The sequence below is a fragment of the Actinoplanes auranticolor genome (genome assembly GCF_018332655.1).
Taxonomy (GTDB): Bacteria; Actinomycetota; Actinomycetes; order Mycobacteriales; family Micromonosporaceae; genus Actinoplanes; species Actinoplanes auranticolor.
The window spans coordinates 55,557-112,156 of record NZ_BOQL01000017.1; the positions used below are offsets into that span (position 1 = coordinate 55,557).

Below are 56,600 nucleotides of genomic sequence, written 5' to 3' on the forward strand. Positions count from 1 at the left end.
GCGGCGCGCCACGCCGTACAGCCACAGCCGGGCCTCGTCGCCGCGCGGCAGCTCACGGTGCCGCCGCCAGGCGATCAGGAAGGTCTCGGCGACCACGTCAGCGGCGTCCTCCGGCTGCGCGACCCGCCGCACCGCGTACGCCAGCAGCAGCGGAAAGTTGTCCGCGTAGAGGCGCCGGAACCGGGCCGGGTCGTCGTCGATTTCGGAGCTCACGTGGGTCCCATGTCCGGCAGTACGAGCATCGTGACAGCCGAGATCAACTTTTGGGTGACAAAGGGACCCACTCAAGGCGGAAGGCCGGTCCCGACGGGACCGGCCTTCGACGTCTGCCTGCTGAGGCTGGCGGAGGATACGAGATTCGAACTCGTGAGGGTTTTATCCCAACACGCTTTCCAAGCGTGCGCCCTAGGCCACTAGGCGAATCCTCCGTCGGACAGAATACAGGCCCGCCGGGCCGGGTTGCGCGGGAGGGCCGCGCGACGCCTCCCACGGGCCAGGTACTCTGTTCGCAGCCCCTCGTGCGGCGTCATCTTGTGAACCTCCCCAGGGCCGGAAGGCAGCAAGGATAAGCGAGCTCTGGCGGGTGCACGGGGGGTCCTTTCGTTCCCCGGGGTTTGTTGTTGTCACACCCTCGACGGAGAATGGCGCGGTCGTCGGAGGAGGTGGCAGGAGTGGCTCTCGCCCTCTACCGCAAGTATCGGCCCCGGACCTTCGCCGAGGTCATCGGGCAGGAGCACGTCACCGAGCCGTTGTCGCAGGCCCTGCGCAGCGGACGGTTGCACCACGCCTATCTGTTCTCCGGGCCGCGCGGCTGCGGCAAGACCTCCAGCGCGCGCATCCTGGCCCGCTCGCTCAACTGCGAGCAGGGCCCGACCCCGGAACCCTGCGGAGTCTGCGCCTCGTGCAAGTCGCTGGCCAACGACGGCGGCGGCTCCATCGACGTCATCGAGATCGACGCGGCCAGCCACGGCGGTGTCGACGACGCCCGTGACCTGCGGGAGAAGGCGTTCTTCGCGCCGGCCAGCAGCCGCTACAAGATCTACGTCATCGACGAGGCGCACATGGTCTCGTCGGCCGGCTTCAACGCGCTGCTCAAGCTCGTCGAGGAGCCGCCCGACTACGTGAAGTTCATCTTCGCGACCACGGAGCCGGAGAAAGTCCTCGGCACGATCCGCTCCCGCACCCACCACTACCCGTTCCGGCTGATCCCGCCGGCGGTGCTCCGGCCGTACCTGCAGCAGCTCACCGAGGCCGAGGGCGTGCACGTCGACCCGGCGGTGCTCCCGCTGGTCGTGCGGGCCGGCGGCGGCAGCGCCCGGGACACCCTGTCGGTGCTCGACCAGCTCATCTCCGGCGCGGGCCCGGAAGGCGTCAGCTACCCGCGCGCGGTCTCGCTGCTGGGCGTGACGGACGTGGCGCTCATCGACGAGATGTGCGATGCGCTTGCGGCTGGTGACGGCGCGGCGGCGTACCAGACCATCGACCGCGTGGCCGAGGCCGGCCACGACCCCCGGCGCTTCGCCTCGGATCTGCTCGAACGCTTCCGCGACCTGATCGTGCTGCAGCAGGTGCCGGACGCAGTCACCAAGGGCCTGATCGACGGCCCGGCCGACCAACTGGAGCAGATGGGCGCGCAGGCGACCCGGCTCGGCCCGGCGACACTGTCCCGCTGCGCCGACATCGTGCACAACGGCCTGGTGGAAATGCGCGGCACGACCGCGCCGCGGCTGCTCCTCGAGCTGATCACGGCCCGCATGCTGCTGCCGGGCGCCGACGACGCGAACAACGCGCTGCTCCAGCGCCTGGAGCGGATGGAGCGGCGCCTCACGCTGACCACCGATGAGGTACGCCCGGAGCCCGGCACCGCCCAGCCTTCCCCGTCCGCCCAGCCGTCCGTGGCGCCGGTGGCCGGGGGCGGGGGGATTTCTGCTGCTCGGGCCGCTGCTGCTGCGGCGGGTCGACGGGCGCCTGCGGGAGCTCAGTCCGGTTCCGCTCAGAGTGTGGCCTCCGGGGGCGGGTCGTCTGCTGCTGGGGCTGCCGCGCCGGTGTCGTCTGCGGGGCTCAGCTCTGCTGCTCCCGTCTCGGCGGTGCCCGGCGTGGCCGCGCCGGTTTCCGCTGCTGGCCCTGCTGCGGCGGGTCCGGCTGCCGCTGGGGTGGCCCCCGGTGGGTCGACCTCTGTTGGGCCGGTTTCCGCTGAGCCGGCCTCTGGCGGGCCGGCTTCCGCTCGGGCGGCCGCTGCTGGGCCGGTTCCCGGCGGGCACTCCGCCGCTGGAACGGCCTCCCCGGTCGCCGGTGAGCCTGATCTCGATCCGTCGTGGGAGACGGAGCCCGAACCGGATCCGGGGCCGCCCTGGGATACCGAACCGGATCCCGGGCCGCCATCAGCCACGGAGCCGGGGTCGGCTTCGTCGGCGCTGAGTTCGGGGCTTCCTTCTCCGGCCGCGCCGGTTTCCGCCGCCCCCACTTCCGGGACGCCGGTGTCCGCAAACCCGGTATCGAGCGGGCCTGTGCCGCCGGGTGCCGGTCTCGCCGCACCCATCTCGGGTGGTCCTGCCCCCGCGACCCCCGTTTCGGGTGGTCCGGCTTCCAGGCCCGTCTCGGGTGGTCCGGCCGTCGGCCCTGTCTCGGGTGGTCCGGCCGGTCGCCGGCCGGAGCCCGCCGGTCTGATGCCCGACGCGCCCGAAGAGCCCGGCTTCGCTCCCCAGGCCGAGGCCCCCGGGCAGCTGTCGGCAGCGGCGATCCGGGAGGTCTGGCCCGAGATCATGACGGCGGTCAGCCGCAAGAGCAAGAAGATCGCCGCCCTCGCCCAGGGCGCGACCGTGCGGGACCTCGAGGGCCAGACCGTCGTCCTGACCTTCCGCTTCCCCGCGCACGCCAAGATGGTCGCCGCGGAACCGACGCTGATCTCCGACGCGCTCTACGAGGCGCTCGGTGGCCGCTGGCAGATCCGCTGCGACGTCGCCGGTGAGAGCGGGCCGTCGCCGGGTTCGGGTGGTTCCGCCCCGTTGGGCCCGCGTGGTGGTCCGAGCGGTCCCGCCCAGCGTTCCCCGCAGGCTCAGGACGGCCCGCCTCGCCAGGAGACGGTTCGCGCCGCCCCGACCACGGGTGCAGCTCCCGCGCGGCAGCGGGACCCCGCGCCTCGCGCCTCGGCGACCGCCACGAGTGACCCCGGCGACGCGTGGCCTGAGCCGGCACGCCCGGGTGGACTCGCTACCGCGGTGGCCACGCAGGTCGCGGCACCCGTCGTGGAAGACGAGGAGTGGCCTGAGACGGCGCAGCCTGGTGGCGTCGCGGTCGGCAGCCGGGCCGGTGGGCCGGGCTTCGCGGATCCGAGTGTCGGTCAGACCAGCCCGCTCGTCGACGACTTCGACGGCCCCGGCGGGGGCCAAGGCTTCGGCGGTTCGGGTGACACTGTCCCGGGCAGCGATGCCTCAAGCAGCGGCGCCGCAGGCAGCGGGGTGGCAGGCAACGGCGTCGTGGGCGGCGGCGTCGCAGGCAGCGGCTTGGGCAGCGGTGTGACAGGCGGCGGCGTCGCAGGTGCCGGCTCAACCGGCGGCATCAAAGGGGCCGGCTCGGCTGGCCCCGCCCCGAACGCCGCAGACACCCGCCCCGGAGCATCCGAGCAGCCCAGCGCCGCAGCGGAAAGATCCCGCAACAGCGCCCCCGTAGCCGCCGCCGGCCCCGCGGGCAGCGGACGACCCCCGTCCAGCGGTCTGGCCGCAGCCCGAGCCGCCGCAGCCGGAGCCGGTCGCGGCACCAACGCCGCCGCACCGGCCAAGCCCGCCGCCTGGTCCGACGGCTCACCGACCGAGGAAGCGCCCTACGACCCCGAGTACGACGGCCCACCCCGTCCCGACACCGACCCCGGCAGCGGTCGGGCGAAGGCCGAGGCGAAAGGCAGCGGCCAGGCGTTCGAGGGCTTCGACCCCGGCGACGAGCCGCTCGATGACGTGATCGACGAGAAGACCGCCCGGCAGAGCAGTGAGCAGCAGGCCGTTCAGCTGCTCCGGGACGCCCTCGGGGCGGAGAAGATCAGCGAGTCCTGACCCGGTTCCGGGCCCCCTGTGCGGGGCGCGGGACAATGGTCGGGACTACCCCCGTTCTTAAGGAGCTATGCGATGCGCCCCGGTGGACAGCCGAACATGCAGCAGATCATGAAGCAGGCGCAGAAGATGCAGCAGCAGGTCGCGCAGGCGCAAGCCGAGCTGGCCGAGGCCGAGGTCACCGGTACGGCCGGCGGTGGCCTGGTCACCGTGGTCGTCACCGGGCTCGGCGAGTTCAAGTCCATCAAGATCGATCCGAAGGCGGTCGACCCGGAGGACGTCGAGACGCTGGAGGATCTGGTGCTCGCCGCCATCCACAACGGGTCCGAGGCGGTGCGGGAGCTGACCGAGCAGAAGATGGGTCCGGCCACCGGCGGCCTGGGCGGCCTGTCCCTCCCGGGATTCTGAGCCTGTGTACGAGGGCGCCATCCAGGACCTGATCGACGAGCTGGGCCGCCTGCCGGGTGTGGGCCCCAAGAGCGCCCAGCGGATCGCCTTCCACGTCCTCTCCGCCGATCCCGCCGACGTGAACCGGCTGGCCAGCTCCCTGCGCAAGGTCAAGGAGCTGGTCCGCTTCTGCACGACCTGTTTCAACGTCGCCGAGTCGGAGCAGTGCCGGGTCTGCCGTGACACCCGTCGCAGCAGCGAGGTCATCTGCGTCGTGGAGGAGCCCAAGGACGTCGTCGCGATCGAGCGGACCGGTGAGTTCCGCGGCCGGTATCACGTCCTGGGTGGCGCCATCAATCCGCTCGAGGGCATCGGGCCGGACAACCTGCGGATCCGCGAGCTGCTGATCCGGCTCGGCACCGGTGAGGTCAAGGAGCTGATCCTGGCCACCGATCCGAACACCGAGGGCGAGGCCACGGCCACCTACCTCGCCATCATGGTGAAGCCGATGGGCATCGCCGTCACCCGGCTGGCCAGTGGCCTGCCGGTCGGCGGCGACCTGGAGTACGCCGACGAGATCACCCTGGGTCGTGCCTTCGAGGGACGTCGCGCTGTCTGAACGCGCATCGTGCGCCCGTTCCGCAGACTGGGAAAGACACGATCCGATACCAACCGACGATGTGTTCGCTATGAGCGGTTAGGGTCGCGCCATCGGTGACCAATGGTCACCGCGTTTGTCCGTACCCACAGGACGAGGTGAACACGATGCGTGCATCGAGGATGCAGGCGAAGAGGCTCCGGACGGTCATCACCGCCGGTGTCATTGCGGCTCTGACGATCGGCGCTGCCGGCTGCGCGGACAGTGACCGCGACAGCGGAGGCGACGAAGGCAAGGCCGCTACCGGCGGTACCTTCATCTTCGCGGGCGCCGGCGACCCGAAGAACTTCGACCCGATCTTCAACGATGATGGTGAGTCGTTCCGGCCGATCCGGCAGATGTACGACACCCTGATCGAACATAAGCCCGGCACCGCTGAGCTGCAGGGCGGTCTGGCCGAGAGCTGGTCCAACGACCCGACCGGCAAGATCTGGACGTTCAAGCTGCGCCAGGGCGTCAAGTTCCACGACGGCAGCGCGCTCGACGCCGCTGCGGTCTGCGCGAACTTCGACCGCTGGTACAACATGAAGGGCGACGCCGCCCAGTCCCAGATGATCTACTACGCCGACGTGTTCGGCGGCTTCGCCGGCAGCCCCGACGCCGTCTACGACAACTGCAAGGCGCAGGATCCCGCCACTGCGGTCGTGACGATGAAGAAGTACAAGGGCGCCTTCCCGGGCGCGTTCGCGCTCACCGCGTTCTCCATCGCGAGCCCGACCGCCATGAAGCAGTACGACGCCGACAAGGTCACCCAGAACGGCGACTCGTTCGCGTACAGCGCGTTCGCGACCGAGCACCCGACCGGCACCGGCGCGTTCACGTACGGTGGCTGGAACAAGGCGACCGGCGAGATCACGCTGAACAAGAACCCCGACTACTTCGGCGAGAAGGCCAAGGTCGACAAGCTGATCATCAAGGTCATCAAGGACGAGAACACCCGGAAGCAGGAGCTGCGCGCCGGTACGGTGCAGGCGATCGACTTCCCGGCCCCGGCCGACCGCAAGGCGCTGGCGGGCGAGGGCTACAAGGTGCTCGACCGGCCCGCCTTCAACATCCTCTACCTGGGCCTCAACCAGAAGAACCCGAAGCTGAAGGACCTGCGGGTCCGCCAGGCGATCGCGTACGCGATCAACCGCGCGCAGCTGGTGCAGACCAAGGGCCCGGGTGGCGCCACGGTGGCCGACCAGTTCATGCCGAACACGGTGCTCGGTTACGCCCCGGACGTGCAGAAGTACGACTACAACCTCGAGAAGGCGAAGCAGCTGCTGTCCGAGGCCGGCGCGACCGGCCTGACGCTGAACTTCTACTACCCGACCGAGGTCTCCCGGCCGTACATGCCGAACCCGCAGGAGATCTTCACCGTCCTGGCCAACGACCTGCAGGCCGCCGGCATCAAGGTCAATGGCGTCCCGCGGCCGTGGAACGGCGGCTTCAAGGACGACGTGCAGCAGTTCGGCAAGCAGGACCTGCACATCCTCGGCTGGACCGGCGACTACAACGACCCGGGCAACTTCGTCGGTACGTTCTTCGGCCGCGAGAAGGCCGAGTTCGGCGACCAGGCGATGACCGAGATGTTCACCGCCATCGGCAAGGCCGACGCGACCGTCGACCAGGCGGCCAAGAAGACCGCGTGGGAGCAGGTCAACCGCGACCTCGCCGCCAAGTGGCTGCCGGCCGTCCCGCTCTGGCACGCCCCGCCGGCGCTGGTCACGACGAAGAACGTCGAGGGTCTGGTGCCGAGTCCTCTCACCAACGAGGAATTCAACACCGTCACGCTGACCAAGTAGTCCGTAGCACCAGGCACCGCCGCGGCCCGGCCCGGGATGATCTCCCGGGCCGGGCCGTCCGGCGCGATTCTGACAGGATGCGTCATTCCTTATGGTGAGAGTCATCTTGCGCCGCCTGATCCAGCTGGTCGTCACGCTCATCGCCCTGACCACGCTGGTTTTCTTCTGGCTGCGCAGCCTTCCGGGCGGGCCTGTCGACGCGTTGCTGGGCGAACGCGCGACCCCGCAGACCCGTGAGTTGCTGACCCGGGCCCTCGGCTATGACCAGCCGATCTGGACGCAGTACGGCCGCTTCGTCAAAAACGTGGTGACCGGCAACTTCGGGAACTCCATCCGCACCGGCGAGCCGGTGATGGACGTGATCAGCCGGTCCTTCCCGGCGACGATCGAGCTGGCCGTCGCGGCGATCATCATCGCGATCGGGCTGGGCATCCCGCTCGGATACATCGCGGCGCGCTACCGCGGGCGGATGCTGGACAACGCCACCATCATCGTCACGCTGATCGGCATCTCGATCCCGATCTTCTTCCTGGGCTACCTGCTCAAGGACCTGCTGACGCAGAACATCCACATCTTCCCGCCGTCCGGCCGGATCACCACCGGCATGGACAACACGGACGTGACCGGCTTCTTCGTGCTGGACGGGCTGCTGACCCGGGAGTTCGACGCCACCGCCGACGCGCTCTGGCACCTGGTGCTGCCGGCCATCACCCTGGCCACGATCCCGCTGGCGATCATCATCCGGATCACCCGGGCGAGCGTGCTGGACGTCCTCGACGAGGACTACATCCGTACCGCCGACGCCAAGGGCCTGCGCAACACCACCATCCGCAAGCGGCACGTGCTGCGCAACGCCCTGCTGCCGGTGGTCACCACCATCGGCCTGCAGACCGGTGCGCTGCTGGCCGGCGCGGTGCTGACCGAGAAGGTCTACAACTGGGGCGGGCTGGGCACGCTGATCACCGACTCGATCAGTGGCGGCCGTGACTACCCGGTGCTCCAGGCGTTGATCCTGCTCGCCGCAGTCGTCTTCATCGTGGTCAACCTGCTGGTCGACCTCTCGTACGCCGTCATCGACCCGAGGGTGCGTGTGCAGTGAGCGGAATCGGAGGGATCTCGACGCTCGCCGACCACAAGCGCCGCCGGATCGAGGAGCTGACCGCCCGGACGTCCGAGGCCGGCGGGGTCAGCCTGATCCGCGACGCCGGCCGCCGGCTGCTGCGCAACCCCACCGCCATGGTGGGCGCGATCATCATCCTGCTGTTCCTGATCATCGCGATCTTCGCGCCGCTGGTGGCCCCGCACGACCCCGTGCAGCGATTCCCGGAGCTGACCAAGGACCTGACCGTCGACTCCATCCCGGGCGCCACTGCCGGGCATCCGCTGGGCAGTGACCCGCTGGGCCGCGACTTCGCGTCCCGGATGATCTACGGCGCCCGGCAGACGCTGTTCGTCGGCGTCCTGGCCACGTTCATCGGCCTGTTGTTCGGCGTGGTGCTCGGCGCGATCGCCGGCGCCGTCGGCGGTTGGCTCGACGTGCTGATCATGCGGCTCACCGACGTCATGCTGGCCCTGCCCAGCCTGCTGCTGGCGATCACGCTGGTCGCCCTGGCCAGCCGGTCCACGCAATGGACGGTGATCATCGCCGTGGCGGTGGTCAACGTGCCCATCTTCGCCCGGCTGCTGCGCGGGTCGATGCTGGCGCAACGGGAGAGCGACCATGTGCTCGCCGCCCGCGCGCTGGGCGTGCGCCGCCGCGACATCGTGCTGCGGCACATGCTGCCCAACTCGCTCACCGCCGTCATCGTGCAGGCCACCCTGACCTTCGCGGTGGCGATCCTGGACGCGGCCGCGCTGTCGTTCCTGGGCCTCGGCGACCCGGACATCAACCGGGCCGAGTGGGGCCTGATGCTCGGCGTGGACGGCGTACGGTATTTCGAGGTCCGCCCGGAGCTGGCCTATCTCCCCGCCCTGGCGATCATTTTTGTGGCCCTCGGCTTCACCTTGCTCGGCGAGAGCATGCGCGAGGCGCTCGACCCGAAGAACCGGCGGTGACCAGTCATGCCTCTACTCGACGTTCGTGATCTGTCGGTCGTCTTCCAGCGCAAGGGCGCCAAGCCCTTCACCGCGGTGGACGGCGTCAACTTCACCGTGGAACCCGGCCAGACGGTCGGGCTGGTCGGCGAGTCCGGCTGCGGCAAGTCGGTGACCAGCCTGGCGATCATGGGTCTGCTGCCGCGCCGCGGCAACAAGGTCTCCGGTGAGGTCCGTTTCGAGGACACCGACCTGCTCAAGCTGCGCCCGCAGGAGCTGCGGGACCGGCGCGGCCGGGACATCGGCATGATCTTCCAGGACCCGCTGTCCTCGCTGAACCCGGTGCTGCCGCTCGGCCTGCAGGTGGCCGAGGTGCTGGAACGCCACCAGGGCCGGACCCGGCAGGCGGCGCTGCGGGAGGCCCGGAACCTGCTCGACGCGGTCGGCATCCCGGACCCGACGCGGCGGCTCAAGGAGTTCCCGCACCAGCTCTCCGGCGGCATGCGGCAGCGGGCGCTGATCGCCATCGCCCTGGCCTGCAAGCCGCGCCTGCTGATCGCCGACGAGCCGACGACGGCGCTGGACGTGACCATCCAGGCGCAGATCCTCACCCTGCTCAAGCAGCTGGTCGAGGAGTCCGGCACGGCGCTGGTGATGATCACCCACGATCTCGGGGTGGTGGCCGGTCTCTGCGACACGGTCAACGTCCTGTACGCCGGCAAGGTGGTCGAGCGGGCCGAGCGCCACGACCTGTTCGCCGAGCCGCGGCACCCGTACACCCATGGGCTGCTGCAGTCCGTGCCGCGGCTGGACGTCGACCGCGGTGGGCGGCTGCACCAGATCCGCGGCTCGGTCAGCGACAACATCCCCTGGCCGGAGGGCTGCGCCTTCGCGCCGCGCTGTGACCGGGTGAACGACGCCTGCATCGGCGAGACGGTGCCTCTCGAGCCCACCTTCCGCGGCGGCGCGCTGCGGTGCACGAACCCCGTACCGCAGGAGGTGCCGGCGTGAGCGAAGCACTTGTCGAGATCGACGACCTCAAGGTCCATTTCCCGATCAAGAGCGGACTGCTCTTCGACCGTACGGTCGGCTACGTCTACGCCGTCGACGGCGTCTCGCTGAAGGTCAAGCGCGGTGAGACCTACGGCCTGGTCGGCGAGTCCGGCTGTGGCAAGTCGACGCTGGGCCGCGGCCTGCTCCGGCTGGTCGAGCCGACCAGCGGCGGGATCACCTTCGACGGTACGGACGTGCGCTCGCTCAAGGGCGAGGAGATGCGGCTCTTCCGGCGCCGCATCCAGATGGTGTTCCAGGACCCGCTGTCCAGTCTGGACCCCCGGCAGTCGGTGGAGTCCCTGCTGGTCGAAGGGCTCAAGGCGCACGGCCTGCACAAGGACAAGGCCGACGTGCAGAAGCGGTTGAAGTCCACCTTGGACTCGGTCGGCCTGCCGGCTTCGGCGCTGAACAAGTACCCGCACGAGTTCTCCGGCGGGCAGCGGCAGCGGATCGGCATCGCCCGGGCCCTGGTGCTGGGCCCCGAGCTGATCGTGGCCGACGAGCCGGTGTCCGCGCTGGACGTGTCGATCCAGGCCCAGGTGGTCAACCTGCTCGGTGACCTCCAGGAGTCGCTGGGACTGACCTACCTGGTGATCGCGCACGACCTGGCCGTGGTCCGGCACATCTCCGACACCATCGGCGTGATGTACCTGGGCTCCCTGGTCGAGGAGGCGGACGGCGACCAGCTGTACGAGCGGCCGCTGCACCCGTACACCCGGGCTCTGATGTCGGCCGTGCCGGTCCCGGACCCGCAGGTGGAGGACCGGCGGGAGCGGATCCTGCTGGCCGGCGACCTGCCGTCGCCGGCCAATCCGCCGACCGGCTGCCGGTTCCACACCCGCTGCCCGTGGGCGCAGCCCACCCGCTGCGCCGACGAGCGGCCGCAGCTGCGGGTGTTCGACGACTCCGGGCAGCGGGTGGCCTGCCACTACGCCGAGGAGATCCTCAGCGGCGAGCTCAAGATGCATGAGGTACGCGCGGAGATCGTCCGCCCGGACTCGGACACCGCACCCGATGTGGGCGCCGAGCTGATCCAGACCCGGACGGACCTGCCGGCGCCCTAGCTCCAGTCGATCTGCGGCGAGGGATAGAAGTCGACGCCGCGTGCGGTCCACCGTGGGCCGTACGCGGCGAGCCGCGCGCGGAACGACTCCCAGTCGTGGGTGCTCGCCGGTGACCAGCCGAGCTCGGCGATCGCCGGCAGCCGGGGGAACGCCATGAACTCGATGTCGTCCAGGCTCCGCAGCGTCTCCGACCAGAGCGGTGCCTCCACGCCGAGCACCGCGGACGCGGGCAGGCCGGTGAGGTGGGTCGCCGGGTCCCAGTCGTACGCGGTGCGGACCTCGATGTAGCCCGCCCAGGACAGTCCGAGCGGGGTGTTCCGGTCGTACTTCTGGTCGAGGTACGCCTTGTTCGCCGGGGACATGACCACCTTGGTGCCCCGGGCGGCGGCGGCCACCACGGTCGGGTTGGTGGTCGCGGTGTCCCAGAACTGCGCCACGGCGTTGGCGGAGGCCGGTGACTGGGTGATCTCGTTCCAGCCGTACGCGGTCTTGCCGTACTTGGCGACCAGCGGCAGCACCCGCTGCTGGAACGTCAGGTAGTCGGCGTCCGTGGTGGCGTGGGCCTCGTCGCCGCCGATGTGCAGGTACGGCCCCGGGGTCAGCGCGGCCAGCTCGCGGATGACGTCCTCCACGAAGCGGTACGTCGTCTCGGAGCCGATGCACAGCGAGCTGTAGCCGACCGCGGTGTCCGTACGCGGCGGCGGCGCCACCCCGTCACAGGTCAGCTCGGGGTAGGCGACCTGGGCGGCGTTGACGTGACCGGGCATGTCGATCTCGGGCACGATCGTGATGTGCCGGGCGGCCGCGTACCGGACCAGGTCCCGGTAGTCGGCCTTGGTCAGGTAGCCGGGCCCGGTGCCGTCGACGCCGGTGCCGGGTCCGCCGCCGACCGTGGTCAGCCGCGGCCAGCTGTCGATCTGGATCCGCCAGCCCTGGTCGTCCGAGAGATGCAGGTGCAGGTGATTGATCTTGAACCGGCTGATCTCGTCGATGTACGCCCTGATCTCGTCCGGGGTGTGGAAGTGCCGCGCCACGTCCAGCATCGACCCGCGGTACGCGAACCGCGGATGGTCCACGATGCTGCCACCGGCCACGCTCCACGACCGGCGTACCGGGGTCCGGGACTCGATCTCCTGCGGCAGCAGCTGGCGCAGGGTCTGCGTGCCGGCGAAGAGCCCGGCCGGCTTGTTGGCCCGGATGGTGATGCTGCGGCGGTCCACGCTGAGCCGGTAGCCCTCGTCCCCGAGCTGCGCTTCCCCGGCGCCCAGCAGCAGCGAAATCGTGGGCAGCACGCGCGGGGCGGCGGGCAGGACCGGCAACGGGTAGCCCGTGGCGGGACGCAGCGCGCGGGCGAGCTGATCGCCGACGGCGCGGGCGGCGGCCGAACCGGGCTGGGTGCGGATCACGGTGAGCGGCCCGAGCCGGAAGTCCGCACCGGCGACGGGCCGCACCTCGACGGGCGCGGGGATGACACTGCCGAGTGCCGGGACCGCGCCGGCCGCCGGAGCGGCCGAGGCGGCGGTGGGCAGTGCAGCGATGGGTACGGCGGCGGGCAGCCCGAGAGCTACGACGATGAGCATGCGGGTCACGACAGGTCTGGCCACGAGCCCGACGCTACATTCGGGCTCGTCTATCTGTAAAGGTTCCGTGCAGTTGATCAGCCCTCGGGCCGGTTCAGCAGCCCGACCGCGATCGCATGGACGGCGTCGAGGTCGGCCGGGTCCTTGACGGTGGTCTTCGCGCCGGTCACGGTGTACCACTCGTCCGCGTCCTTGTACTGCGCGCGGATGGTGACCTGGTCACCGGCCAGCTCGGTCAGGAGGGTCACCTCGCCCGTGATGACACCGACCTCGTCCGTCATCACTCCGCCCTGACCGGCGACGATGTCGGTCGTTCGGCTCGTCGCCGTGGAGGCGGGAGCCGCGGGGGCGGTGGCGGCCTCAGGTGCAGCGGCCTCAGCTGCGGGGCCGGGCTCGGGGGCGGCCTCCGTCCCGGCCGCGGGCGCGGTGGGCTGAGCCGCGGCCGGAGCGGCGGGCTCGGTGGTGGTCTCGGTGGCGGGCTTGGACTCGGTCATCGGCACTTCTCCAGCATTTTCTTCAGCTCGGCCTTCTCCTCGGTGGTGACCGTGAGCTTCCACCGGCTCTTCACCACGATCCAGTCCTGAGCGTATTGGCACCACGAGCCGGTCTGCTCGGGTTTCCAGGTCGACGGGTCCTGGTCACCCTTTGACCTGTTCGACGCCGCCGAAACCGCAACCAGCTGGGGATCGTCCAGATCGTTGGCGAACTCCTCGCGCTGGTCCGTGGTCCAGGCGGCCGCGCCCGAGCGCCAGGCGTTGGCCAGTGGCACCACGTGGTCGATGTCCACCTTGCTCGGGTCGGTGATCTTGTCGCCGTCGTAGACGCTGACCCAGGTGCCCGCGACCACGTTGCAGCCGGAGACCTTGACCTTGGTGCCGTCGCGCTTGAGGACCGTGTCGCGGATGTCGCAGTTGCTGCCGGTGCTGTTCCAGTGCGGGAACTTGGCCCGGCTGTACCCGCGCATCGAGCCGGTCTTCGTGACGACCTTGAGGGCGTCGAGCTTCCGGCGAGCCTCGGCGGGATCGGAAGTCGTGGCGGTGCCACCGGTCGAGTCCGAGCCGGAGCCCGAACCGTTCTCGGCGGGTATTTCGCAACCGGCGGCGACGGTCACGGTCAGCAGGGCGGCAGCGACACGCAGGGTCCACAAAGGAGTGATACGAGGGGGCACGAAGTAAGCGTATGCGGCCTACGCCCGCTTGGCGCAACTCGTCATCCGTGCCGGGTTCGTTCCGCGCGCCGCCCGGGTGAACCTGGGCGGCGCGCGGAACAAATGCTCAGCGGACGCGGTTGACCGCGCTGGTCACGGCCTTGACGGAGGCGGTGACGATGTTGGCGTCGAGCCCCACGCCCCAGACGGTCTGACCGTTGACCTCGCACTCCACGTACGCGGCGGCCTGGGCGTCGTGCCCGGAGGACAGGGCGTGCTCGGCGTAGTCGAGGACCCGTACCTGGATGGACAGCGGCTGCAAGGCCTGCACGTACGCGTCGATCGGCCCGTTGCCGACCCCGGCCAGCGGGCGCCGGGTGTTGCGGTGCCGGATCTCCGCGTCGATCTCGACCTTGCCGTCCACCGTGGCCGTGCTGTAGCGCTCCAGCTCGATCACGCCGAACTGCTGGTGGTCGACCAGGTACTCGCCCGCGAAGATGTCCCACATCTGCTGCGGGCCGACCTCGCCGCCCTCGGCGTCGGTGAAGTGCTGCACCACGCCGGAGAACTCGATCTGCAGCCGTCGCGGCAGGTCGAGCTTGTGCTCCTCCTTCATGATGTACGCCACCCCGCCCTTGCCGGACTGCGAGTTGACCCGGATGACCGCCTCGTAGCTGCGGCCCACGTCCTTCGGGTCGATCGGCAGGTACGGCACGCCCCAGGTGAAGGCGTCCACGTCCACGCCGGCCCCGGTCGCCTCCTCCTGCAGCGCGCCCAGGCCCTTCTTGATCGCGTCCTGGTGCGAGCCGGAGAACGCCGTGTAGACCAGGTCCCCGGCGTACGGGTGACGCTCGTGCACGGGCAGCTGGTTGCAGTACTCCACCGCGCGCTTGATCTCGTCGATGTCCGAGAAGTCGATCATCGGGTCGATGCCCTGGGAGAAGATGTTCAGCCCCAGCGTGACCAGGTCCACGTTGCCGGTGCGCTCGCCGTTGCCGAACAGGCACCCCTCGACGCGGTCGGCGCCGGCCAGCACGCCCAGCTCGGCGGCGGCCACGGCGGTGCCCCGGTCGTTGTGCGGGTGCAGGCTGAGGATGATGCTCTCGCGCCGCGGCAGGTTCCGGTGCATCCACTCGATCGAGTCGGCGTACACGTTGGGGGTGGCCATCTCGACCGTGGCCGGCAGGTTGATGATCAGCGGGCGGTCCGGGGTCGGGTCGATGACGTCGATGACCGCCGAGCAGATCTCCAGCGCGTACTCCAGCTCGGTGCCGGTGTAGGACTCGGGGGAGTACTCGTAGAAGATCTCGGTGTCCGGGGTGTGGATCTCCGCGTACTTCTGGCAGAGCCGCGCCCCGGTCGTCGCGATGTCGGTGATCCCGGCCTTGTCCAGGCCGAACACGACCCGGCGCTGCAACGTCGAGGTCGAGTTGTAGAAGTGCACGATGGCGCGCTTGGCCCCGCGGATCGACTCGAAGGTGCGGTCGATCAGGTGCTCCCGGCACTGCACCAGCACCTGGATGGTGACGTCGTCCGGGATCAGGTCCTGCTCGATGAGCTGGCGGACGAAGTCGAAGTCGGTCTGGCTGGCGGCCGGGAAGCCGACCTCGATCTCCTTGTAGCCCATCGCGACCAGCAGGTTGAACATGCGCCGCTTGCGCTCGGGGGACATCGGGTCGATCAGGGCCTGGTTGCCGTCGCGCAGGTCGACCGCGCACCAGCGGGGCGCGGCCTCGATCCGGCGGGCCGGCCACTGCCGGTCCGGCAGGTCGACGGCGAACTGCTGCTGGTAGGGCTGGTAACGCTGGAACGGCATCCGGCTGGGGCGCTGACGCGCGATGGGGTCGCCGGTTACATCCGTGGAGGAAGACATGGTGAGGGCTCCTGAAAAGTGGTCAGTTCCGAGGAACGACCGGCGCGCGTCAACTCCGCGACGAGGTGCCGGCCTGGGATGGGGCCTCGTCGCGGCAGCGAAGGAGAAGCGCCTGCCACATGTCGAACGTCACCCTACGTGATCATTTTGGACCTGCCCAACCCTACGCCCGGATGGTGGGAAGCGGGAGCTCAGGCGTACGGCTTCACGCGGACGGTACCGGCTCGGACGGCACCACCGGCTGTTCGATCACCGGCGGGGGCGGCGGGGCGTCCTGGCCCAGGGGCTCGCCGCCGGTCACCGGGCCGGGCAGGTCGATCGACGCCGGCGCCGCGGCCGGCGCACCCGCGATCCGCAGCGTGCCGAACTTGACCCGGGCCGCGGTGAGCAGGCCGTTGTCGGCGTAGCAGTAGATGCCGACGTCGACCGGCGCGGACAGCGAGGCGGAGATCGTGTCGATGGAGAAGCACCGCCCGGTGGAGCCCTGGAGCGGCTGGGCGGCGGTCACCGACAGGGCCGACTGGCGGTCGGTGAAGACCGGCAGCCACTGCCGGAAGACCCGCTGCACCTTCGGGTCGTACTCGCGGGGGACCTTCTTGCCGGCGTCGGCCACCCGGACGCAGGACGGGCTGACCGGGTTGGTCGCCGAGGGGATGGCGCACTGAAACACCCCGGCCGGGAGCTGCGCGATCGACACGTCAGCCGTACCGCCGAGGGCGCCGGACGGGATGTCCACCCGCCAGGATCCGTCGACCGCGACCGTCGCCAGGACCGAGCGCGGGGCGAAGCCCGGCGTCTCGAGCGTGTACATCGCGGAGAAGCGGTGGTCCTCGGCCAGCGCGGCCCGCGCGGCCAGCGCGACCCGGGCGTCCTGGTCCGGGGCCGGGGCGGACGGCGGGGGCGACGGGGTCGGCTCCTGCGCGGGCGCCGAGTCACCGCAGGCGGAGACGCCGAGGGTGAGCAGGGCGGCGGCCAGCGCGGGCAACACACGCTTGGCGGGGCGGGAGCGCATCGAGACATTCTCGCCTCTCGTCGCCCGGACCGGTCGTTGCGGGCACCGGAACCTTTTCCCGGCGTGTCGTACGTCGCAGCGGCCGGAATCTGGGATCGCGTGTCAGCGATCGCGACGCCCGCGGCTAGTCTGGTGGCGATTGACCGACTGGCGCCGCCGGGCCGCTGATCTCCTGGCCAGGCGGCGTCGGCACGTGTGGGGTGGAAAGGAGCCGGCTGCCGTGGCCCTCGTGGTGCAGAAGTACGGCGGTTCGTCCGTCGCTGATGCCGAGCGCATCAAGCGCGTGGCGGAGCGCATCGTGGCCGCTCGCAAGGCCGGTGACGACGTGGTCGTCGTGGTGTCCGCGATGGGCGACACCACCGACAACCTGCTGGACCTGGCCAACCAGGTCAGCCCGCTGCCGCCCGGCCGTGAGCTGGACATGCTGCTCACCGCGGGCGAGCGCATCTCGATGGCGCTGCTGGCGATGGCCATCCACAACCTGGGGTACGAGGCCCGGTCCTACACCGGCTCGCAGGCCGGCGTGCTGACCACCTCGGTGCACGGCAAGGCCCGGATCATCGACGTGACCCCCGGCCGGCTGCGCACCGCGCTGGACGAGGGCGCGATCGCCATCGTGGCCGGCTTCCAGGGCGTCTCGCAGGACACCAAGGACATCACCACGCTGGGCCGCGGCGGGTCCGACACGACCGCTGTCGCGCTGGCCGCGGCGCTGCACGCCGACGTCTGCGAGATCTACACCGACGTCGACGGCGTCTTCACCGCCGACCCGCGGATCGTCCCGAACGCCCGGCACATCAAGCAGATCACCTACGAGGAGATGCTCGAGCTCGCCGCGGGCGGGGCGAAGGTGCTGATGTTGCGATGCGTGGAGTACGCGCGCCGGTTCAAGGTGCCGATCCACGTACGCTCTTCGTACTCGAACAAGCAGGGCACGCTGGTCACCGGATCGATGGAGGACGCGGGAGTGGAACAAGCGCTGATCACCGGGGTCGCCCACGACCGCAGCGAGGCGAAGATCACGATCGTCGGTGTGCCCGACGAGCCGGGCGCGGCCGGCCGCATCTTCGAGACCGTGGCCCAGGCCGAGATCAACATCGACATGATCGTGCAGAACGTGTCGACCGAGGGCACCGGCCGCACCGACATCTCGTTCACGCTGCCCAAGGCCGACGGCCCGACCGCGATGGCCGCCCTGGACAAGATCAAGGAGCAGACCCGCTTCAAGTCGCTGCTCTTCGACGACCACGTGGGCAAGGTGTCGCTGATCGGCGCCGGCATGCGCTCACACCCGGGTGTCGCCGCGTCGTTCTTCGCCTGCATCGGCGAGGCCGGGGTCAACATCGAGATGATCTCGACCTCGGAGATCCGGGTCTCGGTCGTCTGCCGCGACAGCGACCTCGACACGGCGGTACGCGCGGTGCACGACACGTTCGAGCTCGGGGGCAACGAGACCGCGGTGGTCTACGCCGGGACCGGCCGGTAAGCACCGGATGCCGCAGCAGCAGCCCACGCTGGCTGTCGTCGGAGCCACCGGCTCCGTCGGCACGGTCATGCGTGAGCTGCTGACCTCGCGCCGCAACGTCTGGGGCGAGATCCGGTTGATCGCGTCCGCCCGCTCGGCCGGCAAGGAGCTGTCCTGCCGCGGCGAGCAGCTGGTCGTCCGGGAGCTGACCCCCGAGGTCTTCGACGGCGTCGACGTGGCGATGTTCGACGTGCCCGACGAGGTGTCGATCCAGTGGGCGCCGATCGCGGTGGAACGCGGTGTCACGGTCGTCGACAACTCCTCGGCGTTCCGGATGGAGACCGACGTCCCGCTGGTCGTGCCCGAGGTCAACCAGGAGGAGCTGCGGCGCCGCCCGCGCGGCATCGTCGCCAACGCCAACTGCACCACGATGGCCATGATCATGGCGATCGCCCCGCTGCACCGCGAGTACGGCCTGCGCGAGCTGGTGCTGGCGAGCTACCAGGCGGTGTCCGGGGCCGGCCAGGTCGGCGTGGACACCCTGCACGACCAGCTGATGAAGGTGGCCGGCGACCGGACACTGGGCTCCCGCCCGGGCAACGTCCGCCAGGCGGTCGGCGACGACCTGGGCCCGTTCACCGCCCCGATGGCCCTGAACGTGGTCCCGTGGTCGGGCGACCTGGCCACGGACGGCTGGTCCTCGGAGGAGCTCAAGCTCCGCAACGAATCCCGCAAGATCCTCAACCTGCCGGCCCTGAAGGTCTCCGCAACCTGCGTCCGGGTCCCGGTGGTGACCGGCCACTCGATCGCGGTGCACGCGGTCTTCGGCTCGGAACTGGACGCCGAGGGCGCCCGCCAGGTCCTGCGCAACGCCCCGGGCGTGATCCTGGTCGACGACCCGGAAGCGGGCGAATACCCGATGCCGATCGACGCGGTCGGCACGGACCCGTCCTGGGTCGGCCGCATCCGCCGCGCCATGGACGACCCGCGAGCGCTGGACCTGTTCATCACGGGCGACAACATGCGCAAGGGCGCGGCGCTGAACACTGTGCAGATCGCGGAGCTGCTGGCCGCGGAGATCGCCAAGGGCTGACCGGCCACCTCGGTCGCGGCAGCCGGTCCGTCCCGCGTCTGCGGCGTTCCGATGGACAGGGTCAGCGGACGCTGACGGCCGATGCCGAGCGGGCCACCTCGTCCGCCGCGCTGATGACCAGGCCGCGGGTCTGGCCGGCCAGGGTCACCTGTTCGCCCATGACCGAGGAGGCCAGGCGCTGGGCGTCGGCCACCGAGCTGAGCCGGCTCGTCATCCCCGACACTGCCGCACCGACCGCGGCCGCGCCCGTGGTGACCTCGTTGACTGTGGACTCGATCCGGGCTGTGGCCTCCGCGGTCTGGCCGGCGAGCTGCTTGACCTCGCTGGCCACCACCGCGAAGCCCTTGCCGACCTCGCCGGCCCGGGCCGCTTCGATCGTCGCGTTCAGGGCGAGCAGGTTGGTCTGGTCCGCGACCGCCTGGATCAGGCCGGCGATCGTGGCGATGTCGGCCACCGAGGTCCGCAACTCCTCGAGCGACTTCAGCGCCACGTCGGCGTCCGACAGGGTCGTGCCGACCTGGTCGCTGGCGTGCTCGACCATGCGGGCCACGTCCGACAGGGCCGATTCGAAGCCGCTCAGGGCCTCGTCGGCGTCGGTGCGGAGGCGGGCGCCGGTCTCGCTGGTGTGCTGCAGGACGTCCTCCAGGCGGACGGCCATCTGCTCGGCCCGGTCCAGCTGGGATGCGGCCTCGGCGCGGGCTGCCTCCTCGCGGCGGGCGGCCTCGTCGGCGGCGGCGCGGAGCAGGCCGGCGTTCTCCTCGGCCTGGGCGGCCTGCCGGCGCTCGTTCTCGCGGCGGGCTTCGGCGTCGAAGTGCCAGTACGTGACCTGGGCGGCGGCCATCGCCAGCACGAAGAAGGTGTGCAGCAACGCGCGGCCCAGCACGCCCTCGGCGCTGTGGTCGGTGTGGGCGAAGACCAGCTCGGGAGCGATCAGGCCGACGCCGAAGTGGTGCGCGGCGACCAGGAACACGGCCAGCGCGAAGGCGATCCACTCCTGGTAGAGGCCGATGAGGGCGATCACCACGAAGAAGTGGAAGTGCAGGTCGATCATTCCGCCGCCGGCGTGCACGAGGGCGTCCGTGGCCAGCAGGAAACCGACGCTGGTGGCGATGGCCCGGCCGCGCTGGGTCGCGGCCGTGCCGGAGATGACCCCGCAGACCAGCACCGCGCCGAGGACGCCCAGCAGCAGGGTGGCGTGGTGTCCCGGGCCGAGCTCGCCGGTGAAGAAGCCCAGCGTGAGGATCACCGGCACGTGTGTCCACAGCAGCAGCCGTAGCACGCGGTGCCGGGCGGCGAAAGCCTGTTCCGACAGGGTGACGTCGGGAACGAGACGGCTGAGCAGGGTCATCGCTGCACCTTTCACATGGCGGGGTCCGGGATCAGGATGTGCCGTCCCCGGTGTCCGGCCGTAGCCCCCCGGTTGCTGCCCGAATTAATCCTTGAAGTTTCTTTACAAATACCTTCGGATCTAGTTGAGTCGATGTAACTCCCCGCTCTTCTCGCACCAGTGCGCGTCCCCCGACGCACGGAAGGTGAGCCATGTCCAAAAAACGGCTCCTATCGATCGTGGCCACGCTCAGCGTCGCCCTGGCCGGCGCCGCCGCGGCTGTACTGCCCATGACGGCATCGAACGCGGCCGAGGCCTGCGTCGCCGCCTACAACAGTTCGGCGGTCTACACCGGCACTCAGCGGGCCTCGTACAACGGCCGCAACTGGACCGCCAAGTGGTGGACCCAGGGTGAGGCGCCGAGCACCGGCGGCACGGGTGTCTGGGCCGACAACGGTGCCTGTGGCGGCGGCACCACGCCCCCGCCCGGCAACACGACCTGCAACCACCCGAACTGGGTGGCCGGCCAGTTCTACCCGGCCGGCTCGATCGTGCGGTACACCAACGGCGGCTACTACCGGGCCAAGAACGAGAACCCGGGCTACGACCCGGTCATCAGCACCTGGTACTGGGAGCCGTACACCTGCTCCGGCGGCGGCACGACCACCCCGCCGCCCGTCGGGTCCGGGGGCTTCCCGGTCAGCGAGGCGCAGTTCAACCAGATGTTCCCGAGCCGGATCCCGTTCTACTCGTACGCGGGCCTGATCGACGCGGTCAAGAAGTACCCGGCGTTCACCAAGACCGGCAGTGACACGGTCAAGAAGCAGGAGGCCGCGGCCTTCCTGGCCAACATCAACCACGAGTCCGGCGGCCTGGTCTACGTCGAGGAGATCAACCAGGCGAACTGGCCGCTGTACTGCGACCGGTCTCAGTCGTACGGGTGCCCGGCCGGGCAGAGCGCGTACCACGGTCGCGGCCCGATCCAGCTGAGCTGGAACTTCAACTACAAGGCGGCCGGCGACGCGCTCGGCATCGACCTGCTGAACAACCCGGACCGGGTCAAGAACGAGGCGTCGATCGCGTACCAGACCGCCGTCTGGTACTGGATGACCCAGCGCGGGCCGGGCACGATGACCCCGCACGACGCCATGGTCAACGGCCGCGGATTCGGTGAGACGATCCGCAGCATCAACGGCTCGCTGGAGTGCAACGGCGGCAACCCCGCCCAGGTGCAGAGCCGGATCGACGCCTACAACAGGTTCGCCGGCATCCTCGGCGTGAGCCCGGGCGGCAACCTGTCCTGCTGATCGTCACTCAGGGGCGGGAGGGGGTACGGTCGCTGCGGCCGTACCCCCTCTGCCGTTTGTCCTGCTCAGAGCGCGAGCTGCGGCCGGGCCGGGACCCCGACGACGGCCGGGCTCACCGACCGGGCGGGCAACTGCTGGGGTACGGTGCTGGGCACGAGCATCGACTCGAGCGCGGGCGCGATCGATCGGCGCTCGTTGATCTGGATGAGTCGCGCGGCCCGGGCCAGTGAGCCGGTCTCGCCGTCGCGGAAGCCCTCGCGGTAGCCCTTCTCGTAGCGTTCGCCGCGTCCGAGGGCGCGGCCGAGGGCGAAGCAGGTGGAGCCGGCGAGGGCCAGGAGGAAGAGCAGCGCGAAGGGTGTCACGACAAGCCTTTCAGCGAAATTAATGGCCTATAGCCCGCAAAATAGCCGAAATGGGACAGGCTTCATGCGCGCCCGCAGATCAACTACGCGTACGGGTGACTTTTGTTTGCGGCGGTCCCCGGCCCCCGGCGGTGTCGCCCGCACCGGGCCTGACAGGCTGTTCTCTTGTGACTGACTCTGACCTTGCGCGGCAGGTCCGCGACGTGAGCCGGCTGACCGGCGAGTTCGTGCTCCGCTCCGGCCGCACCGCCACGGAGTACTTCGACAAGTATCAGTTCGAGGCCGACCCGGTGCTGCTGGACCGGCTCGCCGAGCAGATGGCGGTGCTGATCCCCGAGGGCACCGAGGTGCTGGCCGGGCTCGAGATGGGCGGTATCGCGGTGGTGACGGCCCTGGGCCGGCACGCCAAGCTGCCCTGCGCGTTCGTCCGCAAGGAGGCCAAGAAGTACGGCACCGCGCGCCTCGCCGAGGGCGCCGAGGTAGCCGGCCGCCGGGTGCTGGTGGTCGAGGACGTCGTCACCTCCGGCGGCCAGGTGGTGATCTCCACGGGCGAGCTGCGCAAGCTGGGCGCGCACGTCGACCATGCGCTGTGCGTGATCGACCGCCAGGAGGGCGGCGCCGAGGCGCTGGCCCAGGAGGGCATCAAGCTGCGGGCGCTGCTCACCCGGGCTGATCTGTCATAGCGAGCACCCACTCCAGGTAGGCGGGATTACCGCCCGCTACGGGCAGGGCGAGCACGCACGGTACGTCGTACGGGTGCTCGGCATCGGCCCGCGCGACGATCCGCTCCACCAGTGAGGCCCGCGTGTGCAAGGCGACGCGGGCCTCCGGCTCGTCGTGCACCGCACCCTCCCAGCGGTAGACGGACCGGATCGCGGTGGTCTGATGCCCGCAGGCGGCCAGCCGGTCCTCGACGAGGCGGCGGGTGAATCCGGCCAGCCACTCGCCGTCGGCAGCGGTGACCACAACCTCACAGATCTGTTCGTCGCTCATGGTGAGGATTCTGCCGTTCGGCGCACCGGCCGCTGTCCACAGTGCCGCCGCGGTGCCATGCTCGACGGGTGGTGATCGATCTCGGCGACGCTTCCGCCGTACCGGAGACACCACCATCTCCCGGCACCACCCGCCGGCGGCCGACGGCCCTGGGTCTGGCCGTGCTCGCCGTGCTGGCGCTGGCCGGATCGGCGCCGGCCGAGCCACCCCGGCTGCGTTCGATCCTGGTCACCGACGACCTGGCGGGCGCCTTCACGCTCGCGCCCTCAGCCCTGTTCACGTCGAGCTTCGTCGGCCGGCAGGCCCAGGTACGCCGGTATTCGCTGGCCGACCGGTCGGTCCAGTGGACCACCGCCCTGCCGCAGTCCGTGGGCGACCTCGAACTCACCGACGCCGGCGTCCTGACAGTCGTCTCGCCCGAGTACACCCAGGTCTCGTTCCTCGACAGCGACACGGGCACCCTGCTGTGGCGGCGGACCTCGGGCGCCACCACGGTGCTGAGGGTGATCGGCGACAGCGTCCTGATGACCTCGACCCACGCCAGATCCGAACATGCCGTCCTGGAGCGAACCAGCCTGCGGACCGGGCAACCGCTGTGGTCCCGCCGCCTCGACGCCTTCGGCTACCTCGACGTCGACGACGCCGGCGGCATCCTCACTGTGGACCAGCAGGGCCGCGCCGCCGTGCTGGACGCCGCCGACGGTGCGGTGCGGGCGACCGCGGACCTCGGCTTCGCCTGGGATCCGCAACGGTACGTCGGGGACGGCGGCACCGTGCGCTTCGAGACGTACGGGGACCGGCTGTACGTGACCCGCCGGGAGCGCGGCGTCGGATCCGTGACGGCGTACCGGCTCACCGACCTCCGGCCGTTGTGGCGCAGCCCGGCGAAGATATTCGGCCAGCCGACGGAGTGTGGCGCGTCCTTGTGTGTATCGACGGTTTCGGGCATGACGGTGCTGGACGCCGGCACCGGCGAACCACGATGGATCAGCACAGGCTGGCGGTCGGGCCGCGATTCCGTCGCGCTGGGGATCCCCGGGCCGCCCCGGCTGCTGGTCATCGGCGTCGGGAGAATCCCGCGGCGCGCCCTGCTCGATCCGGCAACCGGCCGGGTGCGGTCGATGCTGGGCCTCAGTGAGCAGGTGGGTGCTCTGCTGCTGCGGCTGGACACGGCGGAGCCCGGGCGCACCTGGATCCAGGAGGTCGGACCGGCCGACGAGGTACGGACGATCGGCCGCCTCGACGGCATGTCCCTGGAACGCTGCCTGGCCGTTGCCGCCTACCTGGCCTGCGCGAACCGCAACGGGCCGGCGAACGTCTGGCAGCTCACGCGTGATAGCTGAGGTTCAGCACGAAGGCGGCTATCGAGGTGGTGAGGAAGACGGCGGGGCCCACGAGCTGACGGGAGCCCACCCGCAGATGCGCGATGAACGCACCGACGAAGTAGAGGATGAGACCGGCGGCGGCGAGGGCGCCGAGCAGCGGTACGGCGAAGCCGGCGAGCAGCCCGAGTGAACCAGCCGCCAGGCACCAGCCCAGCCGGGGCACCCACGACCGCGGAACCCGCTTCATGTCGGCCTGAGTCTTGGGAAAGTCGTGGCCGATCAGATAGAAGACGGCGGCGGCGCCGGTGAAGACAGCGCCGATGATGGTGACCGTGACGTAAGCAGCGAACATGAACGTCCCTCCTGGGCTCGATACGAACAGGACGAGCCGGCCCGGCGGAATGTGACGCCATCCAGCTGGCTGTACCTGCGGTGGGCAGCCAGATGGATCGAAGCCCGTCCTTGTCCTGCCTAGGGTTTCGACCATGAGTTCACACACCTCTTCGCTCCGCCGCCTGGCGTTGGTCGCCGCCGCGGCAGCAGTCGCGGTCACCTCGTTCGCGCCGGCCGGAGCCGCGGCGCCCACCGCGCGCCCGGCCGCGTCCGGGCTCAAGTGGGGCTCCTGCCCGACCGGCGCGCCGGCTCCCCAGCAGTGCGCGACGCTGCGGGTGCCGCTCGACTACCGCCACCCGCACGGCCGCACCATCGCGATCGAGATCTCGCGGATCCCGGCGGCCGACCCGGCGAAGCGCAAGGGCGTCCTCATGACCAACGGCGGCGGCCCCAGCGCCAGCCTCGACGTGCCCACCGCGCTGGGCGGACTGCTGCCGGCCGAGGTCCGCGCCAGCTACGACCTGGTGGCCTTCGACCCGCGCGGCATCGGCCACAGCACCCCGATCAGCTGCGGCCGCGGCGCCGACGAACTGGTCCGGGACCTGCAGTACGGCATCCTGTCCTTCCCGGCCGCCGACGGCTCGATCGCCGCCAACGTGTCGTACGCCAAGCGCATGGCCGAGCAGTGCGCCGCGAACTCCGGCCCGATGCTGCCCCACCTGACCACCGCCAACGTCGCCCGCGACATGGACCAGATCCGCCGGGCCCTGGGCGAGCGCACGGTCTCCTACTACGGCATCTCCTGGGGCACGTACGTCGGCTCGATGTACCGCGCGCTGTTCCCGCGGACGATCGACCGGATGGTCATCGACAGCTCGGTGGACCCGAACGAACGTGGATACGCCGACTTCCAGGCCTTCAGCGGGGCGATGGAGGACCGGTGGCCTGATCTGGCCGCGTTCGGCGTTGCGCAGGCTGACACCGTGCGGCTGGGCACCACCCCGCGGGAGGTCCGGAAGAACTACCTGGCGCTGACGGCCGCCCTCGACCGTAAGCCGGTGACGCTGGCGGAGACCAAGGCGCCGATCAACGGCAACTTCGTCCGGATGTTCACGTGGCAGCTGTCGTACAGCGACGCCAGCCTGACGGGGGCCGAGGCGGCGCCGATGGCACAGCTGTGGCGGGCGGCCGGCAACGTTGCCGCCGGACGGGCCACCGACGCCGACCGTACGTTCCTGGCCGGGCTGGCCAACGGGCTCGTTGCTCAGGGCACGCTGTCCGGGGTTCCGCAGGACAACCTGTTCTCGGCCGGGTGGGCGTACAGCTGTGGTGACAAGGCCTGGCCGCGGGGCGTCCGGACGTACGCCCGGAACGTGGCGGCTGATCGGGCTGCGTACCCGTTGATGGCTGGTGCTCCCGCGAATATCGCGCCGTGCTCGGCCTGGGCTGTGCGGCCGACTGCGCCGGAGCCCGAGGTGACGGAGACCGGAAAGCGGAACGTGCTGATTCTGCAGAACGAGCGGGATCCTTCTACGCCGCTGCGGACGGCTCAGGGGATGCGGCGGGCGATGGGGTCGGACGCGGTGCTGGTGACTGTTGATGCCGGCGGGCACGGGGTGCTGGTTCACCCGAAGCCGAATGCTTGTGCGATCGGGGCGCTGGAGTCGTACCTGATGGCGGGCAAGCTCCCGGCCGGAGACCTCGCCTGCAAGTGAGCTGTCCGGCCGGGGCCCGGTCTCCCTTGTGGGAGACCGGGCTATCTGGCTGTCACTCTGCCCGCCGAGCACAGTGATCCGAGACTGGCCTGATAGCTGTCCGCGGCAGAACGGGTAACCGATACGGTGGCCCACGGCTGGCCGGCACGCATCAGCACGTAGGTCTGCCTCGCGGCGGCTTCGTAGCCTTCCCGGACGTGGCGCCAGGGCGACGGTTCGTCGAGCTGGGCGGTGAGAGCGGCCAGGGCGGCGTCAGCGGTTGACCCGCTGCCGGGCCGGTATATCCAATCGACGAGGGATTTCTCCGGCGGGGGACAGCCGAGCGCTGCGAGTGCGCCGGTCCGCCAGCTCCGGTCGGGGTCCAGCAGGTCGATCGACACCGGGCGGTCCTCCCGGGTGCTCTGGTCGTACGAGCAGTGCAGCTGGACCGGCCCGGGAGCGAGGGGCAGCACCAGCAGGGTTCCCGAGCCGACCGGCTGGCCTCCGCCCTCCCCCATGCCTTCGCCGTAGCGGTAGTTGAGGTAGACACCGGATGAGCCGGACGTGTTCTGGACGCGGATGTGGACGCCGTCGCGCTGGACTGTCAATTGGGTGGCAGAGGCCCGGGTGCCGGAGGGGGAACAGTCGACGTCCACCACGTCGGCGAAGGTCGGTGACACGCTTGGTAGTGCCGCCGAGGCATGCCCGCATCCGGTCGTGATCGCCAGTAGTACGAGGTTCACAGTTGTCGCGATCGGTCTTCTCATGTGCGCGCTCCCCAGTCGGTAGTTCGCCACGGCACGGCGGCCGTCCCGAGCAGTACGACGCGTCTGCCCGGCCACCGGTTTCCTCGTGCGGGAGACCGTTCCGTGCAACCGGAAAGCTGACAGCTCTACGCCGGACGGTGAAACCGGCGACAGGTCGAACTGCTCCAACGCTCAGAACCCGGGTGCGTCTGCTCGGGCTGCGGCGGAGCGCTCCATGGCTGGCAAGGATGGACTCAGCTCGCGTGGGACCCGCAGCCGACGCGCGACGATCGGCGGCGCCGGCTCGAGGAGAGGATCGAACGGAATCGGCGTACCGGCGCGCTGAGCCTGAACGCGCGGAACCGGCAGGTCTGTGTTGATCTGGCGCGCCTGGACCTCACCGAAGAACCTGGCCGAAGTGGTTGTCGACATCGTGATCGACCGGGTCTGGTCGGCCTTGGGCGGCTCGTGCCCGTCGGTGGAGCAGCATCCAGAGGTCTACAAGTACACGGCCAGACCTTTGATGGGCGAGGCGCTGGGGCTGGTCTCCGACGGGATCAAGGCGCAGACGATCGCGCTTTTCACTGCTTGGTGGGGGCGGCGCAGCCCGGAAGCCCTCGCCTGATCGGCTCCGGAACCTGATGCTGTGCGCCGGAAGAGCCGAGATGACAAAGAGCCCGTAATGAAGGTTCCGAACCGGACCTCGACAAGTGGGCCGGGAAGCAGTTCAGGGCTGGTCCTCCTCGCGGAGAACCAGCCCTGAGCTGGTGTTTCGAGGGTCGGGGTGGCCGGATTTGAACCGACGGCCTCTTCGTCCCGAACGAAGCGCGCTACCAAGCTGCGCCACACCCCGAGCGTGCTCAGCAATACTAGCCGACGCTTCGGCCGTCGCGAAATCGGTATCCCTGGTCCGTGAAACCGCAGGTCAGCGTGGGATCAGGGTCAGGATCGTGGCCTCCGGGCGGCAGGCGAAGCGGATCGGGGCCGTCGGGTGGGTGCCCAGGCCCGCCGACACGTGGAGCCATGCTTCTGAGCTCGGCCAGCGGTGCAGGCCCTTGGCCATCGCGGTGGGGAGGTCGCAGTTCGTGGTCAGGGCGCCGTAGCCGGGGACGCAGACCTGACCGCCGTGGGTGTGGCCGGCCAGGAGCAGGCCGAAGCCGTCTGCGGCCATGGCGTCCAGGACGTGGGAGGCCGGGGTGTGGGTCACGCCGATGTGCAGGTCCGCGCCTGTCGAGGCCGGGCCGGCCACCGACGGGTAGTCGTCGCGGTCCACGTGGGGGTCGTCGACGCCGACCAGTTCCACCGAGCGGCCGCCGGCTTTCAGGATCGTCCGGGCGTTGTTCAGGTCGGCCCAGCCCGCGTCCGTGAATGCCGCTCGCAGGTCTTCGGCCGGCAGTTCGACGCCCTGCTGGTATTCGCGTTCCGGGAGCAGGTACTGCAGCGGGTTCTTCCAGAGCGGGCCGCGGTAGTCGTTCGAGCCGAAGACGAAGGCGCCGGGCCGGTGCAGCAGTGGGTCCAGGGCGCGCAGGACCCCGGGGATCGCCAGCGGGGACGCCATGTTGTCGCCGGTGACCACCACCAGGTCCGGGTCCGTGCCGATCAGGGCCGCCACCCAGGCCTGCTTGCGGTGCTGGTCCGGCATCATGTGCAGGTCCGAGATGTGCAGGATGCGCAGGGGTTCGGCGTCCGGCTCCAGCGCCGGGATGTCGAAGCGGCGGAGCGTGAACAGGTTGCGTTCGATCAGCGAGGCGTAGGCGAGGGCCGCGCTGCCGGCGGCGATGACACCAGCGGCGAGGGAAATAAGGGGTCGGCGCATGAGGGCCAGAGTAGTTTGACCGTCCATGGGAACGCTGAAAGACCGCCTGAACGATGACCTGCACTCCGCCATGAAGAGCCGGGACGAGCTGACGACCTCGACGCTGCGGATGGCGCTGACCGCTGTGCGCAACGCCGAGACGGCCGGGGACGCCGCCAAGGTGCTCAGTGACGACGAGGTGCTCGCCGTGCTGACCAAGGAGGCCAAGAAGCGCCGGGAGGCGGCCACGGCCTTCGCCGGGGCCGGCCGCACCGATCAGGCCGCCAAGGAGAACGCCGAGGGCGAGATCCTGGACCGCTACCTGCCCGCGCAGCTCAGCGACGACGAGATCGCGGAGCTGGTCGCCGGGGCGCTGCGGGCCGGCGGCTTCACCGGCAAGGCCCAGATGGGCCCGGCCATGAAGGCGGCCCAGGCGGCGGTGGCCGGCCGGGCCGAGGGCGGCCGGGTGGCAGCAGCGGTACGCAAGCAGCTCGGCTGACGAAGCAGTCCGGGAACGCGGCGGGGCGGGCCACCCGAAGCCGGCCCGCCGTCCGGGAACGCGGCGGCCGGGCCACCCGAGGGTTGGCGAAGCAGCCGGAAACGCGGCGGGCGGGCCACCCGAAGGTGACCCGCCCGCCGTCGTCGCTCAGCGCCGTCCTGGTGGCTTCGGTTTCTCGCCGGGGGCCGGTTTGTCGTCGCCCTTGCCCTTGCTGACCTCGATGCTGACGTAGCCGTTCTTGATGGTCCGGCCGTCGGGGTTGGTGCCCGCCGCGGTGCCCTTCGGGCAGTCCGACTCGACCTCCTGGCCGACCGAGGCGGTGAAGCCGGCGCTCTCCACCCGGGAGATGGCCCCGGCGATCGTCGCGCAGGTCACGCCCGGGATTGAGCGTTGCTCACCGATCGAGATCTTGGAGCTGCCCGGCTTCTTGAACTGGACCTTGGGTTTGCCGCGCAGGTAGTCGTCCAAGGTGTCCCACACCGCGGGGTTGACGATATCGTGCGACATCCGGTCCTTGTGGTTCTGGTAGTCCGGGTTGACCAGGTAGCCGGCCACCGTCAGCGAGCTGCTGCCGATGATCAGCGAGGCCGTCTTGTCGGCGTCGGTGGTGCCGGACTTGCCGAAGATCGGGTGCCCGATGATCCCGCGCGCCCGGCCCGCGGTGCGGCTGCCGCCGCAGCTGCCGAGCTGGGCGTTGTCGCCCACCGGGCAGCGGGCCGCGTCGAGCGCCGCGCGGGCCACGTCCGGGGAGGTGGCCCGGGTGCAGTGCGGTTTGCCGATGTCTATCTTCTCGTTGTTCTGCGAGACGATCTGCTGCACCGGGGTCGGTTCGCAGTGCATCCCGTCGCCGGCGAGGGTCGCGTACGCGTTGGCCATCTCCAGCGGGGTCGAGGACGAGACCCCCAGGGTGAAGGCGCCCCACTGGTGAGCGGCGTCCTTGGTGGACCCGAGGTCGATGTCCGTCTTGGTGCGGAACTTCACGCCGAAGCGCTGGGCCACGTCGACCACCTTCTCGGCGCCGACCCGCTCCTGCAGCGGCACGAAGAACGTGTTGATCGACCGGCTGAAGCCCGTCCACATGTTCGTGACGCCGCCGGCCTTGCCGCCGGAGTTGCTCGGGCAGTAGTAGATGCCGTTGCACGTCGACCGGCCGGGCGCGATGCGGTACTTGGAGACGTACTTGGCCGGGGCGTTGATCGAGTAGGCCAGCGGGTAGCCGTTCTCCAGGGCCGCCACCAGGGTGAACATCTTGAACACCGAGCCGGCCTGGTAGCCGGTGATGTCGCCGCCGCCGGTGAGCAGCGGGTTGGTGGTGTTCGGGTACGTGCCGCGGATCTTCTTGCGGGCCTTGGCCGGGTCCGAGGAGATCTTGTTCTTCGGGTCCGAGGGATCGTCCAGCTTGAACCGGCGGTTGGCCGCCAGCGCGCGGACCTTGCCGGTGCCGGGCTGGATGGCCGCGAGCAGCAGGGCGTTCTTGTTGTTCTGCGAGATCCGTTCGCTGATGTTGTCCCGGGCGGCCTGCTGCGCCTTGATGTCCATCGACGTCTGGATCCGGTAGCCGCCGCTCTTGAGGCGCCGCTCCCGGTCGTACGTGGTCGCGCCGAAGGCGTCCTGGCTCAGCCACCAGCGGTAGAAGTAGTCGCAGAAGAAGCCCCAGTGGTTCTTCGCCACGGAGACGCAGCCGTTGCCGGGCCGCTTGACCGTACGGCTGATCTTGGTCGCCGTGGCCTTCTTCGCGTCCGCGGCCGTGACGAAGCCGAGGTCGAGCATCTGCTTGATGACGTAGTTGCGGCGGTCCAGCGCCTGCGGGTAACCGCTGGCGGTGGTGGGGTTGAACGCGGTCGGGGCCTTCACCATGCTGGCCAGCAGGGCGGACTCGGCGACCGTGAGGTCCTTGGGCTTCTTGCTGAAGTACACCTGGCTGGCCGCGAAGATGCCGTACGAGCCGTTGCCGAAGGGCGCCTTGTTCAGGTAGCCCTCGAGGATCTTCTGCTTGGTGAGTTCCTTCTCGATCTGGAGCGCGTACTTCATCTCGTTGATCTTGCGCTTCGGGGTGTCCTTGGTGGCGTCGACGACCTCTTGCGGGCTGGTCGCCGAGTAGGCCAGCGACATCCGGACGAACTGCATCGTCAGCGTCGAGGCGCCCTGCTGGGACTTGCCGCTCTTGTTGTTGACGAACGCCCGGGCGACACCCTTGATGTCGACGCCGTTGTGCTTGTAGAACTCGTGGTCCTCGGCGGCGATGATCGCGTTCTGCATGTTGACCGAGATGTCCTTGAGTCGGACCTCGCTGCGGAACTCGTCGTAGAAGGCCGAGATCAGCGTCTTGTTGTCCGAGGCGAAGACCCGGCTGATCTGCGGGGCGCTCGCCTGCTTGAGCTCGCTCGGAAGGCTGGCGAACGTCTCTCCGCCGGCCTTGGCCGCGAGACCGGACATGGCCACGGCGGGGAACGCCGCGGCGGCCACCACCACGCCCGCGAGCAGGCCGCAGATCAGCAGCGAGGTCGCGTTGGCGAAGATGTTGTGATCGCGTCTGCGCATCCAGGAGGTCACCTGAGCAGGGTACGCGAAAGATACCCGTGACCGCCCGTCGCGAAGGTTACGGTTTGCCCAGAATGATTCTGCCTCCTCCCTCGGCCGGGCGTGGCGTTTTTCCAGAGTTTTCGCGAACTTCCCGTCGTTCGGTCAGCCCGAGATGCCCGGAACTACCGAGGTATACGTTTTTGAGGGACAACGTTGCGTAATCGCCCGACTACAGAGCATGATGATCCGGCGAGCTATCGCACGACGTCTGTGTGACTTGAGGGGACATGAGTCCGCGGACGTCAGGGGAAGCAAGGGGGGACGTGAACAGATGGGGATGATCAGCGACTGGCCCAGCATGGCGGCATGTCAGAGTGGCGACCCTGACGCGCTGTTCGTGCAGGGCGCCGAGCAGAACGTGGCGAAGAGGATCTGCCGCAGCTGCCCGGTCCGCTACGAGTGCCTGGCCGACGCTCTGGACAACCGGATCGAGTTCGGCGTCTGGGGAGGCATGACCGAGCGGGAGCGGCGCGCACTGCTGCGCCGGCACCCGCACGTGGCGAGCTGGCGGAAGATGTTCGAAGCCGCGCTGCGGGAGAAGGGCGCCGACAAGGTGCTCGTCTCCACCCGCTGATTCAGGCCAGGGCAGCACCGATTGTCCGCAGCCCGTCGACGTCGTGCACGTCGGCGGGTTGCGCTGTCACCGCGACCGCCGGGACGTCCGGGAAGGCCTCGGTGAACGTGGCCGCCACCCGTACCTCCCGGTCGATCTGCCGCAGCAGGGCCGCGTGGATGCGCAGAGCGTCCGCGGTCGTCTGCTGATCGCCCGCCGCGTCGAGCGCGGCCGCGGCCGCGTCGGCCTGGGCCGGGGTCACCGACGGCAACGCCGTCTCGTGGGTGCGGTTGAGCACCAGGCCGGCGAGCGGCATCCGCTCGGCGACCAGCCGCTCCGCGAAATACGCGGCCTCCCGGACCGCGTCCCGTTCCGGGACCGCGACCAGCAGGAACGCGGTCTGCGGGTCCTGCAGGATCCGGTACGTCTCGTCGGCGCGCTGCCGGAAGCCGCCGAACATCGAGTCCAGCGCGGCCACGAAACCCGACAGGTCGGTCAGCAGCTGCGCGCCCAGAATCTTCTGCACCGCCCGGGAGAAGATCCCGAACGAGGCCGTGACCAGGCTGAACATGCTGCGGCCACCGCGTGCCGGGGCCATCAGCAGGCGCAGCATCCGGCCGTCGAGGAAGCGGGACAGCCGGGCCGGGGCGTCCAGGAAGTCCAGGGCCGAGCGGGACGGCGGGGTGTCCACCACGATCAGGTCCCACTCGTCGCCGGCGCGCAGCTGGCCCAGCTTCTCCATCGCCATGTACTCCTGCGTGCCGGAGAACGTCGAGCTCATGGCCTGGTAGAACGGGTTGCCGAAGATCTCCGCGGCCCGCTGCGGCGAGGTGTGCGCCTGCACGACCTCGTCGAACGTGCGCTTCATGTCGAGCATCATGGCGTGCAGCTCGCCGCCGGTGGCCTCGGTGTCGATGCCCTTGACCTGCCGGGGCGTGTTGTCCAGCTCGGTCAGGCCCATGGACTGGGCGAGCCGGCGGGCCGGGTCGATGGTGAGCACCACTGTGCGCCGGCCGTGCTGCTCCGCCGCGCGCAGGCCCAGCGCCGCCGCCGTGGTGGTCTTGCCCACGCCGCCGGCGCCGCAGCAGACCACGATTCTCGTGGCCCGGTCGGCCAGCAGAGCGTCGACGTCCAGGCGAGGGGCGGTCTGATCAGCGGCCACGCTCCGAGCGTACTGACTCGTAGCCCCCGGCGCGGTGTGGAGCACTGCGGTGTGTGGCGGGTCAGACACTCGCCCGGCGCCGCGGGGCCGGCCCGGTCAGGCGCTGAGCAGCAGGCCGGCCAGCTCGTGCAGTCCCTCGAGATCCACGCCGCCGGCCAGCAGCGGCAGCGCCACCATCGGGCGGCCCAGCTCGGCCAGCTCCGAGCGCAGCGACTCCTCCAGCTCCCGGCGGGTCAGGTGGGCCCTGGCCTCGGCGTGCAGGCCGTTGACGGTCGCGGCGTCGGTGGGCAGGCCGGCGGCGGCCAGACCGCGCTTGAGCTCGGTCTTGGTGACTTTGCCGGCGGCCAGCAGCGGGGGCCGGCCGCCGTTGACGATGATCCGGCCGACCGGGATGCCCAGCCCGGACAGCTCGCCGATGGCGTCGAGGCTCTCCTGCACCGGCATCTCCTCCAGCAGCGTGACGACGTGCACGGAGGTCATCGGCGAGCGCAGCAGCGAGGACACGCCCTCGCTCTGGGTCTTGATCGGGCCCATCTTGGCCAGCTTGGCGGTCTCGGCGGTCACGTTGAGGAACCGTCCGATCCGGCCGGTCGGTGGCGCGTCCAGCACGACCGCGTCGTACACCCGCCGGCCGTCCGACGAGCGGGTCGTCGCCTCTTTGACCTTGCCGGTGAGCAGGACGTCGCGCAGGCCGGGGGCGATGGTGGTGGCGAAGTCGATGGCGCCGATCTTGCGCAGCGCCCGGCCGGCCGCGCCGAGCCGGTAGAACATCTCGAGGTACTCGAGCAGGGCTTCCTCGGGGTCCACGGCCAGCGCCCGGACCTCGCCGTCACCCCGGGCCGGGATGGCGATCCGGCGTTCGGCGTACGGCAGCGGATCGGTGCCGAACAACTGGGCGATGCCCTGCCGCCCCTCGACCTCGACGAGCAGGGTGCGGTGCCCGCCCGCGGCCAGCCCGAGGGCGAGCGCCGCTGCCACGGTCGTCTTGCCGGTGCCACCCTTGCCGGTCACGACGTGCAGGCGCGCCGGCCACTCGTTGCTAGCCACGCTTCGAGCGTACGGGGTCGACCCTTACGAACTTGCCCGGGTTTTCCGGCCGCGGGTCAGTTCAGCCGGTCACGTCGCAGACGAGCCAGCCGGTCTTGCGCACCACGGTGAAGGTCAGCTGCTGCTGGGCCGTCTTCTCGTCGTCGGTGCTCATGGTGAGCTGCACGCCGACCGTGGCCCGCTCGTCGGTCTGCCCCGAGACGGCCGGGTCGTTCCACCGGAAGGAGGGGGCGTCGTACTCGTTCGCGTACCCCTTGATCTGCTCGACCCGGGCCTCGAGCTTCTTCTCGTCGCGCGCCTCGCGGCAGACGACGTCCCCCGCGGTCCGCGGGTCCTGCTGGGTGTAGATCGCCGTCATGAACCTGTTGACGGCAGTCGCCGGGTCGGGCGCGCCCTTGCCGCTCTCGGCATTGCGGAGCAGCAGGTACGCCGAGACGGTGCCGCCGCCGAAGATGAGCAGGGTGAGGACCAGGGCCACCGCCACCCAGAACGGGCGCTTGTGCTTCGGCGGCGGGTCGAGCATGACCGTCTCGGTGGCGTGCGGGTCGAACGGCACCTCCCACGGGTGCGGCAACATGCTCAGCGGGATGGCCTCGGTGGGCTGGTCGTGCTGCACGCCGGGCTGCACCTCGGCCGGCGGGGAATGCTCCAGCGCCAGGTGGGGCGGCGGCTCGGTGCGCCACTCGCCGGGCTTCTCGTGGCGGGCGTGGAAGGGCTCGGTCGGCGGCGGCTGATGCCACACCGGCTCACCGATCAGCACCTCGGGCTCGGGGGGCTGCACCGCGAAGACCTGCGTGTCGCCGGACGGATCGAAACCGGTGGCGGGCTCGGCCGGATCCGGGTGGCCGGGCTCGCCGGGGTAGGCGCCGACCGGCGGCCACTCGGGCAGTTCGGCGGCCGGCGGGGCGTCGATGAAGTCGGACTCCGGCGCCTCCGCGGCGGCGATCGACGAGACCCGCGTCGTCTCGCCCTGCTGCGGTTGCGTCATCGTGCCCCCTCGGCCGGCGGAGTCGGGGCCGCGCCGCCCCGGTGCTCAGCGTAACGAAATCCGGACAGCCGCGAGGCAGCTCCGGCCGCCTGGCTAGGCTGTCGCCGTCGCCGGGCAGCCGCCCGGAGCGGCCCGTACGAGTGACAGGGAGCTGGACGAGCAATGCAGAAGTGGGAGTACGTGACCGTGCCGCTGCTGGTCCACGCGACCAAGCAGATCCTCGACAACTGGGGTGACGACGGCTGGGAGCTGGTGCAGGTCGTGCCCGGGCCCAACTCCGAGCAGCTCATCGCGTACATGAAGCGGGCCAAGTCGTGACCACGCCGGTGACCGGTGAGGGCGGCGCCGACGCGTACGCCCGCCTCGCCGAGCTGGGGCTGACCCTGCCGTCGGTCGTGCCGCCGCTCGCGTCGTACGTGCCGGCCGTGCAGTCCGGCAACTACGTCTACGTCTCCGGCCAGCTGCCGATGGTGGAGGGCAAGCTGCCGTACGTCGGCAAGGTCGGCGCGGACGTGACCGTGGAGCAGGGCACCGAGCTCGCCCGCTACTGCGCGCTGAACGCCCTCGCGGCGATCGACGCGCTGGTCGGCCTGGGCCGGCTCGTGAAGATCGTCAAGCTGACCGGCTTCGTGGCGTCGGCGGAGGGCTTCACCGGCCAGCCTGCCGTGGTCAACGGTGCCTCGAACCTCTTCGGTGACGTGCTGGGTGAGATGGGCCGGCACGCCCGCAGTGCCGTCGGCGTCTCCGAGCTCCCGCTGGGCGCGCCGGTCGAGGTCGAGGTCATCGCCGAGATCGCCTGACCCACCCCACTGCGTGTGGTTTTGCCGCCGCGTCGTGACCGCCGGTGACCGGATCGCACATCCGGTCCCCGGACGGTCAGCGCGGCGCGACGTACGATGCGGTGCATGGGGGCCGCCGAGGTCGTGGAGTTGCCGGGGTGGGCGACGCTGCTGCGTGCGCCCAACGCCGGGCCGATGACGCTGGACGGCACCAACACCTGGGTGTTGCGTGCCCCCGGGGCCGAGCACGGGGTCGTCATCGATCCCGGACCGCTGCGCGAGGGACATCTCGCCCGGATCGCCGAACACGGACCGTTCCTGTTCATTCTCGTCACGCACGGTCATCAAGACCATGTGGAGGGTGCCGCGCGCCTCTCCGGGCTGCTGGGCGGCACACCCGTTCTGGCGGCGGATCCGAAGCACGGCGTGCTCGCCGGGCCGGTGGGCCGCGACGAGCTGCTCGGTGGCGACGGGCTGGAGATCCAGGTGCTGGACACCCCCGGCCACACCCGTGACTCGATCTGCTTCCTGGTGGAGTGCGGTGGCGAGCGGGTCGTCTTCACCGGTGACACCATCCTGGGACGCGGCACGACCGTGGTGGCGTGGCCGGACGGCGACCTGGCGGCGTACCTGACGAGTCTGGAGCGGCTGGCGGCGTACGAGGGTGTGCGAATGCTTCCCGGGCACGGGCCGGCGCGGCCGGACTGCGCCGCGGTGGCCCGGGCCTATCTGACCCACCGGCAGGAGCGGCTCGGCCAGGTCCGCGCCGCGATCGCGGCCGGGGCCGATTCGGCCGAGGCGATCGTCGACGTCGTCTACCCGGACATCGCACCAAGAGTCCGTTTCGCGGCGATCTGGTCGGCGCGCGCGCAACTCGAATACCTGAGGCGGGAATCACAGCCCGCCCCGGAACAGTTGGACCCGCTGTGACCTGTCCTGTGTGTGGAACCGTCGCCGTTCCCGGTGCCCGTTTCTGCCACAACTGTGGTGCCGCCCTGCCCGCCGCGGCGACACTGCCCGCGGCCGAGCGGCGGATCGTCACCGTGCTCTTCGGCGACCTCTCCGACTTCACGTCCTGGTCGGAGGACCTGGACCCGGAACGCGTCGGCGCGGTCACCGACCGGGTGCTCGCCGCGCTGGCCGGTGCGGTCAAGACCTTCGGCGGGCACGTCGACAAGCTCACCGGCGACGGGATCATGGCCGTCTTCGGCGCGCCGGTCGCCCACGAGGACGACGCCGAGCGCGCGGTCCGGGCCGCCCTGAGCATGCAGCGCGCGGTCCGCCGCGTGCTGGACGACGAGCGGGGCGGCGGCGCGCCGCTGGGCCTGCGCGTCGGGCTCAACACCGGCGAGGTGGTCGCCGGCATCCAGGCCTCGATCGAGTACACGGTCATCGGCGACACGGTGAACACTGCCGCCCGGCTGGCCGACGCCGCGGCGGTCGGTGCGGTCTACGCGGGGTCGCGCACCTCGGCCGGCACCCGGCACGTCGCCTCCTGGCGGCAGTTGCGGGCGCTGCGGCTGAAGGGCAAGCGCGAGCCGGTGCCGGCGTACGAGCTGCTCGGTCTGCACGACGCGCCCGGCACCCGCTCGGGTCTCGGCGACGAGGCACCGTTCGTGGGCCGCGAGACCGAGCTGGGCCGGGTCTCCGGCCGGCTGGCCGAGGTCATCGACTCGGGCACGCCCCGGGTGATGGTGATGACGGCCGAGGCCGGTATCGGCAAGACCCGGTTCGCGGGCGAGGTCAAGCGGCTGGCAGCCGGTTACGACGTCGGCGCGGGCCGTTTCGCCACCCACACCGGGGCCCGGGTGCTGCGGGCGCGGTGCCGCGCGTTCGGTGAGCGCCGCCGGTTCGCGCCGCTGGCCGACCTCGTGCGCAAGTCCGTCGGCCTGCCCAAGGACGTGGCCGCGACGATGAACCGCACGGTGGTCGAGGAGCGGCTGCGCAAGCTCGTCGCCCGGCTCAGCCGCGACGGTGGGACTCTCGACCTGGACATCGACCGCCTGCTGGCCCTGCTCGGCTACGGCGAGGCCGTGGCCAACCCGGTGGGCCCGGCCGCGGTCGCGGAGTACCAGCCCACCGGAGGCGCCCGCCCGGAGACCGAGACCATCCCGGTCGCGGTCGCCGGCCTGCTCAGCGCCCTGGCCCGGGAGGCGCCGCTGGTCGTGATCGTCGACGATCTGCACGACGCGACCGCCGAGACCATCGACGCGCTCGGCGCGGTGCTGTCGCGGCTCGAGGGGCCGGTCGTGCTGCTGCTGCTCGGCCGCCCGGAGCTGGTCCGCACCGCGGGCGCGCTGACCCGGCTGGCCGACGCGGAGATCCACACCCTGCCGCCGCTGCGCGGGGCCGACGCGTCCCGGCTGCTCACCTCCTATCTCAACGGCGGCAAGCTGGCGCCGGCCGACGCCGACCGGCTGCTCGCCACCGCCCAGGGCAACCCGTTCTACCTGGCCGAGCTGGTCACGCTGCTGATGGAGCGCGGCGCGCTGATGCCCGCGGTGGGCGCGAACGCCGCCGGCAAGTGGCAGCTGGCCGACGGGTCGATGGGCAGCCAGCTGCTCTCCCGCGACCTCGCGGCGGTCCTCGCCGCCCGCATCGACGCGCTGCCGACCGAGCCGCGCTCGGTCCTGCGTGACGCCGCCGTCGTCGGTGACACCGTGCCCACCGGCGTCATCGAGGCCCTGCGGGAGCGGCGTGCACCGGCCGACGCCCGGCCGGGTGCGGTGGCCGCCGTCGAGCTGGAACGAGCCATCGACGAGCTGCTGCAACGGCGCATGCTGCACCGCGTCCGCGGCGGGTACGCGTTCAGCACCCCGCTGATGCGCGAGGCCGCGTACGCCGGGCTGGGCAAGGCCGACCTGGCCGACCGGCACGCGTACCTGGCGCGATGGGCTGCGCCCGAGACCGTGACGGCGCTCGGCTACGACGGCGCCGGCCGCCTCAGTCTGGGGGAGAACGAGCGCGACGCCTTCGTCGCCACCCACGCCGAGTGTGCGGTCGAGCTGGCCGACGCGGTCCGGCTGCGCCCCGACGCGACGGCCCGGGAGGTGGCCCCGCTGGGCGTCGCCGCCCTGGGCCGGATGGCCCGCCGCGCGCTGGCCAACATCGAACCGGCCGCCTCGATCGCGTACGCGGAACGGGCCGCCGCCATCGCCAAGGACGGCCTGCCGCTCTCCGACCAGCTGGTGCACGCCCGCGCGCTGCTGCGCCTGGGCCGGGCCAACGAGGCGCTGACCTACGGCGAGAAGATCGCCGGGAGCGCCGACGAGGAGCCGGTGTGCCGGGCCGAGGCGCTGCTGGTCGTCGGCCGGGCGCAGGAGGCGCTGGGCGACACCTCCCGGGCCGTCGCGGCCTGGCAGCAGGCGCTGGAGGTGGCGACCGAGGCCGAGCTGGCCCCGGAACGCGCCAACGCGATGCGCCGGCTGGGCATGGCCGACTTCCTGGCCGGCAAGCTGAGCCAGGCGAGCAGCCGGTTCGCGGCCGCGTACCAGGTCACGCTGACCGCCGGGGACCGGCACGGGCAGGCCTGGGCGCTGCAGAATCTGGCCTGGGTGACCACCACCCGGGGTGACTTCGCGGGTACGGACGCGGTGCTCGGCCGGGCCGCCCGCCTTTTCGCCGAGCTGGGTGACCCGGTGGGCCGCTCCTGGCTGCGCGGCACCACGGCGTTCGCCCGGTTGCTGGCCGGGCGCCTGCACGAGTCGCGCCGGCTGGCCCGGATCTTCCTGCCCTTCGGCGACCGGGTCGGCGAGGGCTGGGCGGTCGGCACGCTGCGCGCGGTCGAGGCGTACGCGGCAGCCGAGCTCGGTGACCTGGCCGAGGCGGACGGTGAGGCCCGCCGGGCGTACCGGGAGTTCGCCGCTGTCTCCGACGACTGGGGGCGCGGGCTGGCCCTGGTCGTGCGCGGGGCCATCGCCCGCGGCCTCAACGAGCCCGAGCACGCCGAGGACCTGCTCACGGACGCGCTCGCGTACGCCGACAAGACCGGCCACCCGTTGCTGCTCGGCATGGCCGGCACCCTGCGCGGCTTCGTGGCGCTGCAGCGCGGCGACGTGGAGGCGGCCGAGGCGGACGCCCGCCGGGTGATGACCGCGGTGGAGCCGCACAATCCGCTCGCGCCGGCCCAGGTCGGGCCGCGGGTGCTGCTCGCCGAGGCGCGACTGCGGGCCGGCGACGCCGCCACCGCGGTCGGGCTGCTCGCGCCGATCGCCAGTGACACCGGTGGCTCCCTGCTCTTCTCCCGCCGGCACGCGCTCGCGTCGTACGCGTCCGCCCTGCTCGCCGACGGTCACGTCGAGGCGGCGGCGACCTGGATCCGGCGCGCCCGGGAGGTGCCGGCGGAGGACGTGCGCAGCGGAGTGGTCGCGGCGATGGTCCTCGCCCGGGTGAACGCGGCGGCCGGCTCGCTGGAGCTCGCGCGGGCGGCGGCGGACGAAGCGGTGCTGCTGGCGTACTCCTCGGAACAGGTCAGTGAACGGGTGGCGGCGGAGGAACTGAGGGATGCATTGGCACATTCCATCGTGGAACCGCCGGAATCTGTCGCGTACGCGTCTGACGTGCCGGGATGAACCCGGCGCCCGGTCGCGTATTTTCTAACCCGTGACCGACAACCCGCCTGGCCGCCTCCCCGCGCCGTACGTGCCTGGCATGTCCGGCTTGACGGTTATGGCACGCGGTGGGTACGCCACCGTCTACCGCGCGACCCAGGATTCCGTCGGTCGTGACGTCGCCATCAAGGTCGAGAACAGAACGCTGGACAACGCCCGGGACCAGGCCCGCTTCCTGCGCGAGGCCAAGGCGGCCGGGCGGATGTCCTCACACCCGCACGTCGTGGACCTCTTCGACGTCGGGGTGACCGTCGACCAGCACCCGTACCTGATCATGGAACTCTGCGACGGGTCGTACCTGGACCGGATGCGGGTGTCCCCGCTGACCGCGGCCGAGGCCCGCGACCTGGGCGTGAAGATCGCGGACGCGCTGGTGCACTCGCACGCCAACGGGGTGCTGCACCGCGACGTCAAGCCGGCCAACATCCTGTACTCGCATTTCAACCCGGCCGTGCTCGCCGACTTCGGGCTGGCCGTGCTCGGCGAGATGCGCGACTCGTCGGTCACCCTCGAGGTGCTCACCCCGGCGTACGCCCCGCCCGAGATGTTCTCGCACGCCGAGCCGTCCGGCGCGGTCGACGTGTACGCGCTGTGCGCCACCCTCTACGCCGTGATGCGCGGCCGGCCGCCGCGCTGGGAGTCCGACCGCAGTCCCAGCCTGATCACCCTGATGGACCTGTTCGACCAGCCCATCCCGGAGCTGCCGGGCGTGCCCCGGGCGCTCACCGAGATCCTGCGGTACGGCATGGCCAACGACCCCCGGGCCCGGCCCACCGCGGAGCAGTTGCGGGAGATGCTCGGCGGCCTGCACCTGAGTCCCGGCAGCCACCAGGTCCCGCCGACGGTCTACCGCGCGTCGACGTTCCAGCCGCCGGAGCCGCGGCCGATGCCCCGCAACCCGCGGCCGGTGCCCCCGGTGTCGCCGACCCGGGAGGTGCACGCGGCCGACGAGACGCCGACCGTGCACACCGAGGGCCGCAAGCGGGCCAAGCGCAAGTGGCTCTTCGGCGGCTTCGGTGTGTTCCTGCTGATCGCGACCTCGCTGGGCGGCGCCTGGCTGGCGTCCGCGCACGGCCCGAAGGTGCGGTCGTTCGCCACCCGGCTGGCCGCCCCGGCGACCTCCACCGTGCCCGCGGCGCTGTCCCGGCTCCCCGGCTGTGCCGCTGCCACCGCCCACTGTCCCGAGCAGGTGGAGTGCTACACCCGGCGGGCCGACGGCGGCCGAACCGCCCGCAAGGTCTCGTGCACCCGGCCGCACAGCTGGGAGGTCTTCGCGATCGGGCGGCTGCCGTCCGGTGTGGAGCCCCACGACCGGGACGCGGTCACCACCGACCCGATCGTGCGCAAGGTGTGCAGCACGGCGACCTTCCGCCGGACCACGACCCGCACAGACAGCACCGAGTGGGCGTTGTCGGTGCTGCCGCCGACCAGCACCGACCGCACCTTCCGCTGCCTGGCCGGTCAGGGCCTGGACCAGCTCCGCGGGCCGGTGCTGGCCCGCGGCTGAAGCTCCTCACTCAGGGTCGAGCACTGCCAGCAGCTCGCCGGTGTCGACCTCGGCGCCCGGCTGCACCGGCAGCGAGGCCACCACGCCGGCCGATGGCGCGTGCACCGGGTGCTCCAGTTTCATCGCCTCCAGCGTCAGCAGCAGCTCACCGGCGCGCACCCGCTGACCCGGCACCACCAGGACCCGGCGCACCGCACCGGGCAGCGGGGCGATCAGCGAGCCCTCGGTGGTCTCCGGGGCCGGCAGCGGGAAACGGGACAGCTCACGCAGCGTCACCGAGCCCTCCGGGCTGTCCACGTAGGAGATGTCACCCACCCGGTGCACCTTGAGGCTCAGCCGGATGCCGTTGACGTCCAGGTCGACGCGGCCGCCGTCGGCGTGCACCACCACCGTGGGCGGGTGGTCGTCGAGCGTCGGGGCCTGACCCAGGCCCGCCAGGTCCAGCTCCTCGGGGTCCACCGCGCGGACCCACCAGCCGGCCAGCTCGCCGTGCCGGTTCATCCGGTAGCCGACCTCGACCGGGCCGGCCGGGCCGTCGTACACGGCGGTCTGCGAGCCGGAGGGGACGTTGCGCCAGCCCGACGGCAGGGACTGCAGCACCGGGGCGGTCGCCCGCCGGGCCGCGGCACCCGCCAGTGCGGCGGCCAGGCAGGAGATGCGCACCGCGTCCACCGAGGACAGCAGCGGGGCGAAGACCTCCGGATGCCGGTCCAGGAACCCGGTGTCCACGTCGCCGATCCGGAACGCCTGGTGCCGCAGCACCCGCACCAGCAGGTCCCGGTTGGAGACCACGCCGTGCAGCTGGGTCCGGGTCAGCGCCGACGCGAGCATCCGCGCCGCCTCCTGCCGGGTCGGGGCCCAGGCGACCAGCTTGGCCAGGGTGGAGTCGTGGAACACGCCGACCACGGTGCCGTCCATCACGCCGGCGTCCAGGCGCAGGCCGGGCTGGGGCAGCGGGCGGAACGAGCCGGCCACGTCCGGGACGGCGAAGCGGTGCAGCGTGCCGGAGGCGGGCAGCCAGGCGTACGCGGGGTCCTCGGCGCAGATGCGTACCTCGATGGCGTGCCCGCGGATCGGCGGCGGACCGGGCATCGGCAGGCTGCCGCCCTCGGCCACCAGCAGTTGCAGGCGGACCAGGTCGTAGCCGGACACACACTCGGTGACCGCGTGCTCGACCTGCAGGGTGGGGGTCAGCTCCAGGAACCAGAAGTCGCCGTGCTCGTCGAGCAGGAACTCCACCGCGCCGGCGCCGACGAAGCCGATGGCCCGTACCGCGATGATCGCGGCCCGGCACAGCTCCTCGCGCAGCGCGGGATCGACCGCCGGGGACGGCGTCTCCTCGATGATCTTCTGGTAGCGACGTTGCACCGAGCACTCGCGCTCGCCGAACGGCACCACAGCCCCGTGCGCGTCCGCGATGATCGGCACCTCGATGTGCCGCACGTTCTCCACGTACGGCTCGCAGAACACCGTGTCGCCGGTCTCCTGGCGGGTCGAGGAGATCGCCTCGGCCAGCGTCACCGGGTCGCGGACCACCCGCATGCCCTGCCCGCCCTGGCCGGTCGCCGGCTTGATCAGCACCGGGAAGTCGGTGATCTCGGCCGGGTCGGTCAGCGTCGGCAGCACCGGCACCCCGGCCTCCGCCACCATGGCCTTGGTCTCGATCTTGTCCTGCACCGTGCCCAGCGTCTTGGCCGGCGGGCCGACCCAGATCATCCCGGCGTCGGCGACCTCGGCGGCGAACCCGGGGTCCTCGGCCAGCCCGCCGTCACCCGGATGGATGGCGTTCACGCCGGCCCGCTTGGCCGCCGCGATGATCAGGTCACCCCGCAGGTACGTCGACTCCGCGGTGTTGCCGGACAGATGGACGGCGTAGTCGGCCTCGGTGACATGCGGCGCGTCGGCGTCGGCATCGGAGTAGACGGCGACCGTCTCGATACCGACCAGGCGGCAGGTGGCGAAGACCCGGCGGGCGATCTCACCGCGGTTGGCCACCAGAAGACGTCGGATCACTGGTCTACCTTTCAGGGACTTCAGGGTCGGAAGACGCCGACGTGCTCGGCGCCCTCGACAGCCGCGCTGTGCACGGCGGACAGGCAGAGACCGAGCACCGTACGGGTGTCGCGCGGATCGATGACGCCGTCGTCGGGCAGCTTCCCGAGCGGGGGTGAACCGTCCGCGGGCCGTTCCACCGGCCAGCTGAACAGGAACCGCGGCTCGTACGCGCGGCCGTAGATGCCGCCCGACTCCTCGGCGGGCCGGGCCCCGATCATCAGGGTCAGGTGCGGCACGGTCGACTTGGCGACGGCGTGCACCAGCGGGGCACCGTGGCGCACGTCCGCGGCCTCGTGGGCCTCGGCGGCCGGCGCGCCGGTGTACTGCACGAACAGCAGGGACGTGGCCGTCGCGTTGGCGAGCTGGATGAAGTGCACGGCCTTCTGGGTCTCGGCCGGTGAGAAGGCCCCGCCCAGGTTGGCCAGCACGCCGATCGGGTAGCCGTGCAGCTCGCCCCAGCCGGTGACCAGCGCGGTGCCCTGGGTCGGCTTGAACTCGTCGAAGTCGCTGCCGTCGAGGATCCGGGCCAGCACCTCGCGCGGCTCGAACACCGTCGCCGGGTCGGCCCCGGCCATGCTCAGCAGGTCCTCGGCGTCGTACTTGGGCGGGTTGGGCGGGAAGCAGCGCGGCGCCGGGCCGCGCTTGCGCCAGTTGAACCGCCGGACGCACTGGCGGGCCAGGCGCAGCCCGTCGCGCTCGTCCTCGGCCAGCTGGTCCGCCGGTCCGGTGACCCCGGCCGGGACCGTGGGCGCGCTGCGCACCTCGGGCGCGGGCCGGCCGTTGGCGCCGGCCGCGCGCACCGGCTGCGGGTGGATGGTGAGCATCTTGGCGTGCCCGCGCACCATGATCGTGTAGTCGGAGAGGGCGGGCAGGTAGGCGGCGTCGCCGGTCGTCGCGCCGAAGACCACGCAGACCGTCGGGACCCGGTCGGCGGTGAGCTGGCTCAGGTCGCGGGCGATGGCCCCGCCCGGCGGCGGGCCCGCCGGGGCGGCCGCGCCCGTGGACTCCACGAGGTTGACCAGCGGCAGGCGGTTGACCGAGGCGATCCGGGCGGCCCGCCGGATCTTCTCCACCGTGTACGGGTTGACCGCGCCTCCGTCCACCGTGGGGTCATTGGCGATGACCACGCACTCGACGCCCTCGACCACGCCGATGCCGGTGACCACGCTGGCGCCGATCGGGAACTCCGAGCCCCAGGCCGCGACCGGGGACAACTCCAGGAACGGGCTGTCCTGGTCGAGCAGCATCTCGACGCGCTCGCGGGGCAGCAGCTTGCCGCGCGCGTGGTGCCGGGTCACCCACTTCTCGCCGCCGCCCGCGCGGGCCGCCTCCAGCGCCGCCTCGAGCTCCGCCAGCCGCTCCAGCATCGCGCTACGGCTCTGCAGGTAGGCCGGGTTGCGCGGGTCGATCGCGGTCTCGAGCACGGTCACGGGATCACCTCTGCCCTGCCCTGCGCTGCACGCCCGCCACCATCTTCAAAACCCCGCGCCTCTCGCCCGTGTAGTGCCTCTCGACCACCTCCGTAACGAGCGGCCGACCGGGTGCGACACGGATCATGAGAGGGCGGCTTTGTCCCCTGATCAGGTGGGTGGACACGCCGTTGAGGGGCCGCCCATCAGGACGGCCCCTCGTCGTGCTTTCGTCGCTGTGCCGGTCAGACCCGCGCGCGGCGGGCGAGCCTCTCCGGATCCAGGATGATGACGCTCTTGCCGTCCAGCCGCAGCCAGGCGCGGGACGCGAAATCCGCCAGCGCCTTGTTGACCGTCTCCCGGGAGGCGCCGACGAGCTGCGCCAGCTCCTCCTGGGTGAGGTCGTGCGTCACGCGCAGCACGCCACCGTCGCGGGTGCCGAAGCGGCCCGCCATCTGCAGCAGGTTCTTCGCCACCCGGCCGGGCACGTCGGTGAAGATCAGATCGGCCAGTGCGTCGTTCGTCCGGCGCAGCCTGCGGGCGAGCACCCGCAGCAGCTGCTCGGCGATCTCCGGCCGGTTGTTCAGCCACGGGCGCAGCGACGACTTCTTCAGCCGGGCCAGGCGCGTGTCGGTCACCGCGGTGGCCGTGGCCGTCCGCGGACCGGGGTCGAACAGGGACAGCTCACCGAGCATGTCCGACGGACCCATGATCGAGACGAGGTTCTGCCGGCCGTCCGCGGCCCGGCGACCAAGCTTGATCTTGCCGGAGAGAACGATGTAAAGGCTGTCACCCGCCTCGCCCTCATTGAAGACGACGTCGCCCTTACGGACCTCGATCGTCTCCATCTCCTTGGCGAGTGCCTCGGCAGCCTCCGGGTCAACGCCCTGGAAGATCCCGCTGCGAGCCAGTACCTCATCCATCGCTGTACCTCCGAATACGCGCTTCGCCGCGCTCGATCAGTCTAGGCGCACGCGGGCCGTAAACGGGCGGCACCCCTCGATCCAGATCTCGCAGCGTAACCGGTCGTGCCCCGGACGTCGAAAGAATCGTCGCTCTCGGTGAGCAAGGACGGGCCGTTCGTCGGTCGCCCCCGCCTGTCGGCCGACGGTATCGTCCTCGTCGATGAATTCCCACCCCCCGCCGCGCCGCCCCGGCCTGTTCGGCCGCCCCGCCCTGACCGTCACCCTCGCTGTCGCCGTGCTCGCGGGCGCCGGCCTCGGTGGCATGGCTCTGGCCGATCGGGGATCCGACACTCCCGCCCCGACCTGGCAGGCACCTCCCGCCTCCGCTGCCGCCCGGGCACAGACCTCGGCCTCGGCCGGGCAGCCCGAGCCGGAATCGGCCCCGGCCGGGGACTCGTTCACGTTCTCGGCCACCGGCGACATCATCATGGGCAGCGCGCCCAATAAGCTCCCGGCGAACGGCGGCAAGGGCTTCTTCGACTCGGTCCGTGCGGGCCTGCAGTCGGACCTGGTGATGGGCAACCTCGAACAGCCGCTCACCGGCGACACCGGCTCGTCGAAGTGCGGCAGCCCGCCCCGGGCCAACTGCTTCGCCTTCCGCTCGCCGCCGGCGTACGCCCAGCACCTGGTCGACGCCGGGTTCCAGCTGCTGAACACGGCCAACAACCACTCCAAGGACTTCGGCGCGCAGGGCTACAAGAACACGGTCCGGGCCCTGGAGAAGGCCGGGCTCGAGCACACCGGGGCCGAGGGACAGATCACCGTCGTGGAGGTCAAGGGGATCAAGGTCGCGGTGGTCGGCTTCTCCTCGTACGCGGGCGCGAACAACCTCAACGACCTCGACGCCGCCCGGACCGTGATCGAGGAGGCCGCCGGACAGAGCGACGTCGTGGTGGTGCAGGTGCACATGGGCGCCGAGGGCTCCGACAAGGTCCACGTACGGCCGGGCAACGAGTCCTTCTTCGGCGAGAACCGGGGCGACCCGATCAAGTTCTCCAAGACGGTCATCGACGCGGGCGCGGACGCAGTGGTCGGGCACGGGCCGCACGTGCTGCGCGGCATGCAGTTCTACAAGGGCAAGCTGATCGCGTACAGCCTGGGCAACTTCGCCGGTGGCGGGAAGACGCTCAGCAGCGACGGGGTCCTCAAGTACGGCGGCATCCTGCACGTGTCGCTGACCCGCGACGGTGGGTTCGCCGGCGGCAAGTTCCTGTCGACGTACCTGGACAGCACCGGCAAGCCCGTCCGGGACAGTGCGAAGGAGCGCGGCCGGGACCGGGTCCGGGAGCTCTCGGCGGACGACTTCGGTGACTCCGCCGCGACCATCGGTGAGGACGGATCCATCACGGAGCCCCGGTGACGGGTAGGTGACCCAGGGCGGTCGTGGGTGCGACGTACTCTTGCTCGCGTGAGTCGTCCCGTCGTCGCCGCCACCGCAGGTGCGGCCGTGCTCGCCCGGTCGGTCAAACGCTTCGCCGGGGAGACCCCGATCGGGCGGAAACGCCGGGCCCGCAAGATGGCCCGGCTGTTGGCCGAGACCCACCCCGACGCGCACTGCGAGCTCGACTTCAGCACCCCGCTGGAGCTGGCGGTCGCCACCATCCTGTCGGCGCAGTGCACCGACAAGAAGGTCAACGAGGTCACCCCGACGGTCTTCGCCAAGTACCGCTCGGCCACCGACTATGCCGCCGCGGACCGCGCCGAGCTCGAGGTGATCCTGCGGCCGACCGGCTTCTTCCGGGCCAAGACCGACTCGCTGATCAAGCTCGGTCAGGCGCTGCTGGAGCGGCACGACGGTGAGCTGCCCGGCCGGCTGGAGCAGCTGGTCGCGCTGCCGGGGATCGGCCGCAAGACGGCGAACGTGATCCTGGGCAACGCCTTCGACGTCCCCGGCATCACCGTCGACACGCACTTCCGCCGGCTGGTGAACCGCTTCGGCTGGGTCGACGAGGAGGACCCGGTCAAGATCGAGTTCCTGGTCGCGGACCTCATCGAGAAGCGCGACTGGACGATGCTGTCGCACCGGATCATCTTCCACGGGCGCCGGGTCTGCCACGCCCGCAAGCCCGCGTGCGGCGCCTGCACCCTGGCGACGATGTGCCCGTCGTACGGCACCGGCCCGACCGAGGCGGCCCCGGCGGCGAAGCTGCTGAAGGGCCCGCGCGCGAAGGAGCTGGCGGTCCAGGCCGGTCTCGACCCGGACCTGGTGCCGGACGCGGCCGTCATGACGCCGGAGGCCCCGTGAGCCGAGTGCGGGGCGGGCGGATGCCGGCGCGGTGGCTGACGCCGCCCCTGGCGCTGCTGCTCGCCGCGTGCACGGCCACCGAGGCGCCGCCACCGACAGCCGCCGAGGACGCCGCGTCACCTTTCACCGACTGCGCTGCCCTCACCGCGCCGCTGTTTTCCTCGGCACCCCCGTCTTCCGCGACCTCGGCTTCCTCCGCGGGGACGCCGAAGTCCGCGGCCTCGGCGTCTTCCGCGGCCCTGCCTTCCGCGGCCCTGCCTTCCGCGGCCCTGCCTTCCGCGGCCCTGCCTTCCGCGGCCCTGCCTTCCGCGGCTCTGCCGTCCGTGGGGCCGTCGGGCTCCGCGGGTCCGGCGGTGGCCGGAGCCGCTGCTGATCTACCGGATGTCTCGCTGCCGTGTTTCACCGGCGGCAGCCCGGTCCGGCTCACCGCTCTGCGCGGGCCGGCAGTGATCAACCTGTGGGGCTCGTGGTGCGGGCCGTGCCGGGAGGAGCTGCCCGTCATGCAGGCGCTGGCCGATGCCACCGCCGGCCGGCTACAGGTGATCGGCGTCGACACCCGGGACTCCCGGGACGCCGGTGCGTCGTTCGCCGCGAGCCGGGGCGTCTCGTTCCCGACTCTGTTCGACCCCGACCAGCAGCTGCTCACCGCGCTGGGCAAGGTCGCCCTGCCGGTCACCGTGTTCGTCGCCGCCGACGGCAGCCGCGAGCTCTACACCGGCGAGGCCCTCGACAAGCCCGCCCTCGGCGCCCTGGTGCGGACCCACACCGGCGTGACGGTGACCGGGTGAGCGGGCCCCGGAACGGCCTCCCCGGCTGGTGGGAGCCGCTGCTGACCCGGGTGCGGTCCGCGCGTACCGAGGATTTCACCACCATGCGCCTGCCGGCGAGCGGCGGCCGGGCCAGCGCGGTCCTGGTGCTGCTCGGCGAGCAGCAGCCGGGCGAGCCCGACCTGCTGGTGCTGCAGCGGGCCGCCACCATGCGCAACCACGCCGGGCAGGCCGCCTTCCCCGGCGGTGCGGCCGACCCCACCGACGCCGACCCGGCCGCCACCGCCCTGCGTGAGGCGAACGAGGAGGTCGGGCTCCACCCGGCCAGCGCGACCGTGCTGGCCACCCTGCCGGAGCTCTACATCCCGGTCAGCCGCTTCGTGGTCACCCCGGTGCTGGCCTGGTGGCACGCCCCGCACCCGGTCCACGTGCGGCAGCCCGCCGAGGTCGCGCACGTGGCCCGGCTGCCGGTCGCCGAGCTGGTCGACCCCGCGAACCGGATCCGGGTACGCCACCCGAGCGGCTGGGTGGGCCCGGCGTTCCAGGTGCGCGGCATGCTCGTCTGGGGCTTCACCGCGGGGGTCGTCTCGGCCCTGCTGGACATGGCCGGCTGGACCCGGCCGTGGCAGCCCGGCCGGCTCATGGAACTGCCCGACACCCCGGTCGCCGTGCCGGCCGCCTCCGACGAGGTGGTCTCGTGACCGTCACTTCTACTCTGAGCGAGTGCTTGTGGTCGATGGAATCCTGATCCTGCTCATGCTGGTCTTCGCGATCAGCGGTTACCGGCAGGGTTTCGTCATCGGTGCGTTGTCCTTCGGCGGCTTCTTCAGCGGTGTGCTGATCGGCCTGCAGGTGGGTCCGCTGATCGCCAACCAGTTCGCGGACGGCACGGTGCGACTGGTCGTCTCGCTGGTGTCGATCTTCGCGCTGGCCGTGCTCGGGCAGACCCTGGCGGGCTGGTTGGGCACCCGGCTGCGCCGCTCGATCAGCAGCCCGCCGCTGCAGCGGCTGGACGACGCCGGCGGCGCGGTGGTCTCGCTCGTCGCCGTGCTGCTGGTGGCCTGGCTGATCGCCGTACCGCTGGGGTCGACGCCGTTCCCCGGGATCAACAAGCAGGTGCGCAGCAGCGCCGTGCTCAACGGCATCAACTCGCTGATGCCGGAGCAGGCCCAGGCCCTCTCGGCCGGGCTGCGTGAATCGCTGAACACCAACGGCTTCCCGGACGTCTTCGGCGGCCTGGCCCGGACCAACGCGCGCGAGGTCGCCGCCCCGGACCCGGCGCTGGCCAAGGCCCCGGTGGTGGTCAACTCGCGCAAGTCGGTGATCAAGGTGCTGGGCACCGCGCCGAGCTGCTCGCGCCGCATCGAGGGCTCGGGCTTCGTGTACGCCGACGAGCGCGTCATGACCAACGCGCACGTGGTGGCGGGCACCCGCAATGTGCAGGTGGAGACGACGAACGACCGGCTGGACGGCAAAGTCGTGGTCTACGACCCGGAACGCGACCTGGCGGTCATCTACGTGCCGGGCCTGCGGGCACCGGTGATGCCGTTCGTGAAGAAGCCGGCCGGGACGGGTGCCAACGCGGTCGTGCTGGGCTATCCGCTGGACGGCCCGTACGACGCGCAGTCGGCCCGGGTCCGCGAGGTCAGCAACATCACCGGCCCGGACATCTACGACTCGGGCGACGTGACCCGGGAGATCTACACGATCTACGCGAAGGTCCGCAGCGGCAACTCCGGCGGCCCGCTCGTGGCCCCGAACGGCGACGTGCTCGGCGTGATCTTCGCGGCGGCGGCCGACGACCAGACGGTGGGCTTCGCCCTGACGGCGGCGGAGGCCTCGGGCACCGCGCGGCTCGGCGTCGAACGCACCCGCGGCGTCAAGACCGGCGACTGCGCCTAGTTTTCGGCGGGTGCCACGGGCTGGCGCAGGATCGTGCGGAGCTTCCCCGGGGCCACCCGGCGGGCGTCGCTGAGGTAGATCTCGTGGTGCCGGCCGACCGGGCGCAGACCCTGGGCGGGCAGGTACTCGTCGTGCAGGTAGGCCAGGATCGGGCCCTCGTCGTCGTACGAGCCGAGGTGCAGGGTCTGCAGGCAGCGACCCTCGTCGAGCTCGACGGGCCGCAGCAGCCCCTCGGGATCTCGGCCCTTGGCGTGGGCCTGCTCGATGGCCGTGGCCAGGATGCGTTCGTCGAGCCAGTCCGGCTGGCGGATCAGCATCCGCCACGACCAGCGGTCCTTCTCGCGGGTCCGGAAGGTGCTCATGTCGTCGGCCCACCACAGACCTTCGAGCGGCATGACGACGTAGTCGCGGTCCAGGTCGTTCTTGCTCAGGAACTTGGCGGCGTAGGACGCGGTGAACAACGCCTCGACGGCCTGCTGGTAGCTCGGGGAGCCTGGGCGACCGCTGCCGTCGACGGCGAGGTAGCGCATGGCGGGGACCTCGACCTCGGCGTACCTGCCGGTCGGCGAGGCGTAGAGGGCGTGCTGGTCGCGCTTGAGGTCAGTTTTGGACATCCGGGGCCTCCAGGGACTCGACGGTGCGCCGGACCCAGCCGTGCTCGGCGTCCAGCATGGCCAGGGCGTAGTCGAACAGGGCGGCGACCGCCGGTGGGGCGCCGGCGGCCTGCTGGTCGCGGTGGGCGGTCAGCCGGTCGAGCTCGGCGGTGATCGCGCGGCTGCGGGCGTGCAGGGCCGCGACGGTGGCCGCCGGTTCGAGCATCGGGGCGTTCGCCAGGCCGATCAGCACCGGTGGGTGCGGCGGGGACAGGGTCGCCAGCGCGCTGCGGGTGGCCTCGGCGGTGAGCTGCCGGCCGGTGCTGGTCGGCGTGTAGACGCGGCGTCGCTGGTCGCCCGGGCCGACCGGCGTGATGAGGCCGTCGGTCTCCAGCTTGCGCAGCAGGTAGTAGAGCGAGGAGAACGCGATGGGGGTCCATTCGCGCATGCCGCGGGCGGCGATGACCTGGTCGAGGTCGTAGCCGTGCCGGGGGCGCTCGCAGAGCAATCCCATGACGAGCAGTTCGGCGGGGGTGAGCTCGCGACCCATGCGATTACTCTAGCGCTGGAGTAAAAGTAGGGTGCCGGGTATGTCGACGCCGCACTCCGCCGATGTTCTGGCGGCTCTTCGCGATTTCGTGGCCCGTCTCGACGGGCTGGATCCGGCGGCCCCGCTGGTGGGTGAGCTGGTGGTCAGGCTCGGGGACGGGACGGAGCGGCTGCCGCTGCGGCTGCCGGTGGCCCGGGCGTTGACCGAGGCGCTGCGCGGCTACCACGACCCGCGGGACCGGGGAAGCTGTGCGCACTGTGCGACCGGCCGGCTCGACGACGACTTCGTCTGCCGCGACTGCGGGATCGTGAACGGGCTCTTCGGCCGGACGGTCGCCGCGTTCGTCGCCGCGGCACCGGAGGATCCGGAGCCGGCGCAGCCGCGCGGGATCGCACCCGCGGGACGGCCTGACGGCACCCTGGGCGACTGAAGGCGCGGCGGGAAGCGTTCCGGTCAGGCGACGCGGGCGAAGCGGCGGAACGTCAGGATCGCCGCCACGACGGACAGCAGGAACAGCAGGCCCGCCGCTCCCCAGCCGCGTGATGAGGTCGGGGACTCAGCGTCGCCCGCACGGGCCGCCGTGCCGTGGACGCCGGGGACACGTGCGCCCACCACGGCGTTGTTCGGCGCCGACTGGGCCTGGCCCGAGGCCGGGGCGTTGCCGAAGCCGGCGATGCCCGGTGAGGCCGTGGTGTCCAGCGGGTTGCGCACCACCGCCGGCACCTCGGCGGTCAGCGCGCCCGTCGGGTCGACCAGGCCGTAGCCGTACTGGCCGTCGCGGCCGGCCGGGCCGCGGTCCTCGGCCGTCTTGATGATGCGGTTGACGACCTCGGCCGCCGACATCGAGGGCCAGCGCGAGCGGACCAGCGCCGCGGTGCCGGAGACCATCGGCGCCGCGAAGCTCGTGCCCTGCACCCGCCAGTAGCCACCCGGGCGCGCGCCGACCAGCTGGGTCGCCGGGGCGGTCACCACCGTCTCCTTGCCCGTGATCGAGCCCGACCACAGCACGTCACCGGCCTTCTCCATGCCCGCCACCGCGATGACGCCGGGCTCGCGGGCCGGATACCAGACGCCCGAGGTGGTCGAGGCGTTGGCGTTGCCCGTGCAGGCCACCACGACCACGTCCTTGGCGAAGGCGTAGTCCAGGGCTGCGGCCAGGGCCGGGCTGCTGCCGTTGCCGCCGAGGGACAGGTTGATGACGCGGGCGCCGTGGTCGACCGCCCAGCGCACGCCCTTGGCGACGATCAGCGCGTCGTCGTAGCGGTTCTCCCGGTCCAGGACGCGGACCGGGAGGATCTTGGCTTTGGGGGCGATGCCGACCACGCCGGCCTCGTCGTCGCCGCGGCCGGCGATGAGCGCGGAGACCGTGGTGCCGTGCCCGACCAGGTCGGTGTCGCCGTCGCCGCCGGCTTCCACCAGGTCGAGGCCCGGCAGCACCTGGCCCTGCAGGTCCTTGTGCCCGGCGTCGACGCCGGAGTCGATCACGGCCACCGTGACGCCCGCGCCGGCCGCGTACGTCCAGGCGCCCCGCACGTTCAAGGTCTTGAGGTGCCACTGCTCGGCGCGCACCGAGTCGCCCAGCCAGGGCTCCGGCTCGGTGAGCGGGCCACTCAGCGGGCCCGCGACCGTGGCGGTGGGCTCGACCTCGGCCTTGGCCGCAGCGGGCACGCCGCTGAGGCCGGCGCACAGGCCCGCGACGGTGGTGACGGCGGCGAGCCGGACGGGCAGATACCGGGCGTTCACCAACGGGCACCGTCGCAGGACCGACGGCATACGGCATCGTCGCGCCTCGATGGGCGGGACGCACGCGGTGCTTCGCTCACAGCGCTCACTGGCGGCATGACCATTCTGATGATGGACGGTCGATGCTGGGAGATTACTCCGAATCCGCGCGTTGTTGCTGGGGTCTGTCGATGCGGATCGCACCACGAGTGTGACCGCGCAGGTCGCAGGCTCAGTACGGCGGCAGATGCGACAACTGGATCAACCGCACTCCCTCACGCCGAGTCATCAGGCGACCACGCCCTGGTGGCATCAGGGTCGGCCGGATCGGCCCGATGAGCGCTCCCTCGTCGCTGGGCCCGGACATCACCAGGCCCGGCGACGACAGCTCGCGCAGCCGCTGGATCACCGGGTCGTACATCGCCCGGCCGGCCCCGCCCGCCCGCCGCGTGACGATCAGGTGCAGGCCGACGTCGCGGGCCTGCGGGAGGTACTCCACGATCGGCTGCAGCGGGTTGGTCGGGCCGGAGGCGATCAGGTCGTAGTCGTCGACCAGCACGAACAGCTCCGGACCGGTCCACCAGGACCGCTCGCGCAGCTGCTGGGCGGTGACGTCCGGGCCGGGCAGCCGGCGTTCCATGTAACCGGCCACCGACTCCATCAGCTCGAGCGTCTTCGCGGCCTGGATGCCGTAGCCGATCCGGTGGTCGGACTCGGGCAGGTCCATCAGGCTGCGCCGGTAGTCGACCAGGATCAGCCGGGCCTCCTCGGGCTGGAACCGGCGCATCACGGTGGTGGCGAGCGCCCGCAGGAACGACGACTTTCCGCACTCGGCGTCGCCGAAGAGCAGGAAGTGCGGGTCACCGGCGAAGTCGATCTCGACCGGCTGCAGGTCCGACTCGGCGATGCCGATCGGCAGGCGCAGCCCGGTGGACCGGGACAGGTCGATGTCCGCGTACGGCAGTGACGGCGGCAGCAGCCGCACCCGCGGTGCCACCGGCCCGGTCCAGTTGGTCGCGATCATCTTGACCAGCTCGGCCGTCTCGCCCGCCCCGCTCAGCTCCGGCCGCACGGTCAGCAGGTGCAGGCTCTTGTTCTTGTCCGTGGGGTGCTCGATCAGGCCCCGGCCGGCCTTCTCCGGCACGTTGACCGCCGCGCGCCGGTTCACCATCGAGTCGGTCGGGTCACCGAGGCGCAGCTCGACCCGGGAGCCGAACAGGTCGCGGATCGCCGGCCGGAAGTCCATCCAGCGCGGGGCGCTCGCGACCACGTGGATGCCGTACGACAGGCCGCGGGTGGCGATGTCGGTGATCACGCCCTCGAGCTCGTCGTAGTCCTTGCGCAGGGTGGTCCAGCCGTCGACGACCAGGAACACGTCGCCGAACGGGTCGGGGTCGGCGCCGTTGTTCAGCCCGGCGTGGGCCGCGCGGCGCCGCCGGTACGACGACATGGAGTCGATGCCCAGCTCGCCGAAGCGGGCCTCCCGGGTGGCGAGCAGGGTGGAGACCTCGCCGACCGTACGCCGCACGCCGACCGAGTCGAGCCGCCCGTAGACACCGCCGACGTGCGGGAGGTCCTTGAGCGTG

Annotated in this window: 51 protein-coding genes, 2 tRNA genes and 1 other RNA gene (2 of these 54 cut by a window edge); 29 read left to right on the plus strand and 25 right to left on the minus strand. The window is 71.3% G+C overall.

Annotated elements, in window-relative coordinates; translation table 11 throughout:
- Together Aau02nite_RS08655 and Aau02nite_RS08660 are read right to left on the minus strand one after the other, a co-directional pair.
- Positions 1 to 213, minus strand: partial view of an RNA polymerase sigma factor gene (locus Aau02nite_RS08655; protein ID WP_212987798.1) — the 5' end (the start) only. Its footprint begins 357 nt before the window's first position; the window shows 213 of its 570 coding nt (coding positions 1-213); its start codon is at positions 211 to 213; the stop codon falls past the left edge of the window.
- A gap of 127 nt (positions 214 to 340) precedes the next feature.
- Positions 341 to 428: transfer RNA gene (locus Aau02nite_RS08660), tRNA-Ser, on the minus strand.
- Between the two features lie 79 nt (positions 429 to 507).
- On the opposite strand from Aau02nite_RS08660, the gene ffs reads away from it, so the two are divergent.
- The 9 genes from ffs to Aau02nite_RS08705 all read left to right on the plus strand — a co-directional run bounded on the left by ffs (position 508) and on the right by Aau02nite_RS08705 (position 11,026).
- An RNA gene (ffs, locus tag Aau02nite_RS08665) (signal recognition particle sRNA small type) lies at positions 508 to 603 on the plus strand.
- A gap of 68 nt (positions 604 to 671) precedes the next feature.
- Positions 672 to 4,046 (plus strand): DNA polymerase III subunit gamma and tau, encoded by a 3,375-nt coding sequence (locus Aau02nite_RS08670; protein ID WP_212987799.1) that lies wholly within the window; start codon positions 672 to 674, stop codon positions 4,044 to 4,046.
- A 96-nt stretch (positions 4,047 to 4,142) separates the two neighbouring features.
- Entirely contained in the window at positions 4,143 to 4,451 is a 309-nt protein-coding gene (locus Aau02nite_RS08675; RefSeq protein ID WP_239130031.1) for a YbaB/EbfC family nucleoid-associated protein, read from the plus strand.
- 4 nt (positions 4,452 to 4,455) lie between these two features.
- Positions 4,456 to 5,049: a recombination mediator RecR gene (gene recR, locus Aau02nite_RS08680; protein ID WP_212987800.1), complete on the plus strand. Its 594-nt coding sequence runs from the start codon at positions 4,456 to 4,458 to the stop codon at positions 5,047 to 5,049.
- Positions 5,050 to 5,195: 146 nt separating this feature from the next.
- Positions 5,196 to 6,875 carry an ABC transporter substrate-binding protein gene (locus Aau02nite_RS08685; RefSeq protein WP_307857859.1) on the plus strand — a complete coding sequence of 560 codons (1,680 nt, stop codon included), beginning with the start codon at positions 5,196 to 5,198 and terminating at the stop codon, positions 6,873 to 6,875.
- Positions 6,876 to 6,966: 91 nt separating this feature from the next.
- Positions 6,967 to 7,974, plus strand: a complete 1,008-nt coding sequence (locus Aau02nite_RS08690) for an ABC transporter permease (protein ID WP_212987801.1) — start codon at positions 6,967 to 6,969, stop codon at positions 7,972 to 7,974.
- The gene (locus Aau02nite_RS08695) at positions 7,971 to 8,930 is read left to right on the plus strand and encodes an ABC transporter permease (protein WP_246595000.1); all 960 of its coding nucleotides are present in this window, start codon (positions 7,971 to 7,973) and stop codon (positions 8,928 to 8,930) included. The genes Aau02nite_RS08690 and Aau02nite_RS08695 overlap by 4 nt, the downstream gene beginning before the upstream one ends.
- Before the next feature lie 6 nt (positions 8,931 to 8,936).
- Positions 8,937 to 9,920, plus strand: coding sequence for an ABC transporter ATP-binding protein (locus Aau02nite_RS08700; protein WP_212987802.1), 984 nt, complete (start codon positions 8,937 to 8,939; stop codon positions 9,918 to 9,920).
- Positions 9,917 to 11,026 (plus strand): ABC transporter ATP-binding protein, encoded by a 1,110-nt coding sequence (locus Aau02nite_RS08705; RefSeq protein WP_212987803.1) that lies wholly within the window; start codon positions 9,917 to 9,919, stop codon positions 11,024 to 11,026. The genes Aau02nite_RS08700 and Aau02nite_RS08705 overlap by 4 nt, the downstream gene beginning before the upstream one ends.
- Here Aau02nite_RS08705 and Aau02nite_RS08710 read toward each other — a convergent pair.
- From Aau02nite_RS08710 to Aau02nite_RS08730, 5 genes are all read right to left on the minus strand, one after another.
- Positions 11,023 to 12,630 (minus strand): beta-N-acetylhexosaminidase, encoded by a 1,608-nt coding sequence (locus Aau02nite_RS08710; RefSeq protein ID WP_246595001.1) that lies wholly within the window; start codon positions 12,628 to 12,630, stop codon positions 11,023 to 11,025. The two genes, Aau02nite_RS08705 and Aau02nite_RS08710, sit on opposite strands and share 4 nt — an antisense overlap.
- 53 nt (positions 12,631 to 12,683) lie before the next feature.
- Positions 12,684 to 13,100 carry a hypothetical protein gene (locus Aau02nite_RS08715; RefSeq protein ID WP_212987804.1) on the minus strand — a complete coding sequence of 139 codons (417 nt, stop codon included), beginning with the start codon at positions 13,098 to 13,100 and terminating at the stop codon, positions 12,684 to 12,686.
- Complete coding sequence (locus Aau02nite_RS08720) at positions 13,097 to 13,774, minus strand: HNH endonuclease family protein (protein WP_246595002.1); 678 nt, start codon at positions 13,772 to 13,774, stop codon at positions 13,097 to 13,099. Before Aau02nite_RS08720 ends, Aau02nite_RS08715 begins: the two co-directional genes overlap by 4 nt.
- A 106-nt stretch (positions 13,775 to 13,880) precedes the next feature.
- Positions 13,881 to 15,626, minus strand: coding sequence for a 2-isopropylmalate synthase (gene leuA, locus Aau02nite_RS08725; RefSeq protein ID WP_212987805.1), 1,746 nt, complete (start codon positions 15,624 to 15,626; stop codon positions 13,881 to 13,883).
- Between the two features lie 205 nt (positions 15,627 to 15,831).
- Positions 15,832 to 16,638 (minus strand): hypothetical protein, encoded by an 807-nt coding sequence (locus Aau02nite_RS08730; protein WP_212987806.1) that lies wholly within the window; start codon positions 16,636 to 16,638, stop codon positions 15,832 to 15,834.
- Between the two features lie 220 nt (positions 16,639 to 16,858).
- Here Aau02nite_RS08730 and Aau02nite_RS08735 point away from each other — a divergent pair, with 220 nt between their 5' ends.
- Together Aau02nite_RS08735 and Aau02nite_RS08740 are read left to right on the plus strand one after the other, a co-directional pair.
- On the plus strand, positions 16,859 to 18,124 hold the full coding sequence (locus Aau02nite_RS08735) for an aspartate kinase (protein ID WP_212987807.1): 1,266 nt from the start codon (positions 16,859 to 16,861) through the stop codon (positions 18,122 to 18,124).
- A gap of 7 nt (positions 18,125 to 18,131) precedes the next feature.
- The gene (locus Aau02nite_RS08740) at positions 18,132 to 19,196 is read left to right on the plus strand and encodes an aspartate-semialdehyde dehydrogenase (RefSeq protein ID WP_212987808.1); all 1,065 of its coding nucleotides are present in this window, start codon (positions 18,132 to 18,134) and stop codon (positions 19,194 to 19,196) included.
- A gap of 61 nt (positions 19,197 to 19,257) precedes the next feature.
- Here Aau02nite_RS08740 and Aau02nite_RS08745 read toward each other — a convergent pair whose 3' ends face one another.
- The gene (locus Aau02nite_RS08745) at positions 19,258 to 20,544 is read right to left on the minus strand and encodes a methyl-accepting chemotaxis protein (protein WP_212987809.1); all 1,287 of its coding nucleotides are present in this window, start codon (positions 20,542 to 20,544) and stop codon (positions 19,258 to 19,260) included.
- Positions 20,545 to 20,735: 191 nt separating this feature from the next.
- On the opposite strand from Aau02nite_RS08745, the gene Aau02nite_RS08750 reads away from it, so the two are divergent.
- Positions 20,736 to 21,830, plus strand: coding sequence for a glycoside hydrolase family 19 protein (locus Aau02nite_RS08750; protein ID WP_212987810.1), 1,095 nt, complete (start codon positions 20,736 to 20,738; stop codon positions 21,828 to 21,830).
- A 65-nt stretch (positions 21,831 to 21,895) separates the two neighbouring features.
- Here the strand turns inward: Aau02nite_RS08750 and Aau02nite_RS08755 are convergent, their stop codons facing one another.
- Complete coding sequence (locus Aau02nite_RS08755) at positions 21,896 to 22,192, minus strand: hypothetical protein (RefSeq protein ID WP_212987811.1); 297 nt, start codon at positions 22,190 to 22,192, stop codon at positions 21,896 to 21,898.
- Positions 22,193 to 22,359: 167 nt separating this feature from the next.
- On the opposite strand from Aau02nite_RS08755, the gene pyrE reads away from it, so the two are divergent.
- Positions 22,360 to 22,875 (plus strand): orotate phosphoribosyltransferase, encoded by a 516-nt coding sequence (gene pyrE / locus Aau02nite_RS08760; protein ID WP_212987812.1) that lies wholly within the window; start codon positions 22,360 to 22,362, stop codon positions 22,873 to 22,875.
- On the opposite strand, the gene cutA is transcribed toward pyrE, so the two are convergent.
- Positions 22,853 to 23,185, minus strand: coding sequence for a divalent-cation tolerance protein CutA (cutA, locus tag Aau02nite_RS08765; protein WP_212987813.1), 333 nt, complete (start codon positions 23,183 to 23,185; stop codon positions 22,853 to 22,855). The genes pyrE and cutA overlap by 23 nt on opposite strands.
- A 68-nt stretch (positions 23,186 to 23,253) precedes the next feature.
- On the opposite strand from cutA, the gene Aau02nite_RS08770 reads away from it, so the two are divergent.
- A complete protein-coding gene (locus Aau02nite_RS08770) occupies positions 23,254 to 24,528 on the plus strand; it encodes an outer membrane protein assembly factor BamB family protein (protein ID WP_212987814.1) in 1,275 nt (424 codons plus the stop codon).
- On the opposite strand, the gene Aau02nite_RS08775 is transcribed toward Aau02nite_RS08770, so the two are convergent.
- The gene (locus tag Aau02nite_RS08775; protein WP_212987815.1) at positions 24,512 to 24,862 is read right to left on the minus strand and encodes a DoxX family protein; all 351 of its coding nucleotides are present in this window, start codon (positions 24,860 to 24,862) and stop codon (positions 24,512 to 24,514) included. The two genes, Aau02nite_RS08770 and Aau02nite_RS08775, sit on opposite strands and share 17 nt — an antisense overlap.
- Positions 24,863 to 24,995: 133 nt before the next feature.
- Here Aau02nite_RS08775 and Aau02nite_RS08780 point away from each other — a divergent pair, with 133 nt between their 5' ends.
- Entirely contained in the window at positions 24,996 to 26,558 is a 1,563-nt protein-coding gene (locus Aau02nite_RS08780; RefSeq protein WP_212987816.1) for an alpha/beta hydrolase, read from the plus strand.
- Positions 26,559 to 26,599: 41 nt separating this feature from the next.
- On the opposite strand, the gene Aau02nite_RS08785 is transcribed toward Aau02nite_RS08780, so the two are convergent.
- Complete coding sequence (locus Aau02nite_RS08785) at positions 26,600 to 27,472, minus strand: hypothetical protein (protein WP_212987929.1); 873 nt, start codon at positions 27,470 to 27,472, stop codon at positions 26,600 to 26,602.
- 184 nt (positions 27,473 to 27,656) lie between these two features.
- On the opposite strand from Aau02nite_RS08785, the gene Aau02nite_RS46275 reads away from it, so the two are divergent.
- Positions 27,657 to 27,908, plus strand: a complete 252-nt coding sequence (locus tag Aau02nite_RS46275; RefSeq protein ID WP_246595003.1) for a hypothetical protein — start codon at positions 27,657 to 27,659, stop codon at positions 27,906 to 27,908.
- A gap of 154 nt (positions 27,909 to 28,062) precedes the next feature.
- Here the strand turns inward: Aau02nite_RS46275 and Aau02nite_RS08795 are convergent.
- Positions 28,063 to 28,136, minus strand: a tRNA-Pro gene (locus Aau02nite_RS08795).
- 72 nt (positions 28,137 to 28,208) lie between these two features.
- The gene (locus Aau02nite_RS08800) at positions 28,209 to 29,099 is read right to left on the minus strand and encodes a metallophosphoesterase (protein WP_246595004.1); all 891 of its coding nucleotides are present in this window, start codon (positions 29,097 to 29,099) and stop codon (positions 28,209 to 28,211) included.
- A 25-nt stretch (positions 29,100 to 29,124) separates the two neighbouring features.
- Here Aau02nite_RS08800 and Aau02nite_RS08805 point away from each other — a divergent pair, with 25 nt between their 5' ends.
- Positions 29,125 to 29,577, plus strand: a complete 453-nt coding sequence (locus tag Aau02nite_RS08805) for a GatB/YqeY domain-containing protein (RefSeq protein ID WP_212987818.1) — start codon at positions 29,125 to 29,127, stop codon at positions 29,575 to 29,577.
- 147 nt (positions 29,578 to 29,724) lie between these two features.
- On the opposite strand, the gene Aau02nite_RS08810 is transcribed toward Aau02nite_RS08805, so the two are convergent.
- Positions 29,725 to 32,118 (minus strand): transglycosylase domain-containing protein, encoded by a 2,394-nt coding sequence (locus Aau02nite_RS08810; protein ID WP_212987819.1) that lies wholly within the window; start codon positions 32,116 to 32,118, stop codon positions 29,725 to 29,727.
- A 313-nt stretch (positions 32,119 to 32,431) separates the two neighbouring features.
- Here Aau02nite_RS08810 and Aau02nite_RS08815 point away from each other — a divergent pair, with 313 nt between their 5' ends.
- A complete protein-coding gene (locus Aau02nite_RS08815) occupies positions 32,432 to 32,734 on the plus strand; it encodes a WhiB family transcriptional regulator (protein ID WP_041832981.1) in 303 nt (100 codons plus the stop codon).
- Position 32,735: 1 nt separating this feature from the next.
- On the opposite strand, the gene bagB is transcribed toward Aau02nite_RS08815, so the two are convergent.
- The 3 genes from bagB to Aau02nite_RS08830 form a co-directional block, all read right to left on the minus strand.
- Positions 32,736 to 33,875, minus strand: coding sequence for an ArsA family ATPase (bagB, locus tag Aau02nite_RS08820; RefSeq protein WP_212987820.1), 1,140 nt, complete (start codon positions 33,873 to 33,875; stop codon positions 32,736 to 32,738).
- 96 nt (positions 33,876 to 33,971) lie between these two features.
- Positions 33,972 to 34,922, minus strand: coding sequence for an ATPase BagA (gene bagA / locus Aau02nite_RS08825; RefSeq protein ID WP_212987821.1), 951 nt, complete (start codon positions 34,920 to 34,922; stop codon positions 33,972 to 33,974).
- 61 nt (positions 34,923 to 34,983) lie between these two features.
- Positions 34,984 to 35,910: an Rv0361 family membrane protein gene (locus tag Aau02nite_RS08830; RefSeq protein WP_212987822.1), complete on the minus strand. Its 927-nt coding sequence runs from the start codon at positions 35,908 to 35,910 to the stop codon at positions 34,984 to 34,986.
- A 162-nt stretch (positions 35,911 to 36,072) separates the two neighbouring features.
- On the opposite strand from Aau02nite_RS08830, the gene sp36 reads away from it, so the two are divergent.
- The 5 genes from sp36 (at position 36,073) to Aau02nite_RS08855 (ending at position 42,806) form a co-directional block, all read left to right on the plus strand.
- Positions 36,073 to 36,228, plus strand: coding sequence for a Sp36 family protein (gene sp36 / locus Aau02nite_RS08835; RefSeq protein WP_212987823.1), 156 nt, complete (start codon positions 36,073 to 36,075; stop codon positions 36,226 to 36,228).
- Positions 36,225 to 36,710: a RidA family protein gene (locus Aau02nite_RS08840; RefSeq protein ID WP_212987824.1), complete on the plus strand. Its 486-nt coding sequence runs from the start codon at positions 36,225 to 36,227 to the stop codon at positions 36,708 to 36,710. The genes sp36 and Aau02nite_RS08840 overlap by 4 nt, the downstream gene beginning before the upstream one ends.
- Before the next feature lie 96 nt (positions 36,711 to 36,806).
- Positions 36,807 to 37,619 carry an MBL fold metallo-hydrolase gene (locus Aau02nite_RS08845; protein ID WP_246595005.1) on the plus strand — a complete coding sequence of 271 codons (813 nt, stop codon included), beginning with the start codon at positions 36,807 to 36,809 and terminating at the stop codon, positions 37,617 to 37,619.
- On the plus strand, positions 37,616 to 41,260 hold the full coding sequence (locus Aau02nite_RS08850) for an adenylate/guanylate cyclase domain-containing protein (RefSeq protein ID WP_212987825.1): 3,645 nt from the start codon (positions 37,616 to 37,618) through the stop codon (positions 41,258 to 41,260). The genes Aau02nite_RS08845 and Aau02nite_RS08850 overlap by 4 nt, the downstream gene beginning before the upstream one ends.
- A 79-nt stretch (positions 41,261 to 41,339) precedes the next feature.
- Positions 41,340 to 42,806, plus strand: a complete 1,467-nt coding sequence (locus tag Aau02nite_RS08855) for a serine/threonine-protein kinase (RefSeq protein ID WP_246595006.1) — start codon at positions 41,340 to 41,342, stop codon at positions 42,804 to 42,806.
- A 6-nt stretch (positions 42,807 to 42,812) separates the two neighbouring features.
- On the opposite strand, the gene Aau02nite_RS08860 is transcribed toward Aau02nite_RS08855, so the two are convergent.
- The 3 genes from Aau02nite_RS08860 to Aau02nite_RS08870 all read right to left on the minus strand — a co-directional run bounded on the left by Aau02nite_RS08860 (position 42,813) and on the right by Aau02nite_RS08870 (position 47,193).
- On the minus strand, positions 42,813 to 44,819 hold the full coding sequence (locus tag Aau02nite_RS08860) for an ATP-binding protein (protein WP_212987827.1): 2,007 nt from the start codon (positions 44,817 to 44,819) through the stop codon (positions 42,813 to 42,815).
- 20 nt (positions 44,820 to 44,839) lie between these two features.
- Positions 44,840 to 46,291, minus strand: a complete 1,452-nt coding sequence (locus Aau02nite_RS08865) for a carboxyl transferase domain-containing protein (protein WP_212987828.1) — start codon at positions 46,289 to 46,291, stop codon at positions 44,840 to 44,842.
- 224 nt (positions 46,292 to 46,515) lie between these two features.
- Entirely contained in the window at positions 46,516 to 47,193 is a 678-nt protein-coding gene (locus Aau02nite_RS08870) for a Crp/Fnr family transcriptional regulator (protein ID WP_212987829.1), read from the minus strand.
- 202 nt (positions 47,194 to 47,395) lie between these two features.
- Between Aau02nite_RS08870 and Aau02nite_RS08875 the strand changes: the two genes are divergently transcribed.
- The 5 genes from Aau02nite_RS08875 (at position 47,396) to Aau02nite_RS08895 (ending at position 52,149) form a co-directional block, all read left to right on the plus strand.
- Entirely contained in the window at positions 47,396 to 48,595 is a 1,200-nt protein-coding gene (locus Aau02nite_RS08875; protein ID WP_212987830.1) for a CapA family protein, read from the plus strand.
- A gap of 87 nt (positions 48,596 to 48,682) precedes the next feature.
- Entirely contained in the window at positions 48,683 to 49,480 is a 798-nt protein-coding gene (nth, locus tag Aau02nite_RS08880) for an endonuclease III (protein WP_281420966.1), read from the plus strand.
- Positions 49,477 to 50,268, plus strand: a complete 792-nt coding sequence (locus Aau02nite_RS08885; protein WP_246595007.1) for a TlpA disulfide reductase family protein — start codon at positions 49,477 to 49,479, stop codon at positions 50,266 to 50,268. The genes nth and Aau02nite_RS08885 overlap by 4 nt, the downstream gene beginning before the upstream one ends.
- Positions 50,265 to 50,948: an NUDIX hydrolase gene (locus Aau02nite_RS08890; protein ID WP_212987831.1), complete on the plus strand. Its 684-nt coding sequence runs from the start codon at positions 50,265 to 50,267 to the stop codon at positions 50,946 to 50,948. Before Aau02nite_RS08885 ends, Aau02nite_RS08890 begins: the two co-directional genes overlap by 4 nt.
- Positions 50,949 to 50,970: 22 nt before the next feature.
- Entirely contained in the window at positions 50,971 to 52,149 is a 1,179-nt protein-coding gene (locus Aau02nite_RS08895) for a MarP family serine protease (RefSeq protein ID WP_212987832.1), read from the plus strand.
- Here Aau02nite_RS08895 and Aau02nite_RS08900 read toward each other — a convergent pair.
- Both Aau02nite_RS08900 and Aau02nite_RS08905 read right to left on the minus strand, forming a co-directional pair.
- Positions 52,146 to 52,763, minus strand: a complete 618-nt coding sequence (locus Aau02nite_RS08900; RefSeq protein WP_212987833.1) for a GyrI-like domain-containing protein — start codon at positions 52,761 to 52,763, stop codon at positions 52,146 to 52,148. The genes Aau02nite_RS08895 and Aau02nite_RS08900 overlap by 4 nt on opposite strands.
- On the minus strand, positions 52,750 to 53,292 hold the full coding sequence (locus Aau02nite_RS08905) for a PadR family transcriptional regulator (RefSeq protein WP_212987834.1): 543 nt from the start codon (positions 53,290 to 53,292) through the stop codon (positions 52,750 to 52,752). Before Aau02nite_RS08905 ends, Aau02nite_RS08900 begins: the two co-directional genes overlap by 14 nt.
- Positions 53,293 to 53,332: 40 nt before the next feature.
- On the opposite strand from Aau02nite_RS08905, the gene Aau02nite_RS08910 reads away from it, so the two are divergent.
- The gene (locus Aau02nite_RS08910; RefSeq protein ID WP_212987835.1) at positions 53,333 to 53,722 is read left to right on the plus strand and encodes a hypothetical protein; all 390 of its coding nucleotides are present in this window, start codon (positions 53,333 to 53,335) and stop codon (positions 53,720 to 53,722) included.
- Positions 53,723 to 53,745: 23 nt separating this feature from the next.
- On the opposite strand, the gene mycP is transcribed toward Aau02nite_RS08910, so the two are convergent.
- Together mycP and eccCa are read right to left on the minus strand one after the other, a co-directional pair.
- Positions 53,746 to 55,035 (minus strand): type VII secretion-associated serine protease mycosin, encoded by a 1,290-nt coding sequence (gene mycP / locus Aau02nite_RS08915; RefSeq protein ID WP_246595008.1) that lies wholly within the window; start codon positions 55,033 to 55,035, stop codon positions 53,746 to 53,748.
- A gap of 211 nt (positions 55,036 to 55,246) precedes the next feature.
- Positions 55,247 to 56,600, minus strand: the end of a protein-coding gene (eccCa, locus tag Aau02nite_RS08920; RefSeq protein WP_212987837.1) for a type VII secretion protein EccCa. 2,624 nt of this gene lie beyond the right edge of the window; the window shows 1,354 of its 3,978 coding nt (coding positions 2,625-3,978); its start codon lies off the right edge, out of view; the stop codon is at positions 55,247 to 55,249.

Coding starts and splice junctions, on each gene's coding strand:
- Aau02nite_RS08675 (WP_239130031.1), top strand. CDS start 4,143: ATGCAGCAGATCATGAAGCAGGCGCAGAAGATGCAGCAGCAGGTCGCG.
- Aau02nite_RS08685 (WP_307857859.1), top strand. CDS start 5,196: ATGCGTGCATCGAGGATGCAGGCGAAGAGGCTCCGGACGGTCATCACC.
- Aau02nite_RS08690 (WP_212987801.1), top strand. CDS start 6,967: ATGGTGAGAGTCATCTTGCGCCGCCTGATCCAGCTGGTCGTCACGCTC.
- Aau02nite_RS08700 (WP_212987802.1), top strand. CDS start 8,937: ATGCCTCTACTCGACGTTCGTGATCTGTCGGTCGTCTTCCAGCGCAAG.
- Aau02nite_RS08715 (WP_212987804.1), bottom strand. CDS start 13,100: ATGACCGAGTCCAAGCCCGCCACCGAGACCACCACCGAGCCCGCCGCT.
- leuA (WP_212987805.1), bottom strand. CDS start 15,626: ATGTCTTCCTCCACGGATGTAACCGGCGACCCCATCGCGCGTCAGCGC.
- Aau02nite_RS08730 (WP_212987806.1), bottom strand. CDS start 16,638: ATGCGCTCCCGCCCCGCCAAGCGTGTGTTGCCCGCGCTGGCCGCCGCC.
- Aau02nite_RS08740 (WP_212987808.1), top strand. CDS start 18,132: ATGCCGCAGCAGCAGCCCACGCTGGCTGTCGTCGGAGCCACCGGCTCC.
- Aau02nite_RS08745 (WP_212987809.1), bottom strand. CDS start 20,544: ATGACCCTGCTCAGCCGTCTCGTTCCCGACGTCACCCTGTCGGAACAG.
- Aau02nite_RS08750 (WP_212987810.1), top strand. CDS start 20,736: ATGTCCAAAAAACGGCTCCTATCGATCGTGGCCACGCTCAGCGTCGCC.
- cutA (WP_212987813.1), bottom strand. CDS start 23,185: ATGAGCGACGAACAGATCTGTGAGGTTGTGGTCACCGCTGCCGACGGC.
- Aau02nite_RS08775 (WP_212987815.1), bottom strand. CDS start 24,862: ATGTTCGCTGCTTACGTCACGGTCACCATCATCGGCGCTGTCTTCACC.
- Aau02nite_RS08780 (WP_212987816.1), top strand. CDS start 24,996: ATGAGTTCACACACCTCTTCGCTCCGCCGCCTGGCGTTGGTCGCCGCC.
- Aau02nite_RS08800 (WP_246595004.1), bottom strand. CDS start 29,099: ATGCGCCGACCCCTTATTTCCCTCGCCGCTGGTGTCATCGCCGCCGGC.
- Aau02nite_RS08805 (WP_212987818.1), top strand. CDS start 29,125: ATGGGAACGCTGAAAGACCGCCTGAACGATGACCTGCACTCCGCCATG.
- Aau02nite_RS08810 (WP_212987819.1), bottom strand. CDS start 32,118: ATGCGCAGACGCGATCACAACATCTTCGCCAACGCGACCTCGCTGCTG.
- Aau02nite_RS08815 (WP_041832981.1), top strand. CDS start 32,432: ATGGGGATGATCAGCGACTGGCCCAGCATGGCGGCATGTCAGAGTGGC.
- Aau02nite_RS08830 (WP_212987822.1), bottom strand. CDS start 35,910: ATGACGCAACCGCAGCAGGGCGAGACGACGCGGGTCTCGTCGATCGCC.
- sp36 (WP_212987823.1), top strand. CDS start 36,073: ATGCAGAAGTGGGAGTACGTGACCGTGCCGCTGCTGGTCCACGCGACC.
- Aau02nite_RS08845 (WP_246595005.1), top strand. CDS start 36,807: ATGCGGTGCATGGGGGCCGCCGAGGTCGTGGAGTTGCCGGGGTGGGCG.
- Aau02nite_RS08855 (WP_246595006.1), top strand. CDS start 41,340: ATGTCCGGCTTGACGGTTATGGCACGCGGTGGGTACGCCACCGTCTAC.
- Aau02nite_RS08870 (WP_212987829.1), bottom strand. CDS start 47,193: ATGGATGAGGTACTGGCTCGCAGCGGGATCTTCCAGGGCGTTGACCCG.
- Aau02nite_RS08875 (WP_212987830.1), top strand. CDS start 47,396: ATGAATTCCCACCCCCCGCCGCGCCGCCCCGGCCTGTTCGGCCGCCCC.
- Aau02nite_RS08900 (WP_212987833.1), bottom strand. CDS start 52,763: ATGTCCAAAACTGACCTCAAGCGCGACCAGCACGCCCTCTACGCCTCG.
- Aau02nite_RS08905 (WP_212987834.1), bottom strand. CDS start 53,292: ATGGGTCGCGAGCTCACCCCCGCCGAACTGCTCGTCATGGGATTGCTC.
- Aau02nite_RS08910 (WP_212987835.1), top strand. CDS start 53,333: ATGTCGACGCCGCACTCCGCCGATGTTCTGGCGGCTCTTCGCGATTTC.